Consider the following 55,012-nt stretch of genomic DNA (forward strand, 5'->3'; position numbering starts at 1 on the left):
TTCGAAGGGCGTGAATCACCCTGATAGACGAAACCGGTCGCCAATGAACGGCGAAGCCTGTCGTGCGGCTCGAAGGCGAAGTCGCCATAGATGCCGCCGTCTTCCCGCGTCGTGATGACGTGAACGACGTGATGAAAGTCATCGTTCCATTGAGCGTCGATCAGGGCGGGGGCGTTGCCCGCGGGTGTCATCGGCGCCACCGCGTTTCTTGCGTCTTCTATGACGAGATGCACATGTCTGCCTGTTATCGAATTTCGGACGGTTCGCGCCAGCTCTGTCAGGAAGTCGACTTCTGCGTCGCCACCGGCGAGGTGGTCGGCGGCATCGATCCGCAATCCGTCGAAACGATAGGTTTGAAGCCAGTACAATGCGTTTTGCAGGAAGAATGAACGCACTTCGGCTCTGTTGAAATCCGGTGCCGGTCCCCACGGGGTTCCATCTTCTTTGACGAAATCGGGCGCATAGGTCTGGAGAACGTTCCCTCCGGGGCCAAAATGGTTATAGACGACATCGAGTAAAACCATCATGCCGCAGCCATGTGCGGCGTCTATGAAGGCCTTGAGATCGTCTGGCGATCCATAGTTTCGCTGGGGCGCAAATTGCAGCACACCGTCGTAACCCCAGCCGCGATCTCCCTGAAACGAGGCGAGCGGCATCAGTTCGATGGCGGTGATGCCGATTTTGGCCAGCCGTTCCAGCTTTTCCGCGGCTGCCTGAAAGGTGCCTTCCACCGTGAACGTTCCGATGTGAATTTCGTATATAACCGCCTCGTGCCAAGGGCGACCGTTCCACCGGTCGTTTTTCCACGCAAAGCTGTGATCAACAACCATTGAGGGACCGGTGACCCCCTGTTGCTGCCGATGGGAGGAGGGGTCCGGCACCTCACGTCCTTGCGGAAGACGAAAGTAATAGGGATCACCGTCTTGCACATTCGGCGCTTTCGCCTCGTACCAGCCGCCACCCTCGTGCCGCATCTCGAGCTCGGCACCCTTCAGTATAAGTGTCGGCGTTTCGGGGGCGGGCACCCATATCCTGAAGCTTGCACCTCCCGAGCCATCGAATTTTACGCCCCACTCACGGTGCGTCGTTGCATTCATCAACCCGACCTCCAATCAGCCTCATGGACTTCCTAACCGGGTGGCCGACGCACGGTTCCGCTTTGTGCGACGGGAATGCATAGTTGCAGGAACAAATCAATTTTCCGGTGGTTTCTGACGAGCAAGCCGATTTGCCAAGATGCAAAGTCGCTCGAAAAAGTAGCGTAAATATCAGCAAAGAGATGACCATATGACACAGGAAGCGGACCCTACCGAGTTCTTCAACGTCGCGACGGACGACGAATTGTTTCACAAGATGTGTGAGCTTGAGGTGCAGAGCGAAAAAGACGGGTTGGGTGAAGTTGCTGCGCTGGTGGAATTGACAGCCACAGAAATCGAGAACCGTTTTCCCGGCCAGTTGCTCGCTCCTTACGTGCGCTGGAAACATGACCGGCTGTTATGACGCGGAACGTCTGGAGGTTATTGCCTGGCCAGCCGCCTCTCAATCCGAATTTTTGCAAATGCTTCGGGCCTGATTGCCGACAAGGTCGGGGTTTCCCGGACTTTCTTGCCGACAAGCTCTTTGAAAAGCGCCAGATATTGAGCAGCGCTTTTCTCCCAGGAGAAATTGGCGCGCATCGCTTGCGCCTGAAGCCGCTTGAACAGCTCTCTATTTTTATACGCGGCGATTGCACGGTGCAACGCCGACCGCAGATCGTCGGTGTTTGCCGGTTCGAACTGGAAGCCAGTGGCGACTCCGGCGTCTATCGCGGCGTCATTGGCGTCGATGATCGTCTCGGCCAATCCGCCGGTGCGGCTGACGATCGGCAGTGCGCCATATCTTAACGCGTAAAGCTGGGTAAGTCCGCACGGTTCGAACCGCGATGGCTGGATGATGAAGTCCGATCCCGCATGAATCATGTGCGCCAGGCGTTCGTCATAACCGATCTGGGCGCATACCATTTCAGGATAGCTCTTGGACAAGGCACGAAGGGCATCTTCCAGCCGCGCGTCTCCCTCACCGTGGACGATCAGCCTGCCTTTTCGGGCGAGGATGAACGGTACCATTTCGGGCAACAGATCGACCCCTTTTTGCCAGGTCAAGCGGCTTACGACACCGAATACCGGACCTTGTGTCGGAGCGAGGCCGAGAGCCTCTAGTAAGCCGTATTTGTTCAGGCGCCGCCTGGTGATTGCGGTCGATGTAAAATTTGCCAGAATGCTCGGATCGGTTGCAGGGTTCCAGACGTCCTGATCAACGCCGTTGACAATGCCTTTTACACGTTCGCTCCGCATGCCGAGGACGCCGTGCATTCCCATGCCCGCTTCCGGGGTCAGGATCTCCCTCGCGTAGGTCGGGCTAACCGTGGTGATGGCGGATGCCGTTGTCAGGCCCCCCTTCAGAAACGACATGTCACCATAATATTCGAGGCAATCAACCGTGCAGAGGTGTTCCGGGAGTTCGAGTATCCTTGCTCGCGCCAGCGGATATTGTCCCTGGAAAGCAAGGTTGTGAACAGTGATGACGGCCGGCACCTCGCCCGGAGCTTCTTCCGCGAGATAGACACAGGTCAAAGCCGTGTGCCAGTCGTGGACATGAACCATATCGGGCTTCCACCCGGAAACGGATCTCAGCGCAATTTCCGCAGCGACCTTCGACAGGACAGCGAACCTGAGGTCGTTGTCAGGAAAGGGACACTCCTTTTCCCCATAAGGGTTCCCGTCTCTGTCGAACAGTTCCGGCGCGTCGAGCAGCAGCAGATTCTTCCGGTCGGCGATAACGGAAAATACCGAAACGGCTTTGCCCAAAATGGTGGAGGAGAAACATGGCTGGTGGTCAACGACAAGCGGACGCAACTTGCGATACAGAGGCAGCAGCGTGCGAACTTCCGCCCCCTGTTTCGCAAGGGCATCCGGCAGAGCTCCTGTTGCGTCGGCCAACCCGCCGGTTTTGACGAAAGGGAACATTTCAGCCGTGACGGCAAGAATCTGCATAAAGGCCTCCGAGAAAGCATGCGTTCTCAGTGTCCAGGCGGCTGTACCTGCCTGAAATGACGGGGCGCGCCCGAGACACGCTACCTGTCCTGTTGGTGCCCCTGATGTGTCGTGTTTATTTCTATGTTAGCCTGGCGACCCGTGCGGGTAGACGTTTTTGTGTCTTTTGCGGAAGAAGTCTCTTCGGCGTTCAGGCGCTCCGTGCCACCAGGACCCTCGGGGCTCTGGTTCTCTTTCGGAATGGGCAGCGTTTTTCTGGTCATTTTTGAACCTCGTTCGGCGTGGTGCAGATCATTTCCTTCAAACGCGCCGAACCCGGCTGTCACGTGATTGTTCCGATGCCGGCCACTCTATTCCGTGCTTTTCCGAGGCCTTCTGCATCTTCAGACGCTAAGCAGGAGTTCTTCGCGCCGGTCCAGCCAGTCCAGGGTAAAGACCAGCCTCAGCTGTGAGGCAAAGCGACCTCGGAGGACTGTAAGCGACGCATCATGTGTCGTATCGCGCGCACTGCAGAGCGCATCCTCCAGCAGGAAGATGCGGTATCCCAAATCCACGGCACCAAGAACCGTCGCCAGCACACAGACATCCGTCTCTCCTCCCGAGATAACAAGGGTGCCGACCCCTTGCCCCGCAAGTGTCCGGTGCAGCCGGCCGTCCGTCCAGGGCGAATAGGTCGTTTTCAAGAACTCCTGCGCAGGTGGTACGTAGCCGGCAAACTCGGAAACGATCTCTGTCATTTCCGGACGAAGGTGCTCGCCCGTCATCATCCACCATTTTTCATAATAACGCCCCCACCGCCCCGCTGCGGCATCCACATCTGGAGGAGGGATAAAGCGGGTGAAAACCGTCCTTTCAGGCGAGTTCTCCACCACGCACCCGACGTTATCGATGATGCGCGGCATCCAGTCGACATGCCATGGCGTTTCCTCGGCAAACATGCGCTGCATGTCTATACAGAGATGACACCACTGTAGGAAGGTGCGTTCATGGGAGATCATTGCAATGTCCGGATGGTCTCGACTGCAGACTCTGGAAATATGTCAGCAAACAATCCGGTCCTGCGAAAGTTCCGCCTGCCTGCCGGAAGTCACCCGACTCGCAACTTCGTTCTGAAGTACAAGGTGGAAAGGCGCTCGAGCTTACCGGGATCGACAACACCGCGATCGTACATCTTCAATACGTAACGCGCGACCTCATCAACGCGCAGATAGGGGTCCTGCTCCGTTGACAAGACGCCATCATAAGCTGCCTTGACGATGTTGATATCGTCATCCAGAAAAATACCGGAACTCTGGAATGCGCGGTTTACGGACATTGCACCTCCTTGGCGGATGCTGCGCATGCGCCGGGAAAAGGGGACATGTCCATTTTATACCTAAACGACGGAAGGTAAATGTTCGCAAGCGTACCGTCAGGGTTTATTCTTAAACCGGCGCGGCGTTCATCCTTCCCTTTCGCCGAGGCTCGCTACACCGAAGGGCTGACATCGCTCGTCTGCGACTTGGTCTCGTCGAGAAAGCGCGCAAACACCCGCATGCTTTCCGCTTCGGGCAAGCCGTACAAGTCCCGGGCGTAGACTTCGAGCGCCTCGCGGTTCCTCACGGTGATCTTTGCTCTTTCGGAGCGAATAAACCGCTGACTTTCGAGGATGTGCAGGGCATCGGTCACACTCGGTCGCCGGACCGCCAGCATCATCGAAAGGAAATCATGGGTCAGTTGAAGCTGATCTCCCTTCACGCGGTCGTGACACATCAGCAGCCAACGCGCCAGACGCTGACTCACTGTGCACGTGGCATTTGCCGCAGCAGTGCACTCCACCTGCGTTCTTGATACGTGCAGGGCACACATCAGGATGTCGGAAAAGATACGATGTCTCGCGCTCAGGGCGTGGAAAGATTGCAAATCCAACGCCAGAGCCCTGCCGGGAGCCTGAACGACCACCTCGGTAAAGCTCGTCTCGGCGCCAGCAAGGACACCGGCCGGCACGAAACCCTCTTTGCCGACAATGCCCGCTTCGGTTCTGCGACCCGATTTGGAGACCACAACGATCGATGCGATGCCCGAGGAGGGGAAAAACACGCGCTCGATACGCATGCCCGCCGAGACAAGCTTTTCGCCCAGCGCCAGCTTCACAGGCGTGCAGGCTGTCAGGATCTCTCGCCCGATCTCTTCGTCAAGCAGAGAAAGCACAAAGTTTGCTTCTCCTTCGTTGCTCCGCTCCGGCATAACACTTACCTCGCTTCAGTGTCTTGGTCCTCCTCCTTGCGCCAACAAAGCGGAAACAATGTTTTCGATATCCTCCGAACGTCCGGACAGGACGAAAGGTCCCGGTTCGCTGTCCACCACGAGCCATGGCACGAAAAACAGGTAGGGAATGGCCTTTCCTTCCAGCTCATCCGTCACGCGCAGCATAATTTCAGCCTCGTAACGAACGTCGATAATCGCAGCAGCAAATCTGAAGGTGTCTTCGTTACCAATGGCGTCGGCCGGGTAGGGGCCCTCGAGGCCGATCCGGGCCCGGGACCAAGCCTGTCCGATTTCCGGTGTAATGGTGTCGGCCGCGCCGATGACGACGACAGTCAGACGTTTGGTAGTCTGCATGCCTTACTCCTCACATGCCCCATCGATGCGTGTGTCCATTCCCCATCATCCTACTATAATGTCAAATAAAGCGATTTCAGTACTGTCTGGACCCGATTTCATCACATAAGCGCGATCTTGGCGGATCAACACGTTTTCTCACCGTCGCCCGGAACAATTGCCGGCCCCCGCAGTTCGGGTCGCCATTCTAACAGGGAGATATTCATGGCTACTCAAAAAACACTAGACGATCTGTTCGTGGATGGTCTCAAGGACATCTACTATGCCGAAAAACAGATCCTCCGCGCCCTTCCCAAAATGGCGCGCGCTGCGCAGCTTGACGAGGCGAAGCAGGGTTTTCTGCATCACCGCGATGAGACGCAGGGCCATATCGAACGGCTTGAGCAGGTATTCGAAATCATCGGCAAGAATGCGCGCGGCAAGATCTGCGAAGCCATTCAGGGCATTATCGCCGAGGCCGAAGAAATCATCGAAGCCTTCAAGGATTCTCCGGCACTTGATGCGGGCCTGATCGCTTCCGCACAAGCCGTTGAACACTACGAGATCGCGCGGTACGGCACTCTGGTGGCATGGGCGGGCCAGCTGGGTATCAACGAAGGGGTCCCTCTGCTGCAGGCGAACCTGGATGAAGAAACGGCGACCGACAAAAAGCTGACGAAGCTGGCCAAAATGGTCGCGAACCCGAAGAGCCAGAAAGCCGCCTGACGGGGCAACGCAGCCGCCTCCGCCTCCGCTTTTGGGGGCGGATATCCAGCGTTGGAAGGGTATACCGACCTCTCGACACGGTGGCGGTTTCACGATCATGGAGGAGATCATGACAACAATTCCGCTGCTCGGCGCACCACCCCTCGAAATTTTCTTGGGCGGTCGAAGCTGCATTGTCGTTGATATGGATGAGGCAGTTCGTTTGCTGGAGGATGAGTGGCCGGAAAAGGCGGGCGTGCATTACACCAGAGCGTTGAGGAGTTGCCGTCTGGCAATGTTGAGAAACGGGTCTGCTGCGGTCGCGCGGGAACATCTGATTGCGGCATGTCTCGAGTCGGGCATTCCGCATGAGATCTCTTCCTCTTTCGAAGCAGATCAGCTTCCGCTGTTTGCCGGGCAGGCGACTGGAAAAAAGAGAACCGAACCTCGCGTGTAAGCTTCACAGCAAACGGAGAAAGCAAGAGGACAGGATGGCTGAACGACGCGAGAGCATCAGGCCCGAGCAGGACCTCAATCGCCCCGTCAACGAAGAGCTCGATTCCAAATTCTCGCCGGTTGGCGTGGATGACGGCGCTTTCCGCGATCGGAAGCGTACATGGAAAAGGATGATTGCCTACGTCGTGGTCATCTTCGTGGTGGCTGTCGTGATCGCTGCTTCTTTTCTTCTGGGCACGCATCCAGGCCGCGTATCCTGATGGATAAGGGAGAAATCGTATGAGCGAACGCACGGATGAAAAATCGATCTATTGGATGATTGTCGGCGCGGATACCACTACGAATCTAGGAGTTGCGCGATTGCTGGGTGCCATTCTCGCGCTAATCGTTGTGGCCAGCGTTCTCCTGTGGCTGCTGGCTGACTGATCCTTCCCTCTGGTGCCTGCCACCCGGCAAGCCGCGTCGGGCGGAGGTTTCCATTGTGATTCCGGAGTTCGCCGGCTCAAAGTTTCCAAGTGGCCAGCTCACGGCCTTCGGGCGAAACCGGGATGTTTATTTCACCACCTTTGCACTTCAAGGGGATGTCCACCTGGTACGGCACTGCTATGGTTAAGTTGAGCGCGTTGGCGTTGCGGCGCGATACCGCGCTATCTGTCGGCATAACGTCGGTGCTGGCGCGGGAAGATGCCGCTTCGTCCGTCAAGACGAACTCACCGTGCTGCGCATTCATCGCGGTGACAGCCAGATAGCGGCTAGGATAGACACCTTTTATGACGCTGCCGGCCAGCACAGCCCAGCCGTTTTCGTGCGGCACGATTTCAAATTCAGTGTTCTTGTTCATCGTGATCATCCTCCCTTTGGGAATCACCTAACCACGATTGAAAAAGCTTGTTCCCGGCGGAAGGAAGGATAGCAATCGGCGCACGCTATTCTCGCCTGCAAGGACGTCCGTTATTTTGCGCAGATCCTTGACGAAGACCTGCCGTTCCTCTTGCGCGTCTTCGCGGTCGGGAAGACGCAGCAAATCAGAGGGATGAATGGTGACCAGAAGACTTTTTCCGCCCGGCGTACCTGACAGATTTCCCCGCTCCCTCGTCACGAATGATGCGTGGTCTGTCAGGGCATAAAACGCCGTCGCACCCATGGCGACGGTCAATTGCGGGTCGCGCACCTGCAGTTCCGCCACCAGCCGCCAGGCGCAGCGCTTCACCGGTGTTGGGCCAGCATGCAATCTACGCTTGCCCCTTTGTTCGAATTTGAAGTGCTTAACGGCATTGGTTGCGTAATGTTGGGAGCGGTCGACACCCGCCGCCTGCAGGCAGACGTCGAGCAGCAGCAGAAGCAGCAGCCCGACCGGGCGTACGAAAGGATCGCCTATGGACCACGACCGAACGGGCGAGTACCGTTACCAGAACGAGATCGGCAAGCTATTTGATAGTTAACTCCCCGAGATTGACGGTGCCGCCGGGGTTCGACTGCACGTCCAGGAGGGGCAATCCTGACATTGTTGTCAGTTGGTACGGTAACGTACATAGCATTTTCTTGCAATCTCCAGCTGCTAACCTGCCGGTCGGGTTGGTGCTGTATAACCAGGGAGCGAGCAAGACGAACCGTCATGCCTGAATCGAATATCTTCGTGCGCAACCGATTATTGAAAGCCGTCGGTGGCAGAGGCTTCCTCCGGCTTGCCGCTCGTATGGAGGCGATCGAATTACCGGTGGGACATCGGCTCGTTTCTGCCAATACGCCGATTTCTCACGTCTGTTTCATAGAAACCGGTCTTGCCTCTTCCATGGCTCGCACTGACGGCGGTAAAACCATGGAAAACATGTCTGTGGGACACGAGGGCGCGACGGGATGCTCCGCACTATTGGGGGCCGAAACAACTCCGGACGAGACGACGATGTGCGTTGCCGGCAAAGGTTTCATTATTACGGCCGCCGACCTCAGGCAAGAGATGGAGCACGACACCCGCCTGCGCGACCTGTTGCTGGGATATATCAATGTCTGTCTGTTGCAGGTCGGACAACTCGTTCTTGCCAACGGGCATTATACCCTGCGGGAGAGGCTCTCCCGGTGGCTGTTGATGTGTCACGGCCGGCTCGAGACCGACGATTTGCCGATTACCCACGAGTTTTTGTCGTCCGTGCTCGGCGTGCGCAGACCGGGAATTACCAACGAACTGCATATTCTTGAGGGAATGCATGCTATCAGGGCCACCCGCGGAAATGTCCGTATCATCAACCGCCGAGTGCTCGAGGAAACAGCCGGCACGATTTACGGTGTCCCGGAGAGGGAATATGAAAAACTGACAGCGCGTTTGCGGCCGGACCTTTCCGTGCCGTCAGTACTTTCTGTCGAGAGCATCCGCGAACGGCACCACCTTTAGAAGTTCGTGGGCTGAATCGCGAATGACTATGCATCCTTGTGAAATATCGCGCCCCTGAAGGACCGCTTCACTCATCAGTTCACGCGCGTCCTTGCGCGCCTCCTCTATAGCCTGGTCGAGCGAGACGAGTTCGCTGCCTTCGTCGTCGTCAAGAACATGTTGGCCACTGACTATGCTAAAGAAAAACCTTGGCATCTAAGTGTCCCCTTTCCAGCCGCTCGACAAGTTCGGAAATGCTCATATTTGTCGCACGTAAATGGATGAGCGCATTCGAGAAATTGCAGGGACGAGCGCTTCAGGTAATCCCGCTGTTGTTTGTACGCGATGCGGGAGACGCAGTCTGGCTCTTCAGGTTTGTCCGTCATCGTTTTGTCTGCCAAAATTGTTGTTGGTCAAGATCGCCTAACTGCGGCGGGGCAAAATTGTTTCGAAAAGTTCCCGCCAGCGGTTTACCGCGGTTTAAGGAACATTACCCTGGCAAAACAGTTGGGGCCGACCGAGAGGGTAACCAGGAGGAAACAATGGCCAACAATTCACCAAGAGACGGCGCGCCCGGAACCACGGAGCAGTCTCCGCGCTGGGAAGGCCCCGCTGAAAACCGGCCGCGCGGCTACATGAAGGCCAAGGACGATCCCGACCACGACAGGGACGCCGTGGGAGAAAACCTGCGCGACCCCAGGAAAAAACGCGCGTCCGATGCGATGAAAACAAAGGATGACCAATAGATGGGACGTGATTGTCCCGCCAGCCAGACGGCAGGAGGAAGAGATGTCGACCTCGACGAAGACACCGGCCAGCATCCGCCAGGGCGGACCCGGCGCTTCACATGAAAACGCCAAGGCCCCGCTGGAGATCAAGAAGCCACCGGCGGATACCGATAATCGGTCGAAGAGCAAGGTTTCCGGAGGTGGAGGTGAACGCGACAGCCGCCACACGCATGATCCAGGGAGGAAGTGACACTCCGTTTTTGGAGAAATCCATCTTGTGCTTGATCGGTGGCTACGGATGAACAAGCTGGGAAAGCGCGATTTCATGCATTCAGTCGGGGATCGCCAGCAGGCTCTTCGCGACCAGGCGTATGACGGCTTTTATCAGATCGGTTTGGCCCGGGTGGCCACATCAGTCGACGCAAGGGGTGGTGGATGCCGACTGCAAGGTTCACGGCTTCTCCTATCTCTACGTCGCCGGCAGCTGCGTGTTCCCGACAGGTGGACATGCCAATCCCACCTTGCCTGCCGTCGCACTCGCCATGCGACTGGCCGACCACCTCGCGGGAAAGTACGGACGCAGATAAAAATGCCCGCCCTGGGAACTCCCCCGCCGTCGGCGAGTTCGGTCACTGCGGCCTTCGCGGTTCGCGCATGATGATGAGAATAGGAGTAAAACGCGACCGCAGATCAAGGTGGTGAAAAGCATTTCAGCTTCCACGGGCATCCAACCGCGCCGATAAAATAGCAGAAGTGGGCCATACCGGCAGGTAAATGCTCGCCAGCAGAACCACAGGAACTCCTGATCAGAGATGCAGCCGCGCGGCGCCGCGGGGATCTGTTTTCAACGACCGACAAGACAGGGAAAAGACCGATGTTTGATTACCCGCAGCCGCCGTTTCGCGAGCAACAACAGGAAATTCCGGGCCGCACCCACAAAATGGTGCCGGTACCTGATCATGGCGAAAAGACATATGTCGGCTCCGGACGGTTGGAAGGGAAAAAGGCGATCATCACGGGGGGCGATAGCGGCATCGGCCGAGCTGTCGCCATCGCCTACGCGCGCGAGGGCGCCGATATCTTGATTTCCTATTTGGAGGAACACGAAGATGCCGAAGAAACCAAAGGTTTGATTGAAGAGGCGGGTCGCAAGGCGGTACTGGTCGCAGGGGACATAAGGTCGTCTTCCCTCTGCCGCCAGATCATCGAGAAAGCCCGTGCCGAACTTGGGGGCATTGATATACTAGTAAACAATGCTGCCCATCAAAACACTTTCAATGAGATAGAAGACATTAGCGACGACGAATGGGAAATGACTTTCGCTGTTAATATTCATGCGATGTTCTATCTCACAAAGGCGGCAATCCCCCACATGAAACCCGGCTCTGCAATTATCAATACGGCATCCGTCAATTCGGATAGCCCGAATCCCACGCTGATTGCCTATGCGACAACAAAAGGTGCCATCCAGAATTTTACCGCGGGTCTTGCACAGTTGCTGGCAGAAAAAGGCATCCGTGCCAATGCCGTTGCGCCAGGTCCTATCTGGACGCCGCTTATACCATCGACTATGCCTGCAGAAAAAGTGGCGCATTTTGGTAAACAGGTGCCAATGAGACGACCGGGACAGCCTGCGGAACTGGCAAGTGCCTATGTGATGCTGGCAGATCCCATGTCTAGTTACGTCTCCGGCGCCACAATAGCGGTCACGGGCGGTAAGCCGATTATCTGAGTGGGGGCAGAAGGCGCAGATGACGTCGATGTTCAACTCATAATCCGCGCGACCGAACGATGTGAGGCAGCGGTCGGCACCATGGCTTTGCCATGGCTCGAGCATGCAAAGTTTTAGACCGTTTCATCAATGATCGAGGTCGGATACTGTTCGAGGCGCGTCCGGCTGCGCGATCTGGTGCGGCGACCAATCGTGCACGTTCCGCTCGATCACGGCTGCCTCATAGCCGAAATGCGTGCCAGTTTCCGAAGCTTGGCACCAGGTTCGCTCACCATTGAGCGATGCCGGCCGAGTTTCTCGCAGTGACCTCGATACTTAGCTCGACCATCCTCCGGCAGACGATTTTCCGTTCATCGATGGCGATATGGGAGCGGGTGCGTTCCCCTTGCGAGTGACACCGCATGGGTATGATTTGCAAGTCGCGGTTCAATCTTAAAACCACCTGGTTCGGCTTCAGATCAACTCGAACTCTGTCGCCAGTGGCCTTCGCTGTTTCCGGCGCTTGCGCCAACGACCTCTCCGACGCAGATTCTGAAATGATCAAAGCTGGCCTTCTGCTTGCAATCCCTGTGCACGAGGGAAAACCGGTTTGATTCCAGCCAGTGCTGGCCATGTGCAAGGGGCAGGGCAACGACATACCGGCCCAGTAATCGAAAACGGCTTCCCGGTTAGAAATTGTATAAAATCTGCTTGGTAAAATCAGAAATTTCCGGCCGCAGCGGCAGCGCCAAGTGCCGCAAAAACCTGCGGGGAAAACTCAAACTGTCGAGCTGTTCCTCGTCCCATTGAGTTTCTTCCAAGCGTTTCCGTAAGGATTCCGCGCCGGACCAAGAGTTCTATGGTTTCGACCACTCCACCACGCGTCATTCCAGTGATCTCTATTATATTTGAGAGTGTTAGCTTCTGATGCGCCTGGTGCATCAGATAGAGAATATTCATCATGCCGATCTGTTTGATGCGCGACTGCGCCGATTCACCGTCGATCGGCTTCTCCAGGATTTCGCGCACCGCAAATACGGACAAGGCCTGACTCTGCCATCTTTCACTTAAATTGCTTGCCATCGTTTTAACTATCTATTATTTGCATAGTCAAATAGTTGAGACGAGTCGCCGTTCAGTTGAGGCGGACATTTAGGAAGACGGAGAGTAGGGGGCATGAAGGGCCTTTTCTTTCGAATGATCATAGCAGCGTCAGGGTTCGTTTCACTCTATACCATTTCGGAGCGAAGCGCTCGTGCCGACGAATGGGGGTGCCAGGTTATCCTGTGCTTATCCAATCCCGGCGGTCCGACCCAGTATGGCGAATGCAGGCCGCCCGTCGAGAAGCTTTGGAGGTGGTTGGCAAAAGGGCGTTCGTTTCCAACTTGCGCGGGCGTGGGTTTTCAGACCTCTCGCCCTCTTTACGAACCATATTACTGCAACGCCGGCTACCGCTTATTTGCTGGCTACGGTCCCAGCGGACGTGACGCGACGTGCATTTCCACGTCGCTGCAGGCCGTGAGCGATGACTTTTGCCAGCGAGATCGAGACGGTGGCGATCCGAACAAAGGCTCAGTCACGTCACCGAGGTGGCAAAGGGTAGACGGGCGATACCAATGCCTGGCCAAAACCGTGGCGCGACCCCTGGTCCGCGAGAAACCTCGATATGTCGATGTGACGATTGAGGGCGTCGGCACGCAGAGGGTGTGGTTCTGACATGCCCGTTGTCTTCTCAGATCTTGCGCAGACCTGCGCACCCTTCGTTGCATCGGAGGCTCTTGCGGGTGTGGTCAGCCCCGAAAGCCGGTGCGCTCCGTTCACCATCAGGATCAACAGCCGTGCACCGCTCGGGCGGCAACCTGCGACCAAGGCCGATGTAATCGAAGTCGCCGCATCCTCGGAGGCAACATGCCATGACATACACATTGGTCCCGACGGGGTCGGGCCGGAAGAACTGTGGAGATTGAACCTCTCGATACCAGCCGCTTTCGCTCGCTGCCTTAACCTGAAGGCTCCAGCGACGCCATCCGACGGCTATTGCTGCCTCTCGGTGAAGGAGGGTGCTGACAGTCCCAGGGCCGAGCAGGTGCTGCAATCCTGCTATGGACGTGACGATCCGTCGGTCGGGGGCGTGGTCAACTATGGCGATCAGGTTCGCCGCGAAATCGAACGGCTCGGACCGACAGTGGCTCGATTTACAATCGGCGACACGGGAAAAGGGTTGCAGACAAACGTGTCGGCGAATTCTTCCCAAGCAGACGTCGTTGCCGAAGTGGTGGCGGAAAACACTCCGGGGGAAGCACACGCGATCTCGGCGGCGTCCGCGTGGGACGTCTTCAAGACCCGAAGCCGTTCATCCGTCCTGGTGTTTCAAGACAATCAATTGGAATTGGAGCAGAGTGAATGATAATTAGTTCCCGGATCAGACCCGTCGTCGCCTCGTCCGTCATGGCTGCCGCCATTATAGTGACGATGGTTGAGCCCGCCTTCGCGCAAGCCGCCGGCATCGAAACCGTCCTGCAGAACATCGTCGACATGTTGACGGGAAACATTGCTAAGCTTCTCGCCGTGATTGCGGTCATCGTCATCTGCATCGCCTGGATGTTTGGTTACATGGACCTGAGGCGAGCGGGCTTCTGGATCATCGGAATTGGCGGCATCTTTGGCGCCACCGAACTCGTCAACACCATCGTCGGAGCCTGAAGATGGTGGGCGGACAAACGGTTCTCGAAGAAGACACACTCTTCATCGCGTGTACGCGTCCCGCGATGATTGCCGGTGTCACGATGGAGGCGATGGGCTTCAACATCATGGTCACGACGATCCTCTACATCGTCGCCGGATCTATCGCCTACGCGTTCGTCGGCATCGTTTTCCATCTCATCTTCAAAGCGCTCGTCAAGCACGATCACAACATGTTCCGCATCCTGCTCGCCTGGGTCGAGACACGCGGCCGTTCACGCAACGGTGCCTATTGGGGCGGGGCAACACTTTCCCCTCTGAGGCTGACACGCCGCTTCGACGAAAGGGATATTGGAATTGCCTGACATCGCCACCCTTAGATCACGCGAACTCACGCCAGAGGCTTTTATCCCTTACGTGCGGCACATCGACGAGACGACAATCGCGCTCGAGTCCCGGACACTCATGGTCATGGTCGCGCTCGCAGGCGTATCGTTCGAAACTGCTGATCTGCTCGACATCAACGCGCTCCATCGCGACCTCAACACGCTCTATCGAAATATTGCCGATGAGCGGCTCGCGATCTGGACCCATCTCATTCGGCGCAGGGACAGCGACTATCCGGGCGGAACGTTCGCAACGCCATTCTCCGCCTCGCTCAACGAGAAATACCGGGAACGCATGGCGCGCGAGCACCTTTTCCGCAACGATCTCTATCTGACCGTCCTTTGGTCGCCAGCGCGTGGCCCTGCAGACAAGGCGGGGAAGCTGCTGTCGTACCTTCGACGGTCAAAACGACTCGATATGGAGCTGGATGAAGAGGCTCTGAAACAGCTTAAGGACAAGGTCGTCAACGTAGTGGCGGGCTTGAGGCGCTTTGAGCCAAGGGTCCTTTCTCTTTACGAACAGGAAGGCATGCTCTTCTCTGAACCGAGCGAGGTGCTACACCAGCTCGTCGGCGGGAGGCGCGAGCGTGTGCCGCTTACCGAAGGTCGCGTCGCCTCGGCAATTTACTCTGATCGCGTAATCATAGGTCGGGAAACGATCGAGATCCGGCATGAGGCAGAAAGCCGCTTTGCCGGCATGCTGAGCTTCAAGGAATATCCAGCCCGCACCAGGACAGGCATGCTGGACGGAGTTCTAAACAGTCCGTTTGAGCTCATTCTCTCACAGTCGTTCTGCTTTGTGTCGAAGGCGGACGCTCGCGTCATCATGGGGCGTAAGCAAAACCAGTTGGTGAGCAGCGGCGACAAGGCGGCTTCGCAAATCGATGAACTTGACGATGCGATGGACGACCTGGAGTCCAACCGCTTCGTGATCGGCGAGCATCACCTGACACTCTCCGTCTTTGCGACCACGTTAAAGGAATTGACCGACAATCTGGCAAAGGTTCGCGCCAGCCTGACCAATGGCGGGGCTGTCGTTGCGCGCGAGGATCTTGGTCTCGAAGCGGCATGGTGGGCGCAACTTCCGGGCAATTTTCGTTACCGCGCGCGCTCAGGCGCGATCAGCTCGAAGAATTTCGCAGCATTGTCACCGTTCCATTCCTATCCGATCGGACAGAAGGACGGCAATGAGTGGGGACCCGCCGTCGCCCTGCTCAAGACCGCTTCAGGCTCGCCCTACTACTTCAATCTCCATTATGGCGATCTGGGCAACACCTTCATGTGCGGTCCGTCGGGAGCGGGCAAAACCGTGATTGTCAATTTCATGCTGTCACAGCTCGAGAAACACGACCCGCACGTGGTGTTCTTCGACAAGGATCGCGGCGCGGACCTTTATGTTCGCGCCGCCGGAGGCACCTACCTGCCGCTGAAGAACGGGGTCCCCACCGGCTGCGCTCCCTTAAAGGCCCTCAACCTGACGCCGGAGAACAAGGTGTTCCTGGCGCGCTGGATCGGCAAGCTTGTGGGTTCAGGGGCGCGGGAACTGACTGTCACCGAACTTCGCGACATCTCCGGCGCGATCGACGGCCTTGCCGACCTGCCCGCTGAGCGACGGACAATAGGGGCGCTGCGGGCTTTCCTCAACAATACGGATCCGGAAGGTATCGCGGCGAGGCTCCGCCGGTGGGAGGAGGGAGGGCCGCTCGGCTGGGTCTTCGACAATGTCATCGAAGATATCGGATTTGGGGATTTCGGCGGATCAGGGAAGTTCATCGGCTACGACATGACCGACTTCCTCGACAACGAGGAAATTCGCACACCGCTGATGGCCTATCTCTTCCATCGCGTCGAGCAGATGATCGATGGCCGCCGGATCATCATCGTCATCGACGAATTCTGGAAGGCGCTACAGGACGAGGGGTTCCGCGATCTTGCGCAAAACAAGCTGAAGACCATCCGCAAACAAAATGGGTTGATGCTGTTTGCCACGCAAAGCCCGCGCGACGCGCTGAACTCGCCAATCGCGCACACGATCATCGAGCAATGCCCGACACAGATCTTCCTGCCCAACTCGCGCGGCAACCATGCCGACTATGTCGATGGATTCAAGCTCACCGAGCGCGAATACGAATTGATAGCGCGCGAGCTTTCCGTTGAAAGCCGGAGGTTCGTGTTGAAGCAAGGACACAACAGCGTCGTTGCCGAGCTCGATCTCAACGGCTTCGATGACGAGCTCGCCATCCTCTCCGGCCGGACCGCCAATGTCGAACTTCTCGACGCGATCCGCGCGGAGGTTGGAGACGACGTCGAGAACTGGCTTCCCATTTTCCAACAGCGAAGGAGTGCTAGCTGATGACTTCCTATCGACTTCATGGCGTACTGCTCAGCGCGGTGCTCATGCTTGCCGCTGAAGGCGCGTCAGGGCAGGGGATTCCTGTCAACGATCAGGCTGCGATTGCCAAGCAGATCGAGAGCATCGCGCAGCTCAAGTCGCAACTCGACGCGCTCAATGAGCAGATCGGCCAGGCTCGGCAGCTTTATGGCTCGCTCAACAAGCTGACCGATATGGCGGATGTCGCCGAGGTTCTCAACGATCCGGCGATCCGCAAGGCGCTTCCCTCCGACTTCGCTGCCATCAAGGGATTGCTCAAAGGCAACGGTACCGGCGTGTTCGGTGATTCCGCCTCAAGGTTTCTGGAAGGTAACTCGACCTACCGCACTGACGCCGATGATTTCTACGCTCAGGAATTGTCCCGGCTTCAGAAGAAGAATGCCGGGCAAATGAGCCTTGGTGAGCAAATCTACGATGCCGCGACCAAGCGCATCAACGGGATTGATCAGCTGCGGGGAAAGATTTCCACGGCTGGCGACGCCAAAGAGATTGCCGACCTGCAGGCTCGGCTGCAGGCCGAACAGGCATTTCTTCAGACCGACGTCCTGCGGATGGAGGGGCTGAGGATGGTGCAGCAGGCGCAGAACCAGGTCGACGAACAGCGCAAGGCGGAGGACTGGCGCCAACGGATGGACAATATGAAGGCGGCGCTGCAGTGAAGTGCACCCTCATCGTCCTTTCCCTGGTGCTCTTGTCGGCTTGTTCGCAAGAGGCGGAGCGAACTCATACGGTGGACGAGTTCGTCGCCGACACCGAATTGCTGTCCCGTACGATTACCGAGTGCCGCAACAACCCGGGTGCATTGCGCCAGATGCCCAATTGCCAGAACGCGGAAGCGGCCGAGGTTAAGCTCCGGCTCCAGAACATGCGCAAGGCATTGGGAGGCTGACCAAATGTACCAGGTGTTTGAGTTTATCGACGGTCAGTTCAAGCGGCCGTTGGAGACTTTCGTCTCGGATGGGACGTCGAACATAGCAGAATGGGTCGCTGGTCCGTTGACGGTGGCAGTGACCCTCTACGTCGTCCTCTACGGCTATCTCATCCTTCGGGGCTCGGTCCAGGAACCTATCCTTGACTTCGCCTTCCGCGCGATGAAGCTCGCGATCATAGTGATGCTGGTGAAGAACGCCGGCGAATATCAGACCTATGTCACAAACATCTTCTTCGATGTTTTGCCACGCGAGATCGCTCAGGCGCTGAATGCAGGTACGGCGCCGAGTGCCAGCACCTTTGACAGTCTGCTCGACAAGGGCCAGGCCTCTGCGACCGATATCTGGACCAGGGCTTCCTGGCCGATTGACATCGTCACAGGTGTGGGCGGCATCATGGTGATCGGCGTCAGCTTTCTGGTGGCGGGGATCGGTTATGTTGTTTCCCTTTATGCACGGTTGGCGCTGGCGATCGTCCTGGCGATCGGGCCGATTTTCATTGCGCTTGCCATGTTTCAATCGACGCGCCGTTTTACCGAGTCCTGGATCGGGCAGCTCGCAAACTTCGTGATCCTTCAGGTCCTTGTCGTTGCCGTCGGTTCGCTTTTGATCTCCTGCCTGGACTCGAGCTTCACCGCAATCGACAGCTACAGCGACGTCCTTATGCGCCCTATTGCTTTTTGTGCCATCGGGATAGCTGCCCTGTACATATTCTACCAGCTACCTGGCATTGCATCGGCGCTGGCGTCTGGCGGCGCCTCGCTGGTCTATGGTTACACGACCGCACGCGATGCGCATGAAGGCATGCTGGCCAGAGCAGCCTCCCACACCGGCCGGATGATCGGTCGCGGTGCTCGGTTTGCTCGCCGCGCCTTCGGATCAAGAAATGCCGGCGTATGACACCCAGTCCAGAACATTAGATAAAGGCCTGCTGAATGATTAAGCCTGCCCTGTTGATCGTCTTTTCAGCCACGCTTGTCGGCTGCGCTTCGATGACCTACCCATTGCCGAACTGCGACGGCTATTCGCGCCGCCCATTGAACCGCTCGATGTGGGACTGGGAGGGCGGCAGCAAGCTGAAACAGCAGCAATCCAACACGAGTTCGTCCACGTCCCTCACACCTTTCGTAAAAGAGGCCAGCGAGACTTCCGCTTTTGCGCATCTGGACATCGACGGTTCCTATCGCCGTTGTGAGGGATGAAACATGGTGACGACAGATAATCTCAAGAGCTACTTCGACAAAGCACGTCGTTTCGACCAGGACCGGATGATCCAGGTCGAGCGATCGAACAGGATTGCCTGGTCGATCGCCATAGTTTCAGGCATTGTCGCCGCTGTAGCCGTCTTCGCGGTCGCGTGTCTCACACCCCTCAAGACGGTTGAACCCTTTGTGGTGCGCGTCGACAATTCGACCGGCATTGTCGACGTCGTGTCAGCGCTGACATCGACGGCTGGCACCTACGATGAGGCGGTGACGAAATATTTCGCTGCAAAATATGTCCGGGCCCGCGAGGGTTACGTCTGGAGTGAAGCACAGGAAAATTTCCGCACCATCGCCCTCTTGTCGACGCAAGCGGAGCAAACGCGTTTCGCGGCCCTCTACCGTGGCAGCAACCCGCAATCGCCCCAGAATAATTATGGTCGCGGGGCTACAGCAAGGATCGATATCGCTTCAATCTCCCTCATCAATCAGAATGTCGTTTCCGTACGCTACATGCGAACCATCACGCGTGGCGAGGAAGTACGAACGACCCATTGGGTTGCGTCGATCACCTATTCCTACGCGAACGCTCCGATGTCCTCGACGGACCGGCTCGTAAACCCGCTCGGCTTCGTCGTCAGCGAGTATCGCGCTGATCCGGAGGAGGTGAGATGATGCGCATCCCTCGAATTCCTGCACTCATCGTGACCCTTTCGATGTCGCCGGCGTTTGCGCTTGAGATACCCCGAGGTGCCTCGCAAGACAGTCGTGTCCGGTTCGTGAACTACCAACCCTACAACATCACGCGGGTGGTCGGCACTCTGCGGTCATCCGTACAGGTCGAGTTCGCGGCGGACGAGGAAATCGCCCATGTCGCGCTCGGCAATAGCGTCGCCTGGGAAGTTGCGCCGGCCGGCAACATCCTGTTCCTGAAGCCACGCGAGAGCCAGCCGGTGACGAATATTTCCGTGGTTACGACGCGCAGGGATGGCTCGACCCGCAGCTACCAGATGGAACTGACGGCGCGCGATGGCTCCGTAGAGGCTGGCCAAAACACCTACTTCTACGTGAAGTACAGGTATCCAGGCGATGACGCCGAGCTTCGCCGCCAGCAGGCAGCGTCGAGGGCTCTCGCGGCCCAGGCGAAGGACGCCGACAATGTGCTGGCGCTTCACGAAGCCTATGGCCCTCGAAACTGGCGCTATTCTTCTCAGGGATCGCAGGCACTGGAGCCGCAAAGCGTCTACGACAACGGCAAGATTACAACGTTTGCCTTTGTGGGTAACCAGGAAATGCCCGCAATCTATATGGAGAACTCCGACGGCTCCGAAAGCCTTGTTCCGAAGTCGGTCGATGGAGATCTGGTGATGGTGCACGCGATCAGCCGCAAGTTCATCCTGCGTCGGGGCAAGGATGTGCTCTGCGTCTTCAACGAAGCCTACGACCGCGTCGGTATCAATCCTGACACCAACACAACGTCTCCTTCGGTGGAGCGCGTCGTGAAGCGCGATGTTACCGGGCGATAGGGAAGGGAACAGTCATGGCTCAGGAAGACGAGGATCGCATCCCCGGAGAGCGTGCCGAAACCGTCACCAGTCGTCAGATCGACAACAGCCCTCTCTTGAAACGCGGCGCTGTTGCCATTGCGATCATCGCGTTTGTCAGCTTCGCGCTTTGGTCGACGACGGGAAAGAAGGGAAGGGATGAAAATCTTCAGCCCGAACGGATCATTATTCGCCAGACGACCCCCTTCGAGGCCGCAAAAGAGAAAGTTGAACCGGACCAGGCGCTCCCTGAAGTAAAATTGCCAACGCCTCTCGTCGAACCGGTCATTGAAGAGCAGGATAAGCTGCTCGATTCCGCCCGCCGCGCGCCCGTGATGGCCTTCAGTGGAGGGCAGAGGAATCGGAAAGAGTTGAGGGAAAGCGACAGCTCTTATCCTTCCGACAACAGCAATTTCGTGCCGCTCGACAACAATATGTCTGTTCAGAACCAGCAAAACAATGAGCAGCATCGTTTCGATGGCCTGCTGCGGCCAACGCGGCTTGAAGGCTCAAGGGCCGGTACACTCGGAAACCGCAATTTCATCGTCGCGATGGGAACGACCATTCCCTGCGTTCTTGAAACCGCGTTAGCATCCGACCAGCCGGGATTTACCACTTGTGTGATCAACCGCGATGTTCTCTCTGACAATGGCAGGGTGGTCTTGATGGAAAAGGGCACGCAGGTTGTCGGCGAATATCGTGGAGGGCTTCAACGCGGGCAAAAGCGCCTGTTCATTCTCTGGAATCGCGCGAAAACGCCGAAGGGCGTTATCGTCACTCTCGCATCACCAGCAACCGACGCACTGGGTCGTGCCGGTGTCGACGGCCATGTCGACACCCATTGGTGGGAGCGGTTCGGCAGCGCTCTTCTGCTTTCCATTGTCGGGGACGCGACGAACTATGCAAGCAGTCGGCTGCAGGACAGCGATGTCGACGCGCAAAAAACAACGAGTGCCAGTCAACAGGCGGCCGCCATCGCGGTCGAGCAGTCCATCAATATCCCGCCGACACTCAATAAGCACCAAGGTGAACCGGTTTCGATCTTTGTCGCTCGCGATCTCGACTTTTCCGGCATCTACGGTCTTCGGGTGACCGAACCCAGAAACCGCGTTTTCGATCGTGCAGTCCTGGGGGATTTCGCGCCACGATCGACGCTCCTAACGAAATAGAGCGCGAAATGTCAGAGAGGCAAGAATCGGCTGTCGTCAGCGAGCTGTTGAAGCCGTTTTCGACATTCCTTCAGGACAAGTCTCTCCTAGAGGTGATTGTCAATCGGCCCGGGCAGGTGTTGACGGAAGGTCCCGGTGGGTGGCGGACCTATGAAATGCCGGAGCTGACCTTCGAAAAGCTCATGCGTCTTGCCCGGGCAGTCGCAAGTTTTTCCCATCAGTCGATTGATGAGACGCGTCCAATATTGTCGGCGACGCTACCCGGGAACGAACGAATCCAGATCGTCATCCCCCCGGCGACCATCAATGACACTGTCAGCATGACAATCCGCAAGCCTTCTTCGGTCGACTTCAGTCTTGATGATCTGGAGGAAAAGGGATTTTTCCAGACAGCGTGCGCAGCGACCAGTACCACCTCCTCCGCGCAGGATGAGGAACTGTGCGAAACATATCGTGCCGGCCGCTTTAAGGATTTCCTGCGGCAGGCCGTCATCGCTCGAAAAAACATCATTATTTCTGGCGCCACAGGTTCGGCGAAAACGACACTTTCCAAAGCATTGATCAAGCATATTCCCGAAAACGAGAGGGTCATTTCAATCGAGGACACTCCCGAGCTCGTTATCTCACAACCGAACCACGTGCGCTTGTTCTACTCGAAAGGAGGGCAGGGGCTCTCGCGCGCCGGACCGAAAGAGCTTCTCGAATCCTGCCTTCGTATGCGGCCGGATAGGATTCTGCTTCAGGAGCTTCGCGATGGGACGGCCTTTTATTATATTCGGAACGTGAATTCGGGCCATCCTGGCTCGATAACCACGGTCCATGCGAACTCGGCCGAATTGGCTTTTGAGCAGCTGGTCCTGCTTGTTAAGGAGTCGGAGGGCGGCGCAGGCCTGGACCGGGCCGACATCGTGGCTTTTTTGAACGCGAGTATCGATATCGTTGCTCAGTGCAGGCGACACAAAGGGAACTTTCGGCTGTCTGAGGTGTATTTCAGGGGCGAGCGTAGAGCCAATGAATAGCAAACTGAGCAGGTCACACAGTTCCAGGGTGCGGATTGGCGCAGCATTTCGATGAGGAATTCCATCTCGATTGTCGCTCTGATGTTTCTTGTTGGGTGTGTCTCTGTACCTAGCACCGAAAGCCGCGCGGTAACCGGCCATTTCTGAGTGAAACCGACAGAAACAGACAGAAAACGTGGCTCACCTGCATTGCGCGGGCTCTTGATGTCGTCGTCTTTCTCACTCTGGATTCAACCGGGAAGACATGCGGAATGTCACCGTCGATTTGTGAACAGTTTCCCGTCATCTGGAACGGGTGTCTTAAGATGCCTTGACCGGTAGGTCTACCGCCACCTCGATGACGGTCAACTTGTGTAAATGCCCGTCACGGCCCTTCCACTCGATCTGCTGCCCGGGAGAAAGACCAAGAAGAGCAGCTCCAATCGGGGTCAGCACGCTGACCATTGAGCGTTCGATGTCGGCGAGGCCGGGGTAACAAAGAGTTACCGTCCTTCTGGCTCCGCCTTCCGTTAGGTAGGATACCGTCGATCCGACCGCCACTGCGTCTGCGGGGAACTGGTCATCCTCTACGACATCAGCACGCTCAAGTTCGATAAGCAACTCCTCGGCATCGTCGAGGTCGCGCCCCGGTGCCGCCAGTGCAAGGGCGGTCAGACGAGCGTGGTCAGTCTGCCGGACGATGATGGACGGCTTTGTGTAATAGGTGGTGTTCATTTCATATGCCTCGTACCGCGGCCGAATAGCTGCGTTTTTTAAAAAGACTGCTTGTGGAGGGTGAGGTCGCGCAATCCCGCAGGATCAAAGCCCGGGTTCAGACGCGCGACAGCAGGTCTACGTCCCGGGCTAGTATCCTTCGACGGGATACTCTCGGCAGAGGCGAAATCTATGGAAATTGCCAATTTTCAACATGGTGCCCTAATCATGGCATGGCTGAGGGGGAAGTCAAGAAGCGCCGTGAGACGCTGCCTGGTGCTTTTGATCTTGGCAAGTGCCCTTGACTTCATGGCACCTTCCATAAATGCTAGGTTGATGTTGAACGAGAGCAAAAGACGCGCAGTGAGCGCTTTCAGGGTCTGCCCCATCGCAGGATCGTAACCGGGTCCGGCCACTGTCGCCTGCCGGATCCAGAGTGGCTACGTCAACACGTTCGCCTTACCATCTGCGGCAAGTCTCTCTTCAAACAAGTCAACGCCCTTCCTCTAGCGACAGGGTTGTTGCGCAGGTCACAATAAACATGTCTTCACTCAGCCAGACCATGCCCATAATCGGGGCAACAGACTTTCACACACTTAGCCGCCTGACGCTCGTGGCCCTGACCAATGATTTCGACGTCGGCCCCGACTTGAGTGAGAAGCTGGAAAACTCCTGGGTCTTGGCAGACGAACAGGTCTCGCTCGACACGGTCTGCCTAGGATCAACTGTCTCGTATGATGTAGAGGGGCAGCAACGCCAGGTTACCCTTGTTCTCCCGAATGAAGTGCTGGCAGACGCGGGCCGCTTGTCTGTATTGACGCCTGTTGGCGTGGCGCTCTTGGGCCTTAAGCCCGGGCAGCGCGGGGAGTGGAATTCTCGCGATGGACACAGACATCAATTGACTGTCGTCCGGGTCGGCCGTGCCGGTTTACGACGAGCAGCCGCGGAAGCCTTCAGCCACCTCTGAACGCGATGATATCGACGCAAGAATGGTCTGCGGGACCGGATGTCTGCGCTTGCTTGCGCACGTTCCTCCGCCCTTTGAATGCACCAACAACATCTGTTTCGTATGGTGCTTCAGATGTTTGGCCAACAAAAGTGGACCAAGGCTTCCCTTATCGCGGCAGCACAAGCTGTCCGGAGCAATCATGGAAAAAGACACACATTTTACTGGAATGCGGCGGCGGGCAGGTTTTGCGCAGGGACTTGGCTGGATGGCGCTGAGCATGGCGTCCTTCATAAGCATGGCTGTCGGGTCTCGCGAGCTCGCATCGACCTTGTCGATCAGACAGGTGCTGTTTTTCCGGGCTCTCGTCGGTCTCGGCGTAATTTTGCTGGTGGGACGGTCACTCCTGCCGCAGATCCGTCAGAAGAAACTGTTTCCAAGGCATCTCGCCCGAAACGTCGTTCACTTCACCGCCCAGTATTTCTGGACCATTGGCGTGGTCTCTCTCCCACTGGCCTCGGTCTTTGCACTCGAATTTACGATGCCAATCTGGGTCGCATTTTTCGCCTGGCTTTTTCTCAAGGAGCAGCTAACCGGGCCGCGGCTTCTCGCAACCCTTGGCGGTTTCATCGGTGTTCTGGTGATAGTGCGTCCAGGATTCGGCGTCATTGATCCGGCTGCTGGCTTAGTGCTGCTGGCGGCCGCCGGCTATGGGCTTTCCTTAATTCTTGTAAAGCAGCTCACGAAAGAATGCTCACCAGCAATCATCGTGGTCTGGATGATCCTCATTCAACTGCCGCTGGGACTGCTGGCCGCGTTGACGGACTGGAGGGACGTCAGCCTGTCCGATATTCCGTGGATGATGGTTGCCGGCGTTGGTGCCTTGAGTGCGCATTACTGCCAGGCACAGGCGCTTAAGCGCCTCGATGCATCTGTCATCATGCCCATCGACTTTTTGCGTGTACCCATGGCTGCGGTCGTCGGGTTCTACGCTTACGGAGAAGGCGTAGACGCCTGGGTCGTCATCGGCGGATGCATAATCCTGCTGTCGAACTTCCAGGCGATGATGTCCGAGCGAGTGAGGTCAAAGAACCCCGATGTCTGACGAGCCAAGACAGTCACCCTCGCCGCAGTGATCAGGCTGCCTTGCCCATGCCGATCTTCCTTAAGCTATTAAAAAAACGGAGTATTTGATGGTTCACGTCGACGAAAAACTCGAACCCATTCTCAACGAAGTCTTGCGCCGAAACGCAGGAGAGTTCGAGTTCCACCAGGCCGTGCGCGAAGTCCTGGAGAGCCTTGGAAGAGTCATTGCTAAACATCCGCGTTATGCGGAAAACGCCCTCATCGAGCGGATTTGTGAACCGGAGAGGCAGATCATCTTTCGTGTGCCTTGGGTGGATGACAACGGTCAGGTCCAAATCAATCGCGGATTCCGCGTGCAGTTCAATTCTGCTCTGGGTCCCTATAAGGGCGGCATTCGGTTTCATCCCTCGGTCAACGTCGGTATCATCAAGTTCCTCGGATTCGAACAGACGTTCAAGAATGCCTTGACCGGTATGCCCATCGGGGGAGGGAAGGGCGGATCCGACTTCAATCCGCGCGGACGATCTGATGGCGAAATTATGCGCTTTTGTCAGTCGTTCATGACTGAGCTTCATAGACATATTGGCGAATACACCGATGTTCCCGCTGGCGACATCGGTGTCGGCGGTCGTGAGATTGGCTATATGTTCGGCCAGTACAAGAGGCTGACCAATCGATTTGAGGCGGGTGTCCTGACCGGGAAAGCCCTGTTCTATGGCGGTTCGCGCGCTCGCAAAGAAGCGACAGGTTATGGGGCGAGCTACTTTGTGCGCAGGATGCTGGCCTCCAAAGGAATGGACTTTTCAGAAAAGCGTGTGTCGGTTTCTGGTTCGGGCAACGTTGCAATTTATACAATGGAAAAAGTAAGCGAGTTCGGCGGGAAGATTGTCGCTTGCTCCGATTCAAACGGTTATGTCGTTGATGAAAGCGGGATTGATTTCGCCCTGGTCAAGGAGATTAAGGAGGTCCGCCGAGGACGCATCTCGGAATACGTGAAGCTCAAGGGGTCGGACGCTTGCTTTGTCGAGGGAGGATCAATCTGGGATGTCCCCTGTGACGTGGCTATGCCCTGTGCAACGCAGAACGAACTGACTGGTAAAGACGCAAAGACGCTCGTCAGAAACAACGTCATCGCGGTGGGAGAAGGTGCAAATATGCCGTCGACTCCCGAGGCTGTAAGGTTGTTTCAGGCGGCAGGCGTCATGTTCGCGCCTGGCAAGGCCGCTAATGCAGGAGGGGTCGCCACGTCTGCTTTGGAAATGCAACAGAACGCTTCCCGTGACAGCTGGACGTTTGAGCAAACGGAGGCGCGCCTCGCAGACATCATGAGTGCGATCCATGATGTCTGCGCGGAAACAGCCGAGGAATATGGCGCGCCGGGCGATTACGTCCTTGGTGCAAACATCGCCGGATTTGTTCGGGTCGCGGAAGCTATGGACGCGTTAGGGGTCATCTAGGCGATCACGAGCGGCGGCCCAGCTCGACTCATGCTGTCCCGGAGCAACGCATCGGTGATGATTATTGGACCTCAAGCCAGACCGGAGCCGCTGCGCCTCAAAGCAGGAGCGTCACCCGATCGCACGCGTGCGATCGGGTCGTTCGCCAATTTAGTCGCTCCACTGGTCTTCGTTCTCTTTGTTGAGAACAAGGCGTTTTTCAGAGGTTACCACCTTGTTTCCTGCCCTGCTTGCCAAGCCCAATTTTGGACTTGATCATGCTACTCTGGCTGACGTAGCCGCTATCCTATGTGAGGACGAGGCCTGCCTTGCACCGATTGCTAACGCGGCTAACGAGACGACAGGCGAGCCACGGTGGATTGCTCTGGCTTTAATACATGCACTCTGGCGGAAGGCTGGAGTCGCCCCTCAGGTGATGTCCTCCGTCCTTAAAGCCTGGCCGGAGATAGTGGCATCGCTCGAAGCGGTTATGTGTTTCCGGGCAAATGCGGCCGCCGAAGAGAGCGATCCATTCATGTTCTATCAACCTGTCGCCGTCCACTCGATCCCCGTTGCTGGTCTCGATGAGTACATTGATCTGGTTGAGAACCGCTTCATTATTTGGCGGCGTCCCAGCATCGATCGGAAATCTCTGGGAAAAGCGTTGATCGCTGGACGCAGGTCGGACAATGATGCCGCTTATCTTGCCGCCTTAAGATCGCTGCAAGCTCGACCGACATACCAGAGCACCGGGCTTGGCTTTACCGATGGAAGCACGTTCTTCCACAACGAGTGGGGGCGCAACCTAGCTGAGCAGGCGCTCGAATCGTCAGTGCTGTGCAACGACCGGTCAGGTCTGTTGTTCGATAACAGCTACGTCTGCAAAACCTCCATCAATGTCTCGATCGTCGTCCGCGCGTTCAAGCGAAAAGCTCTGGGTCTGACAGTAAGGCCATAAAGTGACGCAGAGCTTCTTGCCGCTGAGTGGATGTCACGAGGTTCGCTCACGTACGATTTGGCGCGAATGGTCCGACATCATTCCTATCGTGCGGCAAAAGGTCACCTTGCCGTCAACGCGATCCTTGCCCAGATAAGCATCATGAAAACGACCATGAAATCCCTATTTTTCAGGCTTATTGATCAGGCACGTTCCCTAACCCGGAGCTGGCAGCACTGAACCTTTAACGCCGCCATAGACCCAGCCGCTCCGGGAACCACGCAATTGAAAGTGCGGTTCGTAATGCGTCGCTCGCGCGACGTAGCCATGGAGCGTTTCAATGTCCCACCCTCGCCCCCTTCCAGTCTGCCCTGCCTGCAACCGTCAACTGCCGGGTGCCGCGGCCCGGTGCCCTTGGTGTGAAACCTCTGTTCCACTGAGAGCCGCACGCAAGCCTCATAGTTGCAAGCGCAACGAGTTCCGGCTGCCCTTTCGCTGGCTTGCGGAGACCGCAGGACAATGACAGGCGCTACGACAGCAAGCCGGATCGTCTCGTCACCTGATGACAGAGGTCAGTTGCAGCAGGTCGGAGTACTTCCCTGGCGGATCGGGCGCGACGGCGAGCGCAAGGTGCTGCTTGTCACGGACCGTGAGCGCGAGCGCTGGATCGTGCCCAATGGCCCGCTCGTTAAAGCATGTCCGCCCCTCGTCATGGCCTCGCGACATGCGTTCAAGGTGGCAGGAATTATTGGCGACATGTCCCCGGCTCCGGTAATGACATACAGATACATCAAGACCCTCAACGATGGGCCTCAGCTTGTCTGCTGTGTCACGATATTCGGTATGAACGTGCGTGGCACTTTGACCCACTGGCGCGAAAAAGCGCACCGAAAAAGACGATGGTTTTCTCCACAAGCGGCGGCGGACAGGCTGGGTGATATCGCGCTTGCCGATTTTGTACGGAAGCTCGATGCAGAGCCGGGGTGCTGGCATGCCCGCCGTCACTCTGGCCGCCTGATCCTGGGGTTGAGCGAGCGGCAAGGTTCTGGTGTCTGATATGCCGACGATGGAGCTAACGGGTTTCGCGCTCACCATGCGTTACGTCTTTCCTATCCGAAGGGTTAGTGCCGGACGCTGATTGCCTGGCGCCAATAGTTGCGACCGCGACATTGGCGTCAGGTTTCTCGCAACCCGACACGAAAACTGCGGAGCAAATCTGGCCGCCTGTGCCATGGCATTGCCCGCATTCGGAAAGAAGCAGTCATGACTTTCAGATATATTCACACCCTTCCTATCAGCGGCCCCAACAAGTTGCCTCGTTTCAGGCGGTGGGCTGCCGAAAATATTCCCGGCATTGCCGTCTCTCTGCCGCCCCAGGTACCGGTTAAGAGCGAAGCTCTAACGGTGCGATTGAAATCGGTTGAGGATCGCAACACGCTGATCGCGAAACTGGAGGGCGTCAGCCTCTAGTGATCTCGTGCCCCGCGGCGTACGGCTGATCCGGATCGAGCTGGTGGTGTTCTATGCCGCGCGGTTCTTGTCGGTCGAGCTGTGACTTACGCCGCGCGGGCGTCGACTTCGGATAAAAACCGGAAGGCCCATTAACCGGCGAAGGGTGCCGTGGCCTCGCTTGCCCAGGGGGCATCAAGGTATCTCCACAGATCCAATTCCACAATCGTGATGACCCGGCGGTCAACAGCGCAGGTGGGACTGGATACTCAACCTTGCGCAAGTGGCAGGCTGCCATCGCCAAACAGCGCGATGGCAAACGTGGATATACCCGTGCGCGAGCCATGCCAGCCAAATTGCGGTCACAAGGTCCGATCGGCCTTACCCAACACCTGTCGCAGCCCATCGATACTGAAAGGCTTGGATAATTGCTGCGCATCGGAAATGCCCGAGGCTGTCTTGGCGTTGTCGTCACCGCTTGCGAAAACGATCCGCACGTTTGGCCAGCGTTCCCTTACATGCCTTGCAAGTTCGATCCCGGACATGCCGGGCAGACCGACATCTGTCAGCAACATGTCGATCCTGTTGGTCTCAAGGACGCTGAGGGCATCTTCCGCTGAGTTGGCCTCATGCACCGTGTGACCAAGCTCCTCTACCATGTCGACCGTCGACATCAGGATAAGCGGCTCATCCTCAACGATAAGGACATGCGGTTTTGCGGACACCGTTGGGCGGCTATCACGCGGCTCCTGCTCGGGTGCAGGCGCGGGCTCCTGGCGCTCCATCCGTTGCAAGGCAATCCTGTGTTGCTGCGCGTTGTTCAGGACGTGGCGGACTTTGCGGGCCAGTGCCTCGCGCGTGTAGGGTTTGGATAGCAACTCGACACCAGCGTCCAACCGGCCGCCGTGGACGATCGAATTTTCGGTGTAGCCTGAGGTAAATAACACGGCCATGCCTGGGAACTGAGCCTTGGCCTTCCTCGCAAGATCTGTGCTGCGCATCGGGCCCGGCATCACGACGTCCGTGAACAGCAGGTCGATCTGAACGCCACTGCTGACGACGGCGAATGCGGACTGTGCGTCTCTCGCTTGGAGGACGCGGTAACCAAGGTCCGTCAGCAGCGCCACCGATGTTTCCCTAACGCCGTCATCGTCTTCCACCACGAGAACAGTTTCAGTGCCACCCGTCACCGCAATGGCCTCTGGATCACTCAGGCTGTCTTCGACCTGCACCGTGCGCGGCATATAGAGTTTCATGGTCGTCCCATGCCCGACCTCGCTGTAGATTTTGAGGTGGCCGCCGGACTGCTTAAGAAAGCCGTAAACCATCGACAAACCGAGGCCGCTTCCCTTCCCGTCCGTTTTCGTGCTGAAGAACGGTTCCAGGACATGCTCGATGATATCTGGCGATATTCCTGACCCCGTATCGGTCACTGCAACGAGTACATATTGTCCGGGACGGACATCGTCGTGCGAACGGGCGTAATTGTCGTCGAGAACCGCATTTCCGGTCTCGATTGTCAATCGTCCGCGGCCTTCCATCGCGTCCCTCGAATTGATTGCCAGGTTAAGGATGGCGTTCTCCAGCTGACTCGGATCGATCAGCGTATTCCATAACCCGCCGGAGACAACGGTTTCGAGTTCTATCTCTTCGCCCAGTGCCCGGCGCAGCATATCGTCCATATTCTGGATGAGTTTTCGAACATTGACGACTTTGGGCTCGAGCGGCTGACGGCGGCCGAAGGCCAAAAGTTGCGATGCCAGCTTTGCGCCGCGGGCAACGCCGGCCAAGGCGTTATGCAGGCGTTGTTCTGCCCGCCTATTGCCGTCGATATCTTTGGAGAGAAGCTGCAGGTTGCCGCTCACGACCTGGAGAAGATTGTTGAAGTCGTGCGCCACGCCGCCTGTGAGGTTACCCAGCGCTTCCATCTTTTGCGCCTGCCTCAGCGCGATCTGTGCGGTTTCGCGCTCGACAGTTTCTTTCTCTAGCTTCAGAAGCGCAGTTCTCAGTTCAATAGTGCGCTGCTCGACTTTTTCCTCAAGGGTGTGGTTAAGGCTCTGAAGCTGATCCTCAGCACGCTTTTGGTCCGTGACATCGAAGCCATCAACGAAAATCCCGGTCACTGATCCGTTAAGATCAAAAATTGGCTGGTAGATCAAATGTACGAAGCGCTGATCCGGCTGCTCCTTGCCATCCCGTTCCAAGAAAACAGGCACATAACGACCTATGTACGGCGTGCCCGATCGAAAAACACCGTCGAGCAATTCGAAGAAGCCTTGCCCAGCAATCTCAGGCAGCGCCTCTCTGACGCTGAGGCCAAGGAGCTCGCGATGCCCGACAAGTTGATTATAGGCATCGTTGACCAGCTCGAACGTGTGTTCAGGCCCGCTGAGGATGCACATGAAACTTGGGGCTTGCTGGAACAGGGCGCGCATCCGATCTCGCTCCGCGGTCCGAAGTTCCACTTCTGAGGAGAGTTGACGATTGAGCTGCTCGAGTGCCAACGCTGCTTTTTCCCGGATCTCAGCAGCCTCCGCAAGCGCCGCTGCCCGTCGACGTTCTGTTTCGAACGCTTCGGCGCTCGCCAAGCGCGAGGTGATCTGGCCGGCAATCAATTTAAGGAAATCCAGATAATCGTCGCTGACCGCCCGATGCGGATTGAGCCCGGTGATCATTACCCCCTTGGGTTGGTCGCTGGCTTGTCCGACCAAGGGAATGACCGCAGCCTGAGATGGCGCTCTTTGCCAGGGCCCCGACGGAATGACGTTTGTGGCCGACAACTTTATCAGATCCATGGCCTGTTCTTGCCAGGCGCGTTCAAGGTTCCAGATGCCCACACCACGGTTCATTGTTACCGGCAATAAAGTGTCGTCTTCAGCTGTGCCGCAAACCCACCGGCGCATCGCATTGCCGTTCTCGTCAAAAACGTAAAGTGCGCAGAAGGGAAGATCCTGAGGGTTGTCGTTAAGCGCTTTGCGTGAAGCGTTGAAGACTTCGACCTCGGTGTCGGCCACGGCAAGGCCAGACGCCAGGGTGCGCATAGTTGCCAGGCGGCGTTCACTGATGACCCGCTCGGTTTCTTCCGTGACCGCGCAGAAGACGCCCTCGACCTTGCCACTGTCTCCGATCAGCGGACTGTAAGAGAAGGTATGGTACGTTTCTTCCGGATACCCGTCGCGTTCGAGAAGCAAGAGCAGCGCGCGGTCCCAGGTTGCCTCTCCGCTTGAATAAACGGTTTCCAAGCGCCCTTTGATATCATTCCAGATTTCAGACCATAATATCTTTGTCGGCACAGCAAGCGCGTTGGGGTGCTTATTTCCCAAGGTCGGCCTATAGGCGTCGTTATAGAAAAAGGCGATGTCTGGACCCCAGCCAAGCCACATTTCAAATTTTGAGGTGAGCAACAGCCGAATTGCGACCTTCAGCGCTTCGGGCCACTCGTCCGGACAACCAAGTGTACTATCCGCCCAATCATGGCGCCGCATCATCTGCGCCATCTCTCCATCGCCAACAAATATGTCCCGATACCGGTCCGAAATTAATGCCATTCCACTTCCATCCCAATAAAGCACATCCTACGTAGAACATTGATAACGCTTCGCTGGCCAGCTAGTTCTAGATCGATACCAGCTTTTGTATGGGGTGGGAGAAATTTGAAATTGAGCAAAGGCACATCACAACCTGAATGGAGTACAGCCGAGCTCAGGCGTGCTATCCAGTCGGCCGGGGTCGCGCTCTGGGCCTGGATCGTTGATGACGACACGTTTGTGATGGATGCCAAGGCTTATGAACTCTGGGACATTTGCGGCGAGGTAGACCTCACTTTCGAGCATCTTTCCGCCAAGGTGCATCCCGCTGACCGAGACCGCGTCAGGGCGGCGTTCGTCGCAACCCGCGCCATCGACGGCCCGTTTGAAATTGATTTCCGCATTCTCACGAACGCCTCCGACGTTCGTTGGATTTCCGCTCGAGGCCAGGGCAACGAGGGAGACGCTGCAACCGAAAAAATGACAGGCATCTTTCTTGACGTCACGGGCCGCAAGCAGGCGGAGGAAGGGCATGAACTCCTTGCCGGCGAGATGAGCCATCGCGTCAAGAATATTCTGGCTCTTGCCTCTGGATTAACAAATATCACCTCGCGGACGACCGAGACAAAAGAGGAAATGGCAAAGCAGTTGACTGAGCGACTGACGGCCCTTGGCAGGGCCCACGAACTGGTGCGCCCGCTCCCCGATGGCCAGGGGAGATCGGCATTGCTCGGTGACCTCTTTGCTGTGCTGCTTGCCCCTTACGACGACGTCGGAGCTTTTGCAGGTCGCATCCGCGTTGCTGTGCCGCGGATGGGATTAGGAGAGAAGGCCGCAACCAGCCTGGCACTCGTGATACACGAGTTGGCAACGAATTCGCTCAAATATGGTGCCTTGTCGAATAATGCGGGATTGCTCGACATATCCGGTTCTGTAATCGAAGACGAGGTTGAGATCGTCTGGAGCGAACACGGAGGCGACCCTGCCCAGTCGCCCAGATCGTCAGACGGTTATGGCAGTAAGATGTTGCACAGGACAGTCTCTGGACAATTGGGTGGATCAATCGACTATAACTGGGTAGAGGGCGGCGTCGTTGTGACGCTAAGGATGAAAGAAAGCCATCTTTCTGGATAAATGATCAGCGACCTTGCTCGCTGCCGCCACCAGCCCGCGCGCTGCAGCCTAGGCGCGAGCGCGAGCGGATGAGGTCGAGCAGAAGTTAGCGCTAAGGTGTTGAGGATCCAAGTCTCCTCAAGAGCTATAATAGACTTAACTGATACCATGGACGTGATGGTTTGGTTTAATGCTCGTGATCGGGGACCGAGAGTTGGCCCTCAAGCACCCGGCGTGCCGAGACAAAAGCCGAAGTCCCAACCACCGACAGGCTCGGCGGCCTTGCGGGGAAGCATCGACGCGCGCTCCACCAAAACTGATGGAGCCTCACCGTTCTGAGGGACTGAATATTGGTAATCAGAGTGTCGCACGGTTGCGTGGTGAAAATATTGACATCGGTATCCCCGTGTCTTTCGGCCATTCAAGTGGCGATGACCGCCATTCTCCTCAAGGCAGAGTTTGTCCAATAGGCTACCTCGGTGTCTTCGCTTTTGCGGTCGAATAGCGACAAACACAAACCATGCCGAGGACCCATTACCCAGAGCGATGTCGCGCAACGGAGCACGTGTCTGCGCGTAGCTGCTGGGCGAATGACAGAGATGCTCCTTGAATGCATTTGAGAAATGTTGGCTTAAATTGAGGTCCGAGTGATCATCTCATCTATGCGTTGGAACGGGTCAGTGGTTCTGATCCCTTCAAGGCAGGGATCGTAACCCCCCTTTAAACAGGCTTTAGCAAAAACCGTTCAATTTAAGGATTCGATACGCTTCGATCGAGCTTCGAAGTGCATCCTCAGAATTGCGGTCTCCGTCATTGGCGTCGGGATGGTGCATTTTGAGCCTCTCCTTATAGCGGCTCTTGATTTCTTGGGATGTCGCCTGGGAAGAAAGGCCGAGTGTTTCGAAAGCTTTGGCTTCCAGTACCTTGAGCTTTCTCTGTTGGGCGCCGATCCGCGATTGCCCCTGCCGATCGGCTTTGCGAGCATTTAGCGTTTTTGCCGAGCCTGAACGAACTGAAGACGGTAACGGAGTTTCAGTCGCCGCGCTCACCCTCTTACCCCAGGTCGGGCGCGCACCCGTCGTCGCTTCTTTCTGGTAACGGGCGACGTCGGCATTGGAGGGTGGCGTCGTAAAACTATAACCCTTGTTGTAGTCAGTCACATGCTCAAGGCAGAATAAGAGGTAAAGACCTTCTGCACCCGATCCCACCGGCGCACGGTGAGTACCGCTCTTTTCACACCCGTCCCATTGGCATTTTGGGCCTGTGGCTTCGCTGGCCGAAGGCGAGCGTTTGCGAGCGGATCGAAGACCTACGAATATTTTCGAATCATGCGTCATTGGAACTATATGGACGCGGAGGACCCCTAGGGCAACATCAGACATGTCCAATCTCGATCACACGGACAGCATGCGCGATAGCCAGCCTCACCGGGGAAGCACTGTTTCTTGGGAATTGGTCATTTGGAAATGGCCAGTATGAAAAATTCGGGTCAGGCTCATGTCTCGCTGAAAACCCCGCCCGCTCGACAATCATTCTCGCAAGGTGTGCATAGATCTTCCCGAGAAGACGATAGCTCGTGGTTGCGGTATCCTCGACGGATTGTCGGCCGCGAAATGGAAAAACGGGTCAAATCCTGCTGAAACTCAATACTCTTGAATTTTTGAATCATTCTTGGTATTTTGATATCAAAGAGATCATTTTTCCAAGGATGATATCAATGCGGGCAGTCACCATTCGTAACCTTTCTGAAGAAACACATCGCGCTCTGAGGGTGCGAGCGGCTCATCATGGCCGGAGCACGGAGGCCGAGATTCGTGCCATTATTGAAGCGGCTGTTCGTCCTCCGGAACGTATTCAGCTCGGTTCCTTGCTAGCGGCCATTGGTCGCGACGCCGAGCTTTCCAACAGCGACGTTGAAGCTCTTCAGAAAAGTCGCGACAAGACACCTTCTAAGCCGATGACCTTCGAATGATCTTGCTTGACACCAACGTCATATCCGAACCTTGGAAACCGATTCCGGACGAGGCGGTGATTGCCTGGTTGGACGCCCAAGCTGTCGAAACGCTGTTCATCTCCGCAATAACGATTGCGGAACTTCGCTTCGGAATTGCTGCTATGCCTTCAGGCAGACGGCAAAATATCCTCCGCGACCGTCTCGAGGGCGAGGTGCTGCCACACTTTTCCGGCCGCATCCTGTCCTTCGATCTGACTACTTCCCAGTTCTACTCTGAACTGATGGCACGCGCTCGAGCGTCTGGGAAAGCGATCGGCACGGCCGATGGCTACATTGCAGCCACAGCGGCAGCAAATGGCCTCACGATCTCAACTCGCGATACAAGCCCTTTCGAGGCTGCCGGGGTGAAAGTGATCAACCCCTGGTCCAGATAACCACAATGGTTATCTGGGCGTGACGCAAGGCATTGTTTGTTCATCGAAACCGAGCCGGTTAGGCGCATAATTCAACAGATGGGTTGGGTGCCATCATCGGCATCGTAGCGTATTTCCACAGTCGGGAATGAGGCTTCTGTCATTGCCAACTGGCAAGCAGAACTTCAAGTGTTGCACGATCCTCGTCGTCCAGACGGGCGAGTCCTGGTGCTCGAACTGGGCCAACCGCAAGCCCCTGTATCTGCATCGCTTCCTTCACCACAGTCACATTGGCGCCGTTCCGGTATCGTGTCCGCAGCCGTTCGAACAACTCGATCTTTTCAACGATCTTACGTGCGGCCGAGAAATCGCCGGCCGTCAGTGCATCATGAACTTGTAGGGAAAATTGCGGTGCGACATTGACGAGACCGGATGTGAAACCGCGGGCTCCGACGGCGCAGAAGGCGGGAGCCCAGCTTTCTGCCAGTCCACACACGTAAAGTGAGCCGTCAGGATCGGAAGCGGCGATCGCGCGCGACAGAAGCATAATATCGGTCGTCGCGAACTTTATGCCTGCGACATTCGGATGGCTCGATAGTCTGACCATGTCATTGACCGAGAACCCGTCGGCGCGGACATAGGCTACGAGAGGCAATTCGCTGCCTTCAGCCAGGCCGATAAAATAGTCGATCTGTGATTGCGGCGCTGCGAACGGGTCAACCGGCTGGTGGGACATGACCGCAGACGCGCCCATCTCCTTGGCCCGACGCGCCATGGACAGGGCCTCCCGCTGTGAGCGTCCAATCGCTGCAGTAACCGGGGCTTGCCCGTTCACCCCTTCAATCGCAGCTTCGTAGACCTTGAAAATTTCAGCGGGCGTCAACGCGTAAAACTCGCCGGTATTGCCCGCAGCAACGATATTGTGGATGCCCGCCTTTGCTACACGGGCATAGGCTTCGATGGTGACAGCTATATCGACTTCCCCGTCTGTCTCGTAAGCCGTTACGGGGACGCCGGAAATACCGTGCAGAGCCTGGCGGAAATCGAATGTCGTCATCAACTGGTTTCCTTAAAAATCAAAGGGCATCTTCAGATAGAAAATTTGTGAACGGCTACGCCCGCGACAGGCACATCAAACGCAACAAGCGTACCTGGGGTGGTTGTTCCGTTCGTTTCGGTCACAAGACTCGTGAGATAGATCGTTTTGAGGTCCGGGCCGCCGAAACATGGCATGGTCGGCCCTTTGAACGGCAACTTGTATATCTCGAACAGTTCGCCCTCCGGCGAAAAGCGGTTGAGACGCCCGGCCTGAACGCCGGCGCTCCAGTAACAGCCTTCGCAATCGGTCGCCGCGCCATCAGGCCTGCCTTCGTCGGGTGCGAAATCGTGCAGGCGTTCGGCTGGACCGAGCGTGCCCGTCGCGACATCGAAATCGAACGCCTGATACATCAGACCGCTGCTATCGGAATGATACATGCGCGTTCCGTCCAGACTCCAGGCAAGCCCGTTCGATGTGAACATATCGCCATTGATGACAAGCTCGACGCCGCCATCCGGCGCGATACGATAGAGGCGGGCATTTCCTGTCGGCACGGCAGCCTCGTCGCGGGTTCCCACCCAGAAATGGCCATCGGGGCCGACCTTGCCGTCGTTGAGACGGCTGTCTGCTCGTCCTTCGTCCGGATCGCACAGCAGTTCGAGCGCGCCGTTTGCGGGGTCTAGAAGGTGCACGCCCGTCTTGAGGCCCGCCACAACAAGGCCATTGTCGCAAAGACCGAGGCATCCCACCTGGGCGGGCATTTCGTATCTGTCGAGTTTGCCGCCCGGATGCAGGCAGAAAATGGCGGGGGCGAGAATGTCGACGAACCACAGATTCCCGGTACGCTCATCCCATGCCGGTGATTCGCCGACCTTCAACGGCGTGTCGATGAGAGAGCGGAGTTTCGGCTCTATGATGCGTGGCTGGATCACTGATTATTTTCCCTTGCCCTGTATGGCTCGCCTTTTGAAATGTGGAAAAACGGTTCTAGCTGCCGACGCCCTGAAACATGCGGGCACGGGCCTTTAGGATGTGATCTTTCATTGCGTCATGCGCGGCCTGTTCCTGGCGCGCAAAAATCGCTTCCACGATTGCCGTATGTTCGTTCTGTACCTCGCGCACATGTTGCGGCGTACGCTTGAGGCTGAGGCTGCGTGTCACCGACTGGCCGATCGCGAAATGCGGCTTGAACCATATCCGCACGGTGATGTGGAACTGGTTATGGCTCGCTTTAGCAATGGCTTCGTGCAGGGCAAAGTCCTCCTCCGCACCAAGATCGTTGCGCGCAAGACACTGTTCCAGCGCGGTAATGGCCTGTTCGATGCGGGCTTTGTCGGCAGCCTGCCAACTGCGTGCTGCAAGTTCGGCGGCTGCAGACTCAAGGCCGGACCGGAACTCGAAGAAACGCTGCACATCGGCAAGCGAGCCGACGGGAACCTGCTGCAACACGGATGAATCCGGCTGCTGGCGCACATAGGAGCCGGAACCTTTCTGCGAAACGATAAGCCCGTCGTTGCGCAGCCGCTCCAGCGCTTCGCGCACCACAGGCCGGGAGGCCCCGAACAGCGAAGCCAGATTTTGCTCCGACGGCAACCGCTCGTTCACGGGAAACCGCCCATCAGAAATCATTCCGATGATCTTTTCGTAGATGATGTCGCTCAAGCGAGTCTCGCCTCGAGCGGCGGCGGATGCGGTTTGATTGTCCATCAGCAGCCCTTCCGTTGCAAATCGCTGAAGTTAATGGGTTTCCTGCATTTCAATCGCAACAGAAATACCGGGGTTTTCATGAACGTGGTTACTGTCGTGCCGGTTCTTTCCTCAAACCTGATCCTGAAGACAGGTCTACGAATAAAAAATATGTAAAAATCTGTCAATACTTGTAATCATCTGAAAACGCCCATATGGTCTGCCCTGCCGATGGAGGATCGGTGTGCTGGCTGGCCGGGAGGCTGTTGCGGTTCGGTGAAAGCTGTCTCGCTGCCGGTGATTTTTTGGGAGGATAGTCGATGCGCGATGGCGATAAATTTTCACTGGGCGTGACGCGCCGAACCTTTATGGCTGGGCTTGGCGGCGTCGCCGCCGTGTCCGTCATCGGGAGCTCGGCCCTGGCTGCTGCCGGCAAGGAAGCGCCGGAACTGGCTGCCCTGGTAAAAGACGGCAAACTGCCGCCATTGGCGGAACGTCTGCCAAAAAATCCGATGGTGGTGACGCCGCATGAAAAGATCGGCACCTATGGCGGCACATTGCGCCGCGGCCTGCGCGGTTCGTCGGACCATAACGGCATCCTGCGCATGGTCGGCAACCAGGGGCTAGTGCGCTGGAACATGGATTTCACCGAAGTTCTGCCCAACCTTGCCGAGAAATGGGAGGTCAATGACGACGCCTCGCAGTTCACCTTCCATCTGTTGCAGGGCGCTAAATGGTCTGATGGACATCCCTTTACCGCAGATGACGTGGTGTTCGCCATCGAGGACTGCATCAAGAACAAGGAGCTTTACAGCGCTACCCCGGCGCAGCTCTCCGTCGCCGGTAAGGCGGTCGATGTCGAGAAAGTCGATGATTTCACGGTCAGGTTCAAATTCGCAGCGCCAAACGCGCTCTATCTGGAAAACCTCGCCACGCCGCTCGGCCAGCATCCGACGCTGTTTGCCAAGCATTATTGCAGCAAGTTCCTGCCGAAATACAACACGGCGCTCGATGCCGACGTCAAGGCGGCTGGCGTGTCCAGCTGGACGGAACTGTTCCGCGCCAAGTGCGGCGACATCGAAATTCCGTCGCGCTGGTCGAATGTCGACAAGCCGACGCTCGACCCGTGGGTGGTCAAGGAACCCTATTCCGGCGGCGCGACCCGTGTGGTCATGACACGCAATCCTTACTTCTGGCAGGTCGATACGGAAGGCAACCAGCTTCCCTATATCAACGAAGTCAATTTCGGCATTTCGCAGGATGTCGAATCGCTGATGCTGAACGTCATCTCCGGCAAGATCGACATTCAGGAACGCCATATCAGCGTTCTCGCCAACAAGCCGACGCTGTCGCAGAACATGAAAAAGGGCGATTACCGTCTGTTGACGCTGGTGCCATCGGCTGCGCAGCAGTGCCAGATCTACCTCAACATCACCCACAAAGACCCTGAGATGCGCAAGATGTTCGGCGACAAGTCGTTCCGTCAGGCGCTGTCCATCGCGCTCAACCGCCAGGAAATCATCGACATCGTCTATTTCGGCCAGAGCGAGGGCTATCAGGCCGGGCCGCGCCCGACACATCCCTGGTATCACGAAAAGCTGGCGCGTCAGAACACCGAATACGATGTCGCCAAGGCGAACGATCTTCTCGACAAGGCGGGTTACGACAACAAGAACGGCAACGGCATGCGGCTCCGGCCTGATGGCCAGCCGATTTTCTTCTCGATCGATGTGATCCCGACACTCTATCCCGATCTGGTCGATGCGCTCGAACTGGTGAAGGCGCAGTGGGCGCAAATCGGCGTCGATATCAAGGTCAACACCATCGAACGCGCGCTGTACTACACACGCGGCGATGATAACGCCCATGATGCGGCGGTCTGGCCGGGTCCGGGCGGTCTCGATCCGATGCTCGACCCGCGTGACTTCTTCGCGTTCCACCCGCAGGGGTCGCGCTACGCCATTCCGTGGGCGCTTTGGTACACATCCAACGGGCAGAAGGGGGAAGAGCCGCCGGAAAGCCAGAAGAAGCGCTTCAAACTGTTCGATGAAGCGCGTTCGACGGCCGACCTTGTCAAGCGCGGCGAGAAGATGAAGGAAATCTTCGATATCGCGGCGGAAGAGTTCGAGACGATCGGTCTTTGCCTTGCCGTTGGTGGTTTTGGTATTATCCGCAACAACCTTCGCAACGTGCCGGAGAAAGAACCCGACAGCTGGTCATGGCCCAACCCCGGCCCGGCGTTGCCGCAACAGTTCACCTTCACAAGCTGACACCGCCACATGGGCGTCGCTTCATCAACGCGGCGGCGCCTCTCAGGTTGCTTCGACCACCCGCAAGCCGTCTCGTAGTGGAAGGCGGCGCGTGTGGTAAAACGTGATTGCGAGAACGTCATGCTGCTATTTATCGTAAAACGCCTGCTGTGGATGATACCGTCCCTGTTCGCCGTCAGTTTTCTTGCCTTTGTACTGATCCAGCTGCCACCCGGTGACTACGTGACGACTTACATCGCCACGCTTGCTGCGTCCAACGAAGTCATAGACCACAATACGGCGGCGCAACTGCGAGAGCGCTTCGGGCTCGATGACCCGATGATCGTGCAATATCTCAAATGGATATGGGGCATCATCAGTCGCGGCGATTTTGGCATCTCGTTCGAATGGCAGCAGCCTGTTTCCGGCCTCATCTGGGAGCGCATGGCGCTGACGCTGGTTCTGGCCATAGCAAGCCTTCTCGCAACCTGGGCCATCGCACTTCCGATCGGCGTCTTCTCCGCCGTGCGCAAATATTCAATCGGCGATTATCTTTTTACCGCCTTCTCCTTTTTCGGCCTTTCCATACCGTCATTCCTTCTGGCGCTGGTGCTGATGTATGTCGCGGCGGTGGAATTTGGGGCCGATGTCGGAGGGCTGTTTTCGGCGGAGTACGAGACTGCTTCGTGGAGCATCGCCAAGATGATGGATCTGATGGCCCACATCTGGCTACCAGTTGCGATCCTCGCGGTGTCCTCCACGGCAAGCCTCATCCGCGTCATGCGCGCAAACATGCTGGACGAATTACCCAAACCCTACGTGACCACCGCGCGCGCAAAGGGATTGTCCGAGTTCCGGCTGCTGACGAAATATCCTTTGAGAATTGCGCTCAACCCATTCATTTCCACGATTGCATGGCTGTTGCCCAATCTCATTTCAGGCTCGGTTGTGGTTGCTATCGTGCTCAATCTGCCGACGGCAGCGCCGCTGCTTTTGCAGTCGCTGATGGCGCAGGACATGTATCTCGCCGGCGCCTTTGTGCTTTTGATCTGCGGATTGACGTTGATCGGATCACTCATCAGCGACATCCTTCTTGCGCTGGTCGATCCGCGCATCCGTCTCGAATAGGAGGGCGCCATGAGCGATATCGCCATCACCACCAATACCCGGCCGGACCGCGCTGCCGTCGCCTCGCAATGGCAACTGATCTGGTGGGCGTTCAAGCGCCACAGGCTGGCCATGGCCGCCCTGTTCGTCACCATCGCCATGTATATCGTCGCGCTTTTGCCAGGTTTCTTCGCCATCAACGATCCGGTTCTGCAGAATGCGCGCGCCACCTTCCATCCGCCGCAACGTGTGCATTTCATCGATACGACGGACGGCCTCTCCCTTGGTCTGCATTATTATCCGCTGAAGCTGACGCGTGATCCTGAAACGCTGGCGGCGGTGTTCGTCGAAGATACGGCCAAGAAAATCCCGATCCAGCTATTCGGTCGCGGCTACGAATATTCGGTGCTCGGCCTGTTCACCACGGATATCCATCTGCTGGCCTCGACCGACAAGACCCGACCGCTCTTCCTTTTCGGCGCGGATCGCCTTGGCCGTGATGTTTTCAGTCGGGTAATACAGGGCTCGCAAATTTCGCTGTCCATCGGTCTCGTCGGCGTGTTTTTCTCGCTGCTTCTCGGTGTCGTTCTGGGCGGTATCTCCGGTTATTACGGCGGCCGCATCGATTTTGTCATGCAGCGCGTCATCGACTTCGTTTTGTCGCTGCCGACCATTCCCATCTGGCTGGCGCTTGCCGCCGCCCTGCCGCAGGGTTGGCCGGCAACGCTGCAATATATGATGATCACCATCATCCTGTCCTTGACCGGCTGGGCGCAGCTTGCCCGCGTCGTGCGCGGCAGGTTCCTGTCACTGAGGACGGAAGAATTCGTGGCAGCAGCCCGGCTGGATGGCGTTCCGGAAGGGCGCATCATTTTCCGCCATATGCTGCCGAGTTTTTCGAGCCACATCATCGCCTCGGTCACTCTTGCGGTTCCGGCGATGATCCTTGCGGAAACCTCGCTGTCCTTCCTCGGTCTTGGCCTCCAGCCGCCGACCATTTCCTGGGGCGTGCTGCTTCGCGAGGCGCAGAATATTCGCTCGATCGCAACCGCGCCGTGGCTGTTCCTGCCCGGCGTGGCTGTTGTCGTTGCCGTCATGGCGCTCAATCTGCTCGGTGACGGTCTGCGTGACGCAGCCGACCCCTATAACAAGTGAGGCCCCGGATGAGCGATATTCTCTCGATGAAGCCAGACCGACCGCTGCTTGACGTCCGCAATCTGGTCACCGAATTTCCCGTGCGAAACGGCATTTTCCGCGCGGTAAACGATCTGTCTTTTTCCATCGATCCCGGCAAGACGCTCTGCGTTGTGGGCGAAAGCGGTTCCGGCAAATCCGTCACCGCCCGCTCGATCCTGCAGATCATCGACAGCCCCGGTTACATCGCTTCCGGGTCGATCATCCTCAACCGTGCCGACGGCACGTCGCTGGATCTCGCAAAGCTCGATCCGCGCAGCCGGGCCATCCGCTCGGTGCGCGGCGCAGACATCGCGATGATTTTTCAAGAGCCGATGTCGTCGCTGTCGCCAGTGCACACCGTCGGTGATCAGATCACCGAAGTTCTGCGGTTGCATTTGAAGATGAGCAAGGCGCAGGCACGGGCGGAAGCCATCGAGCTGCTGCGACAGGTGGAAATTCCCAACCCCGAAAAGGCGCTGGATCGTTATGCCTTCCAATATTCCGGCGGCATGCGCCAGCGCGCCATGATCGCCATGGCGCTGGCCTGCAAACCGCAACTGTTGATCGCCGACGAACCGACAACCGCGCTGGACGTCACGACGCAGGCCGAAATCCTCGACCTGATATCGCGGCTGCAAAAGGCGCATGGCATGGCGGTGCTGTTCATCACCCACGACATGGGCGTGGTGGCGCAGATTGCCGATGACGTGCTGGTAATGCATCACGGCGTTGCCAAGGAATATGGCACTGTCGATGAAATATTCCACAATCCGCAAGACCCCTATACGCGCATGCTGATCGGCTCGGTTCTGAAGCTGGAGCAGAAGGCGGAAATCCGGCTTGCCCGCCCGCCGCTCGATCTTGCCGCGGCGCCTATCCTGGAAGTGAACGACCTCTCGATGCACTTCGGTGAGATGAAGGCGCTGGATGGCGTGTCGATCAAGCTGCTTCCGGGCGAAACGCTCGGCATCGTCGGCGAAAGCGGCTCCGGCAAGACCACAATGGGCCGCTCGATCATGCGCCTCTACGATCCGACCGGGGGCGAGATGCGCTATCGCCGGGCGGATGGCACGGTGGTCGATCTTGCCAAAATCGAAGGTGCGGAGCTGAAAGCGGCGCGGCGTGAGTTGCGCATGGTTTTTCAGGATCCGTTCGGTTCGCTCAATCCGCGCATGACGGTGGCACAGGTCATCGGCGAGCCGCTGCTGGTCAACGGCATTGCGAAAGGCAAGGAACTGGATGAGCGCGTCTGCGCCCTGATGGAGCAGGTGGGTCTGGACCCTGCCGGACGTGAGCGTTATCCACACGCCTTTTCCGGCGGCCAGCGCCAGCGCATCGGTATCGCCCGCGCCATCACGCTCCGGCCGCGCATCATCGTTGCGGATGAGGCGACGTCGGCGCTCGATGTTTCGGTGCGTTTCCAGGTGCTGGACCTGCTCATGCGGCTGCAGGACGAACTTGGCCTGGCTTACATCTTCATCAGCCATGACATCGGCGTCATCAGATACATGTGCGACCGCGTCGGAGTGATGTATCGCGGCAAGCTTGTTGAGGTGGGAGACGCCGAAAAAGTCTGCAACGCGCCGGATCACCCTTATACGCAGGCACTTCTGTCGGCCATTCCGCGCCCGGATCCGCGCGACCGCGACCGCACGAGAAGGTTCCGCTACGTCGAGCCGCCCGAGATCAAGAACGGAGCTGCTGCCAGATAACAGCGCGGCTGTTGCTTCTCGCAATTCAAGAGGAAGACCAAAGCATGAAAATCGATCGCATGCGGGTATTCGTTACCCGCGACAAGGACCGCCCCCGCGTTATCGTCGCTCTCGATACCGATGACGGTTTGACCGGCTGGGGCGAATGCTACAATCACGGCCCCGATCTCGCATTGCCCCCGGTTCTGGATTACCTCTACGGCTTTCTTGCCGGGCAGGATCCGACTCGGGTCGAGTATCTCTACAATCTCCTCCTCCAACAAAACCGCTTTCCGCCCGGAGCACTCGGTCTTTCGGCAATCTCAGCGCTTGACCATTGCCTCTGGGACCTTGCCGCCAAGGCGGCGGGGGTGCCTGTCTACAAGCTTTTGGGCGGCGAAGTGCGTGATCGTATCAAGGTTTACGCCGGCGTCTACACGGCACCGGATGCGCAGGCGGCAAGGGAAGAATTCGATCGTCTCAACGAAGACTGGGGGTTCACAGCCTTCAAGCTAAGCCCATGGCGCGTCGATATTCACGCCCATCGCTGGGGTGAGGTGGTGCGCAGTTCGGCCGAATACTTCCGCTCGCTTCGCGAAACGGTGCGGCCCGACTACGATATTGCCTTCGATGCGCATGCCAAGATTTTCGAGCCTGCTGCCGCTCGTCAACTGGGCAATGCGCTTGCCCCTTACGATCCCTTATTTTTTGAAGAGCCGTTGCGTCCGGAAAATATCGAGATGTGGGGAGACCTGAAGCAGGGGCTGAACTGCACGCTGGCAACCGGTGAAAGTCTTTACAACCGCAATGACTTCCTGCGTCTTCTGCAAGTCCGGGGCGCCGATATCATTCAACCCGACATCTGCGTTGTCGGTGGTATTTCGGAAATGCGCCGCATCGCCACGCTTGCAGAGGCGCATTTCGTCAGCATCGCGCCGCACAACCCGATGGGGCCGCTCGCCACCGCCGTCAACGTGCATTTCTCCGCCGCCCAGCAGAATTTCCGTATTCTTGAATACAGGTTGCCGAAAGGGCAGTGCTATGTTTATGGCGGCACCGACCTCGAAAAACGCGAGGATGAAACGCGCTATGTTGTCGACCCTTATCTGCCAAAGGATGGCTACCTGGAACTGAGGCCGGACCGACCGGGTTGGGGAGTCGAGATGGATGAAAAGGCCATGCAGGAAGATGGCTATGTTCACTGGCAGCGACGCGTGCCAAAACGGCCTGACGGCTCCTATGCTTTTGCCTGAAACGGTTACGATTGCCTTCAGGCAGCTTTCGGCCCGCCTCCACCCTTCCTGGGGTGGAAGGATGACGCATCTGCACCACGAGGATCACGGCGATATCCTGGTGCCGACAGCGGGGGAGTCTTTTGACCCGTTGAACTGGCCGAGGGCAGGTGCCTATCCGCTCATTCCTTACCACAACAGGTTATATGGCAGCTCATTCGTTCACGCGGATATCCGCCACGACCTTCTTCCACATCCCGCCCTTTCGCCTGATGCCATGCATGGACCTGCTCACCGACGATCGTGGGATATTTCCAGCCTGGCGGCCGATCAGTGCACGCTGGTGCTTGACTATAAGGCGGATGCTGAGTGGCCATTTTCCTTCCGCGCTGAACAATCTTTTATGCTTGAAAGCAACCGTTTGACGGTGGAATTGTCGATAACCAATCTGGAGAACCGGCCTGTGCCGGTTTCGCTTGGCTGGCATCCCTATTTTTCGGCAGAATTGGGCTGCGACGCCAGCACCGATGCCAAACTGCAATATCCCCTCGATGTGCAGAACGTGCCAACCGGCCAGCAAGCGGTGCCCCGCTCGAAACCTACCATTCCTGCTACGACGGGATACACCTTGCACTTCACCGACTGGTCATATGCGCGCATCGGTTTTGACAGTTTTTCACTGTTGCTCGAGGCCGATCCTGTTTTTAGCAATCTCGCTGCCCACCGTATGGACCGCTATCTTTGTCTTGAACCCGTTTCCATGGTCGCCGGAGCGCTTGGCTTACCGGAACCAGAGCGAAATGGCCGCGGCGTCGAAACGATCTCGCCCGGTCAACGACTGTCTGGGTGTATTAGGCTTTCTATTGAAAGTTGACAGGGGCGTAGGTCCCTCACGCACATAACGGCTATTCCGGGCGCTCCGCCTGTCTTGAATCCTGCGCAATCAGTAAGGTTATGCGTTCCTATCTCAAGGATATCCCCTGGCGATCAACGTCTTCCGAGCTGCGGCGTATGCCTCTTGCAGCGCCTAGTGGCCTTAGCCCGTCAAGAGGTGTTGTCACGCTAACCGGCTCGCCGTTGCCCACGTTTTGGATTGGGCGCGCAGTCGATCAGGATGGCGTCGTTCTCGAAGAATTATTACAGAAGCGACGTGACAAAAGGGAGGCCAAGCGCCTACTCGTGTCTTTGATGAAGCGCTGTGGTTTTGCTCCCTAGCGGATCATCACTGACAAGCTGCGCTCCTACGAGTGCGGCAAATGCGGACGTGGCTGCCGGCCTTAACAATTGGTCGCACAAGAGCTTCAATAATCGGGCCGAGAACAGCCATATGCCGTTTCGAAACGAGAACGAACCCTGCAGGGTCGCCGATCGCCCGGAGCATTGCAACGGTTCGTTTCTATGCACTGCGCTACCCACATCGCTTTTCTGTTTCCGCCCGCCGCCGCGCCGCAAAAACAATTCGCTACCGCCTCGAAGCGTTCGATAGATCGAAAATTGCTGCCTGCATCGCTTGAAAATTCGAGCCGCTGCCTTTCTCGGCCTAGGTAACTTAACGTGACAACATCCCATGAGGTTATGCTTCAAGCCGGCGTCTGTCGTGCGCTCGTCCGCAGGCGAATGTAACGACATTATCTTTACGATTCTTGTAAAGATAATGTCGTTACGCTATATAAATGGGCTTGGATAGGAGTTTCCCATGCCGACCTCACACACGGGTAAGAGCCCGGACGCAAGTGTGCCGCTGAATATGCGCATTAAACCTGCTACTCGCAACTTGATCGATCGCGCCGCAGAGTTGCTCGGCAAAACGCGCACAGATTTCATGTTGGAAGCTTCCGAGCGCCGTGCGGAGGAGGTGCTGCTCGACCGTACAATCGTCACGGTAAGCCCCGAAATTTATGCCGAATATCTTGCCCGTCTCGATGCGCCTGCTCAGCTCAATGAGCGTCTAAAGCGCACCATGTCGACCAAAGCGCCCTGGGATGAGGCGTGACTCTCAGCGCACCAGTCCCCTTGGTCGATCATCACGAACTGGCCGAATTCAATTCTGGAGTACCTGAACTGGACGACTGGCTTCGGCGCCGCGCCCGGGCCAATCAAGCAGGCGGCGCGTCGCGGACCTTTGTCGTGTGGGACGAGAGCCGCGTCATCGCGTACTACGCCCTGGCCTCTGGCTCCGTGAAACCGCCGGAAGTGCCTAGCCGCTTTCGGCGCAATATGCCTGATCCAATCCCAGTTGCAGTGCTTGGCCGCCTCGCCATTGATCAATCCTGTCAAGGGCGTGGTATCGGTAGGGCATTAGTGCGCGACGCGGGTCTGCGCCTGCTGAATGCCGCGGAAGTGCTCGGGATCCGCGGCGTGCTGGTCCATGCGATTTCTGATGACGCACGAGCCTTCTACGAAGCCGTCGGCTTCCTGTCTTCTCCGTCCGATCCCATGATGCTGATGGTCGGATTGGACGACCTCAACAATGCGCTGAATACCTAAACGGAATTCACCAATAATTTTCGATTGAGTCCATTCCACTGTGTTTCTAAGCCAATGGGAATGCTCCAGAAAGTCCGACAACAAATGACGTGCGGTTGGTTCGTACCCCCATCAACAGCGTGCGACATCGAACCAATCACAGCGTCGACCGCATGCTGTTATCGAGAATGCTCTAAGTTCCATAATAGACTGGCTTGGACCGATTCAATATCGATATGTAGTGTTGCCCAGACTACCCTCGTTTCTATCATGGCCAGCCCCCACTCCGAGCGAACTTCTTACCGTTCAAAGTGATAGACAGCGAGTGAGAGATGTTGCGCAACCTTCGCTGGTGGCGATTGGCGATGCCGCTCAGTAACAGTCATTACCCTCAAATGAGTGAATCTCGACGCAGTTTGACGAACTAGTCAATTGCAATCCTGCCACATCCGTACACGACAAGGGTCAGTGCCATGGCGGCCCAGGGAAGATAAAAATTGGCCCAGCCGTCTGGAACGGTCAGCTGGATCACTGCCGTCATGACCAGCAGGCCAAGCGCGGAATAACGTGTGAAAAGGCCAAACACCAGCAAGACAGGAAGAACGAGTTCGGCAATCCCTGAAGCCGTCGCCATCACCTGCGGCATGGGTATGAGATCTGACTGCCTTTTCGAGACGAACACATTGGGCGTCATGGCCATGGTGCAGGCTGTCATTCCCCAAATGCGCGAGCGTCGTTCGGGCACCATCGTCAACGTCACATCCAGGGTGACGCTGGCAGCGATGCCGTTGGCGGCCGCCTACACGGCAAGCAAGCAAGTCATCGAAGGCTTCACCGGCTTGCTGGCTTTGACCAGCCACTGCGAATTTCCTCCAGAATGGATTAGAGTCCGGCCCATTAAAGGACGGACGCATGAAGAAGCAGCGATTTACGGAAGAGCAGATTATTGCGGTGTTGAAGGAGCAGGAGGCTGGCGCGAAGGTGGCCGACCTTTGCCGCAGGCATGGAATTTCAGAAGCAACGTTTTACAACTGGAAAGCCAAATACGGCGGCATGGAGGTCTCTGAGGCGAAGCGGCTGAAGGCGCTTGAGGACGAGAACGCCAGGCTGAAGAAGCTGCTCGCCGAACAGATGCTTGATGCGGCCGCACTCCGCGAGCTTCTCCAAAAAAAATGGTAGGGCCCGCCGCCAAGCGTGAAGCCGTCACGCACCTGAAGACCGTCATGGGGCTTTCGGAACGGCGGGCCTGCCAGATCATATCTGCCGATCGCAAGACGATCCGTTACCGGTCGAACCGACCGGTGGAGACCGAGTTGCGAGCAAGGCTGCGCGAGTTGGCTAATGAGCGACGGCGTTTCGGCTGCCGTCGACTGTTCGTCCTGCTTCGGCGGGAGGGAGAGCCGTCCGGCGTCAATCGCATCTATCGGCTGTATCGCGAGGAAGGGCTTTCAGTACGCAAGCGGAAGGCCCGACGCCGTGCTGTCGGCACGCGTGCTCCGATCCTGGTCGAAGCGAAGGCAAACGCCCGCTGGTCGCTGGATTTCGTCCACGACCAGTTCGCCTGCGGACGGAGGTTTCGGGTGCTCAACATCGTCGATGATGTGACGCGTGAATGCCTGGCAGCAATTCCAGACACCTCAATCTCCGGCCGCCGTGTCGCACGGGAGCTGACGATGCTGATCGAACGACGCGGCAAGCCCGGAATGATTGTCTCCGATAACGGCACCGAACTCACCTCGAATGCCATCCTTGCCTGGTCGAAGGATCACAAGGTCGAGTGGCATTACATCGCGCCGGGAAAGCCCATGCAAAACGGCTATGTCGAGAGCTTCATGTATAGACGGCCCCGCGGGCGCAAGAGGCTTTCTGCAAGTTTAGGTCATCATTCGGGTGCGTTCATGTATACGGCCTTTAGATGCGACCGATACTATGGTCGCTGGCCCTGATGGAGTACGCGGATCGAGGCCTCATCAACGGGTCGCGCTTGAATGGGCGCTTAAAGCTCTCCGGGCTTGCTCGATCCTCAGCTCCGCTGAATGACCATCTTTTGCTTCTGCACCTTACGCCATCTGGATTTTGGGTTGCTGCCTTACGTTGTCTTAGCGTGTGCCTCTCTGAACATCTCTCCACTTGTCATCATCGCCCAGATGATCCGAGCAAGCTTGTTGGCCACGGCGACGGCCACGATTATAGGACGCCGTCGTTGCAGTAAAGCGTCGATCCAAGCTCCATCGACCTTCGCTCGAGCCTTTGGATATCGGACGATGTTCCTGGCACCGATCACAAGCAGATGACGTAGGTACGCATCCCCCTGCTTAGTGATTCCGCCCAATCGAGTTGTGCCCCCGCTGGAGTTTTGACGTGGTGTCAGGCCCAGCCAGGCGGCAAACTCTCGGCCAGAGCGGAACATCCTCGCGTCCGGAACGGTCGCCGCGATGGCTGTAGATGTAATTGGACCAACACCTGGGATCGACGACAGAAGGTTTGAGACTGGATGTGAACGACCGATCTCTGCCAGCTTTGTCTCAATTCCCTCTATCTGCGTGTTCAACTCCCCAACCATGCGGATCAGGCTTTTCAATGCGAACCGAGCTTGTTCTGGCAACGAGGATGCGACGTCCTCTATCGAAGGCATTATGGTCTCGATGCGTTGTCGACCTTGACCAAAGGTGATTCCAAATTCAGCAAGGTGAGCGCGGATTGCGCATACTGTCATGGTCCGTTGTCTTACCAGCAGGCCTCGAGCTCGGTGTAGCATCAGGAAGGCCTGGTTGGATTCGGATTTGATCGGAACGAAGCGCATGTGAGGCCGACGGACAGCCTCACAGATGGCTGCGGCGTCGGCGGCGTCATTCTTCGCGCCACGCCGCACATACGGCTTAACGTACGAAGGAGGGATTAATCTAACTTCGTGGCCGAGCTTCATCAACTCGCGAGCCCAATGATGCGCTGTGGCGCAAGCTTCCATACCAACAAGGCATGGCTTGGCATCCTGAAAGAACTTGATCATCTCGCTTCGGCGGAGCGCGGCGGTTTTAACCACTGAGCCCCCGGCATCCACCGCATGGACGTGAAAGTTATGCTTGGCCAGATCGAGGCCTATTGTGCTGGCAATCATATCAAAGGCTCCTGTTTGAGTTGGCTCGTCACTATACGACCAACCGGTTCGGAGCGGGGCCGTCTTCCCCATCAACGGGCGAATGCGTGACGAATTGCTCAACGAAAGCCTGTTCTTCGGCCTTGATCATGCCCGAAGCGCCATCGCTGAATGGGCCGAAGATTACAACAATTTCCGGCCGCACTCATCGCTCGGATATCAGACCCCGGCCGACTATGCCGGGTCCATCGCCGCAACCGGCTCCAACGCTGCGCAAAATGAAAGCTTCGCGTTTCCGCCGGTTGCTCACACCGCGCCACTTGGCGTATTCAAAACCGCCGGGGCTCTAATCGCCACTGGATGAAAGTTCAGTGGCAGGTCAGCTTATCAATTGGCGTACTTTGAACTACGCGCAAAGGTCGTTGAGCTTGGCTACGCACCGACGAAAAGCTTCGGGCAAAACAGTTCGGTTCGAGGGCATGATCCCTGCGGCCTATGCCGATTTCGCAAGACCGGTTTTCGAGGCATTTGCTAACCCTGCGCTGACAACAAGGGAAACGGACGTTGCCGATGCAATCTGGGCAGCCGTGCATGATGCCAGCGGCCAGCTCCGCTTTCCCGCCGGCGCTGACGCGGTCGCGCTTGCCGTTCCTCCCGGCCAGAACACAGCAGCCTGACCGGCCAAGTCCAAGGGGCTGCCTTGCTCTCTCCAAGGCACTCGACCATTCCTGGGTCCCTCGAAAACGGCAAAAGGTGTTTACAAACTTTGGACCATCCCAAGCGCATTCACGCACATATCTTGCCCGCGCCGCCTCGCGGATTTTACCGAAAGGCGTGGGCACTCGGATTCGCTGATTGCCGAAGCTGCCATCGCATTGTTTGTCCGCTTCTGGCTGGCCTCGACCACTTCTCTTCCGGACACAGCTCAGGCCGCCGCGCGCGCCAACGGTGGCGAGCGTTATGACAAATTCCTCAAAGCTCCGGGCGAGCGGGTTGCTACCGGACCAAGGCTCAGTCAGGACGTGCCAGGGGACGAAGAACTTTCAAACAGAGTTCCACCTCGCCATATAACTGGATTTTTTATGGAAAGTTTTGCTAAAGGAGAAAGTGAGGCCTTTACCAGGCTTCACTGTCGTACTGCATGATGGAGACAGCTCGACCGTAGAGGGCAATGCTCAAATATCCATGTCGAGAATTGTCGAACGGTTCTAAAAATGGTCGGAGACAAGAAGAAAAATATACTTGAGAGCTTCGCAGCCAGTTATGGAGAACTGTTGCGGCATCTCTCTCGTCGCCTTGGTCGCGATGTGGATGCTGACGATGTGTTGCAGGATACGTTCCTGCGACTTCAGAGCATTCCCGTCGAAACTGACATCAAGAACCCGCGATCCTATCTTTTTCGCATGGCCGATAATCTGGCAACGGATCACATTCGCGGCCGGCGGTCCCTTGAGCGATATTTATCTTCTGGAGAGCTTCCTGATTCCGTCGATGATAGACCGTCGCCGGAAAGGGTCGTGGATTACCGCCAGCGTCTCGGCCGCCTTGAACAGGCCATTTCAGAATTGCCCCCGCGACAACGACAGGTTTTCCTGATGCACAAGTTTGATGGATTGAGCCATGCCGAAATCGCCCGCGACTTGAAGATAACAAAAAGCGCCGTCGAAAAGTTGGTTATGAAGGCGCTTGCGCACTTGCGGGACCGGCTTGGCGATCTCATTGACTAGAAGTTTCGAAGAAATATGCGCGGCATGGGTGAGGTGCTGTCCGGTCAGATTCGTCTATATGTCGGATATCTGGTTCGGGAAACGTTGCCCCAGCTTGCGCAAGGAAACAGCCGGTGGCCACTATGGCAACAACGAACAACGATAAAAGACAAAAATCGCGCGATGAGGCGCTGGCTTGGTTTGTGCGCCTAAATTCAGGCGATGCAACCGAAGCGGAGCGGGCCGATCACGTCGCATGGATGGCCTCCGATCCTCTGAACCGTGCTGAATATGCCAAGCTTGGTGGCATCTGGTCCTATCTTGACCGGATTCCCGATCCACGCAAGAGCGCGGTTGGACAAACACCCCGTCGCCCGCTGGCATCTCGCCGTGCCTTTCTAGCCGGAGGTGCTTCCGCTGTCGCCGTAGGCGCCGTTGTCTTGGTCGCAGGTCCGCCGGATTTCCTGACGAGCGATCATTTTACCGGAACGGGTGAACTGCGCAGTGTAACCCTTGTCGACGGAACGACGGTCGAACTGGATGCGGACAGCGCGATCTCCCTGGCCTATACCGATGCGGTCCGTACTGTACGCCTTCTTCGCGGCCGTGCCTTTTTTGATGTTGCCAAGGATGCCAGACGCCCCTTCACCGTTCTGATTGCCAATGGCAGTACTACTGCCTTGGGAACGCGCTTCGTCATTCACGAATGGTCCGGCACCGTGACCGTATCCGTCGAAGAGAGTGCTGTTTCCGTCAGAGGACCGGATCACTCCGATACCGTCGTCAATGCCGGGGAATATGTCACCTATGACGATGAACGGCTTGGCAAGGTTCAACCCGTCGATGTGGAATCTGAAACTGCATGGCGGCGCGGTAAGCTGATTTTTGAGGATCGCCCGCTGCGACAGGTTCTTGCCGACGTGAACCGTTATCGTTCGGGCACCATCCAGGTCACTGAAAGTCGTCTGCTGAATATGCGCGTGAGCGGCATTTTTGACATCAGCAATCCTGATGGCGTGCTTGAAGCGATCCGGACGACTTTGCCGGTTCGAACCTTCCAGCTGTCTCCCTGGCTGGTTGTTCTGCATCCTGCTTGAATAAGAGGG

General features: G+C 57.1%; 60 protein-coding genes and 5 pseudogenes (1 of these 65 running past the window's edge). 47 read left to right on the forward strand and 18 right to left on the reverse strand.

From position 1 onward, the window contains the following. Positions 1-1,097, reverse strand: the 5' portion of a protein-coding gene (treZ, locus tag ACQZ63_RS21675; protein WP_173998568.1) for a malto-oligosyltrehalose trehalohydrolase. The gene continues 691 nt to the left of window position 1, outside the view; 1,097 of the gene's 1,788 nt are visible here — the first part of the coding sequence; its start codon is at positions 1,095-1,097; the stop codon falls past the left edge of the window. A 190-nt stretch (positions 1,098-1,287) separates the two neighbouring features. On the opposite strand from treZ, the gene ACQZ63_RS21680 reads away from it, so the two are divergent. Continuing rightward, a complete protein-coding gene (locus ACQZ63_RS21680; protein WP_127966697.1) occupies positions 1,288-1,500 on the forward strand; it encodes a hypothetical protein in 213 nt (70 codons plus the stop codon). A gap of 17 nt (positions 1,501-1,517) precedes the next feature. On the opposite strand, the gene glgA is transcribed toward ACQZ63_RS21680, so the two are convergent. The 5 genes from glgA to ACQZ63_RS21705 form a co-directional block, all read right to left on the reverse strand. Next, positions 1,518-3,032 (reverse strand): glycogen synthase GlgA, encoded by a 1,515-nt coding sequence (glgA, locus tag ACQZ63_RS21685; RefSeq protein WP_173998570.1) that lies wholly within the window; start codon positions 3,030-3,032, stop codon positions 1,518-1,520. A 383-nt stretch (positions 3,033-3,415) separates the two neighbouring features. Then, entirely contained in the window at positions 3,416-4,030 is a 615-nt protein-coding gene (locus ACQZ63_RS21690) for a cysteine hydrolase family protein (protein ID WP_127966699.1), read from the reverse strand. A gap of 89 nt (positions 4,031-4,119) precedes the next feature. Beyond that, entirely contained in the window at positions 4,120-4,347 is a 228-nt protein-coding gene (locus ACQZ63_RS21695; protein WP_127966700.1) for a hypothetical protein, read from the reverse strand. Between the two features lie 152 nt (positions 4,348-4,499). Next, the gene (locus ACQZ63_RS21700; protein ID WP_336510317.1) at positions 4,500-5,222 is read right to left on the reverse strand and encodes a Crp/Fnr family transcriptional regulator; all 723 of its coding nucleotides are present in this window, start codon (positions 5,220-5,222) and stop codon (positions 4,500-4,502) included. A gap of 51 nt (positions 5,223-5,273) precedes the next feature. Beyond that, positions 5,274-5,633, reverse strand: a complete 360-nt coding sequence (locus ACQZ63_RS21705; protein WP_127966702.1) for a hypothetical protein — start codon at positions 5,631-5,633, stop codon at positions 5,274-5,276. A 204-nt stretch (positions 5,634-5,837) separates the two neighbouring features. On the opposite strand from ACQZ63_RS21705, the gene ACQZ63_RS21710 reads away from it, so the two are divergent. The 4 genes from ACQZ63_RS21710 to ACQZ63_RS21725 all read left to right on the forward strand — a co-directional run bounded on the left by ACQZ63_RS21710 (position 5,838) and on the right by ACQZ63_RS21725 (position 7,199). Next, positions 5,838-6,338: a YciE/YciF ferroxidase family protein gene (locus ACQZ63_RS21710; protein ID WP_127966703.1), complete on the forward strand. Its 501-nt coding sequence runs from the start codon at positions 5,838-5,840 to the stop codon at positions 6,336-6,338. Between the two features lie 97 nt (positions 6,339-6,435). Next, positions 6,436-6,774, forward strand: a complete 339-nt coding sequence (locus tag ACQZ63_RS21715; protein WP_127966704.1) for a DUF982 domain-containing protein — start codon at positions 6,436-6,438, stop codon at positions 6,772-6,774. A 34-nt stretch (positions 6,775-6,808) separates the two neighbouring features. Continuing rightward, on the forward strand, positions 6,809-7,033 hold the full coding sequence (locus ACQZ63_RS21720) for a hypothetical protein (protein WP_127966705.1): 225 nt from the start codon (positions 6,809-6,811) through the stop codon (positions 7,031-7,033). A gap of 19 nt (positions 7,034-7,052) precedes the next feature. After that, positions 7,053-7,199, forward strand: coding sequence for a hypothetical protein (locus tag ACQZ63_RS21725; protein WP_164876684.1), 147 nt, complete (start codon positions 7,053-7,055; stop codon positions 7,197-7,199). A gap of 76 nt (positions 7,200-7,275) precedes the next feature. Here the strand turns inward: ACQZ63_RS21725 and ACQZ63_RS21730 are convergent, their stop codons facing one another. Beyond that, a complete protein-coding gene (locus ACQZ63_RS21730) occupies positions 7,276-7,614 on the reverse strand; it encodes a hypothetical protein (RefSeq protein WP_127966706.1) in 339 nt (112 codons plus the stop codon). A gap of 27 nt (positions 7,615-7,641) precedes the next feature. Further along, positions 7,642-8,151, reverse strand: a complete 510-nt coding sequence (locus ACQZ63_RS21735; protein WP_127966707.1) for a uracil-DNA glycosylase family protein — start codon at positions 8,149-8,151, stop codon at positions 7,642-7,644. Between the two features lie 237 nt (positions 8,152-8,388). Between ACQZ63_RS21735 and ACQZ63_RS21740 the strand changes: the two genes are divergently transcribed. After that, complete coding sequence (locus tag ACQZ63_RS21740) at positions 8,389-9,162, forward strand: Crp/Fnr family transcriptional regulator (RefSeq protein ID WP_173998572.1); 774 nt, start codon at positions 8,389-8,391, stop codon at positions 9,160-9,162. On the opposite strand, the gene ACQZ63_RS21745 is transcribed toward ACQZ63_RS21740, so the two are convergent. Beyond that, positions 9,118-9,357 carry a DUF6894 family protein gene (locus ACQZ63_RS21745; RefSeq protein WP_127966709.1) on the reverse strand — a complete coding sequence of 80 codons (240 nt, stop codon included), beginning with the start codon at positions 9,355-9,357 and terminating at the stop codon, positions 9,118-9,120. The genes ACQZ63_RS21740 and ACQZ63_RS21745 overlap by 45 nt on opposite strands. Before the next feature lie 326 nt (positions 9,358-9,683). On the opposite strand from ACQZ63_RS21745, the gene ACQZ63_RS21750 reads away from it, so the two are divergent. The 4 genes from ACQZ63_RS21750 to ACQZ63_RS21765 all read left to right on the forward strand — a co-directional run bounded on the left by ACQZ63_RS21750 (position 9,684) and on the right by ACQZ63_RS21765 (position 11,601). Continuing rightward, positions 9,684-9,887, forward strand: coding sequence for a hypothetical protein (locus ACQZ63_RS21750; RefSeq protein WP_127966737.1), 204 nt, complete (start codon positions 9,684-9,686; stop codon positions 9,885-9,887). 43 nt (positions 9,888-9,930) lie between these two features. Then, positions 9,931-10,119 (forward strand): hypothetical protein, encoded by a 189-nt coding sequence (locus ACQZ63_RS21755; RefSeq protein ID WP_127966735.1) that lies wholly within the window; start codon positions 9,931-9,933, stop codon positions 10,117-10,119. Positions 10,120-10,300: 181 nt separating this feature from the next. Continuing rightward, positions 10,301-10,456, forward strand: a complete 156-nt coding sequence (locus ACQZ63_RS21760) for a GMC oxidoreductase (RefSeq protein WP_336510318.1) — start codon at positions 10,301-10,303, stop codon at positions 10,454-10,456. Positions 10,457-10,743: 287 nt separating this feature from the next. Next, a complete protein-coding gene (locus ACQZ63_RS21765; RefSeq protein WP_127966731.1) occupies positions 10,744-11,601 on the forward strand; it encodes an SDR family oxidoreductase in 858 nt (285 codons plus the stop codon). Positions 11,602-12,300: 699 nt separating this feature from the next. On the opposite strand, the gene ACQZ63_RS21770 is transcribed toward ACQZ63_RS21765, so the two are convergent. Next, on the reverse strand, positions 12,301-12,663 hold the full coding sequence (locus ACQZ63_RS21770; RefSeq protein ID WP_127966729.1) for a transcriptional regulator: 363 nt from the start codon (positions 12,661-12,663) through the stop codon (positions 12,301-12,303). A 93-nt stretch (positions 12,664-12,756) separates the two neighbouring features. Between ACQZ63_RS21770 and ACQZ63_RS21775 the strand changes: the two genes are divergently transcribed. From ACQZ63_RS21775 to virB11, 13 genes are read left to right on the forward strand one after another with little or no spacing between them, the layout of a single operon-like run. Beyond that, positions 12,757-13,296, forward strand: a complete 540-nt coding sequence (locus ACQZ63_RS21775) for a hypothetical protein (RefSeq protein WP_065703132.1) — start codon at positions 12,757-12,759, stop codon at positions 13,294-13,296. A gap of 1 nt (position 13,297) precedes the next feature. Beyond that, complete coding sequence (locus ACQZ63_RS21780) at positions 13,298-13,987, forward strand: lysozyme family protein (RefSeq protein WP_035200926.1); 690 nt, start codon at positions 13,298-13,300, stop codon at positions 13,985-13,987. Beyond that, positions 13,984-14,283 (forward strand): TrbC/VirB2 family protein, encoded by a 300-nt coding sequence (locus tag ACQZ63_RS21785; protein ID WP_035200925.1) that lies wholly within the window; start codon positions 13,984-13,986, stop codon positions 14,281-14,283. Before ACQZ63_RS21780 ends, ACQZ63_RS21785 begins: the two co-directional genes overlap by 4 nt. 2 nt (positions 14,284-14,285) lie before the next feature. Beyond that, entirely contained in the window at positions 14,286-14,627 is a 342-nt protein-coding gene (locus tag ACQZ63_RS21790; protein ID WP_013637408.1) for a VirB3 family type IV secretion system protein, read from the forward strand. Continuing rightward, positions 14,620-17,001 (forward strand): VirB4 family type IV secretion/conjugal transfer ATPase, encoded by a 2,382-nt coding sequence (locus ACQZ63_RS21795; RefSeq protein WP_013637409.1) that lies wholly within the window; start codon positions 14,620-14,622, stop codon positions 16,999-17,001. Before ACQZ63_RS21790 ends, ACQZ63_RS21795 begins: the two co-directional genes overlap by 8 nt. Beyond that, positions 17,001-17,699: a P-type DNA transfer protein VirB5 gene (gene virB5 / locus ACQZ63_RS21800; RefSeq protein ID WP_173998574.1), complete on the forward strand. Its 699-nt coding sequence runs from the start codon at positions 17,001-17,003 to the stop codon at positions 17,697-17,699. Before ACQZ63_RS21795 ends, virB5 begins: the two co-directional genes overlap by 1 nt. Next, positions 17,696-17,929 carry an EexN family lipoprotein gene (locus tag ACQZ63_RS21805; protein WP_173998575.1) on the forward strand — a complete coding sequence of 78 codons (234 nt, stop codon included), beginning with the start codon at positions 17,696-17,698 and terminating at the stop codon, positions 17,927-17,929. Before virB5 ends, ACQZ63_RS21805 begins: the two co-directional genes overlap by 4 nt. Before the next feature lie 4 nt (positions 17,930-17,933). Next, entirely contained in the window at positions 17,934-18,869 is a 936-nt protein-coding gene (locus ACQZ63_RS21810; RefSeq protein ID WP_013637412.1) for a TrbL/VirB6 family protein, read from the forward strand. 35 nt (positions 18,870-18,904) lie between these two features. Continuing rightward, complete coding sequence (locus tag ACQZ63_RS21815) at positions 18,905-19,171, forward strand: hypothetical protein (protein ID WP_025591470.1); 267 nt, start codon at positions 18,905-18,907, stop codon at positions 19,169-19,171. A 3-nt stretch (positions 19,172-19,174) separates the two neighbouring features. Further along, on the forward strand, positions 19,175-19,846 hold the full coding sequence (locus ACQZ63_RS21820) for a VirB8 family type IV secretion system protein (protein WP_173998577.1): 672 nt from the start codon (positions 19,175-19,177) through the stop codon (positions 19,844-19,846). Then, the gene (virB9, locus tag ACQZ63_RS21825; RefSeq protein WP_019565728.1) at positions 19,843-20,697 is read left to right on the forward strand and encodes a P-type conjugative transfer protein VirB9; all 855 of its coding nucleotides are present in this window, start codon (positions 19,843-19,845) and stop codon (positions 20,695-20,697) included. Before ACQZ63_RS21820 ends, virB9 begins: the two co-directional genes overlap by 4 nt. 14 nt (positions 20,698-20,711) lie before the next feature. Further along, entirely contained in the window at positions 20,712-21,884 is a 1,173-nt protein-coding gene (gene virB10, locus ACQZ63_RS21830) for a type IV secretion system protein VirB10 (protein ID WP_112153473.1), read from the forward strand. A gap of 8 nt (positions 21,885-21,892) precedes the next feature. Then, complete coding sequence (virB11, locus tag ACQZ63_RS21835; protein ID WP_173998580.1) at positions 21,893-22,903, forward strand: P-type DNA transfer ATPase VirB11; 1,011 nt, start codon at positions 21,893-21,895, stop codon at positions 22,901-22,903. A gap of 300 nt (positions 22,904-23,203) precedes the next feature. On the opposite strand, the gene rnk is transcribed toward virB11, so the two are convergent. Beyond that, entirely contained in the window at positions 23,204-23,617 is a 414-nt protein-coding gene (rnk, locus tag ACQZ63_RS21840; protein ID WP_113292287.1) for a nucleoside diphosphate kinase regulator, read from the reverse strand. Between the two features lie 520 nt (positions 23,618-24,137). On the opposite strand from rnk, the gene ACQZ63_RS21845 reads away from it, so the two are divergent. The 6 genes from ACQZ63_RS21845 to ACQZ63_RS21870 all read left to right on the forward strand — a co-directional run bounded on the left by ACQZ63_RS21845 (position 24,138) and on the right by ACQZ63_RS21870 (position 29,471). Further along, positions 24,138-24,563 (forward strand): GreA/GreB family elongation factor, encoded by a 426-nt coding sequence (locus ACQZ63_RS21845; RefSeq protein WP_111790837.1) that lies wholly within the window; start codon positions 24,138-24,140, stop codon positions 24,561-24,563. A 181-nt stretch (positions 24,564-24,744) separates the two neighbouring features. Next, entirely contained in the window at positions 24,745-25,647 is a 903-nt protein-coding gene (locus ACQZ63_RS21850; protein ID WP_236772275.1) for a DMT family transporter, read from the forward strand. An 88-nt stretch (positions 25,648-25,735) separates the two neighbouring features. Continuing rightward, positions 25,736-27,085: an NADP-specific glutamate dehydrogenase gene (gene gdhA, locus ACQZ63_RS21855; protein WP_060643039.1), complete on the forward strand. Its 1,350-nt coding sequence runs from the start codon at positions 25,736-25,738 to the stop codon at positions 27,083-27,085. Positions 27,086-27,497: 412 nt separating this feature from the next. After that, positions 27,498-28,022, forward strand: coding sequence for a hypothetical protein (locus tag ACQZ63_RS21860; RefSeq protein WP_236776507.1), 525 nt, complete (start codon positions 27,498-27,500; stop codon positions 28,020-28,022). Positions 28,023-28,520: 498 nt separating this feature from the next. Further along, positions 28,521-29,057, forward strand: coding sequence for an NUDIX hydrolase (locus ACQZ63_RS21865; protein WP_019565738.1), 537 nt, complete (start codon positions 28,521-28,523; stop codon positions 29,055-29,057). A gap of 207 nt (positions 29,058-29,264) precedes the next feature. Further along, positions 29,265-29,471 (forward strand): hypothetical protein, encoded by a 207-nt coding sequence (locus tag ACQZ63_RS21870; protein ID WP_019565739.1) that lies wholly within the window; start codon positions 29,265-29,267, stop codon positions 29,469-29,471. Positions 29,472-29,812: 341 nt separating this feature from the next. Here the strand turns inward: ACQZ63_RS21870 and ACQZ63_RS21875 are convergent, their stop codons facing one another. Next, a complete protein-coding gene (locus ACQZ63_RS21875; protein ID WP_065660625.1) occupies positions 29,813-32,947 on the reverse strand; it encodes a hybrid sensor histidine kinase/response regulator in 3,135 nt (1,044 codons plus the stop codon). A 156-nt stretch (positions 32,948-33,103) separates the two neighbouring features. On the opposite strand from ACQZ63_RS21875, the gene ACQZ63_RS21880 reads away from it, so the two are divergent. After that, complete coding sequence (locus ACQZ63_RS21880) at positions 33,104-34,111, forward strand: sensor histidine kinase (protein WP_019565741.1); 1,008 nt, start codon at positions 33,104-33,106, stop codon at positions 34,109-34,111. A gap of 710 nt (positions 34,112-34,821) precedes the next feature. On the opposite strand, the gene ACQZ63_RS21885 is transcribed toward ACQZ63_RS21880, so the two are convergent. After that, on the reverse strand, positions 34,822-35,427 hold the full coding sequence (locus ACQZ63_RS21885; RefSeq protein ID WP_065703247.1) for a J domain-containing protein: 606 nt from the start codon (positions 35,425-35,427) through the stop codon (positions 34,822-34,824). A 380-nt stretch (positions 35,428-35,807) separates the two neighbouring features. Here ACQZ63_RS21885 and ACQZ63_RS21890 point away from each other — a divergent pair, with 380 nt between their 5' ends. After that, complete coding sequence (locus ACQZ63_RS21890; protein ID WP_065703160.1) at positions 35,808-36,062, forward strand: FitA-like ribbon-helix-helix domain-containing protein; 255 nt, start codon at positions 35,808-35,810, stop codon at positions 36,060-36,062. Next, complete coding sequence (locus tag ACQZ63_RS21895) at positions 36,059-36,478, forward strand: type II toxin-antitoxin system VapC family toxin (RefSeq protein WP_173998583.1); 420 nt, start codon at positions 36,059-36,061, stop codon at positions 36,476-36,478. The genes ACQZ63_RS21890 and ACQZ63_RS21895 overlap by 4 nt, the downstream gene beginning before the upstream one ends. Before the next feature lie 139 nt (positions 36,479-36,617). Here ACQZ63_RS21895 and ACQZ63_RS21900 read toward each other — a convergent pair whose 3' ends face one another. Genes ACQZ63_RS21900 through ACQZ63_RS21910 form a run of 3 tightly spaced genes read right to left on the reverse strand, consistent with a single transcriptional unit; the run spans position 36,618 to position 39,203 of the window. Beyond that, positions 36,618-37,514 carry a dihydrodipicolinate synthase family protein gene (locus tag ACQZ63_RS21900; protein ID WP_065687592.1) on the reverse strand — a complete coding sequence of 299 codons (897 nt, stop codon included), beginning with the start codon at positions 37,512-37,514 and terminating at the stop codon, positions 36,618-36,620. A 32-nt stretch (positions 37,515-37,546) separates the two neighbouring features. After that, positions 37,547-38,428, reverse strand: coding sequence for an SMP-30/gluconolactonase/LRE family protein (locus ACQZ63_RS21905; RefSeq protein WP_113292292.1), 882 nt, complete (start codon positions 38,426-38,428; stop codon positions 37,547-37,549). 55 nt (positions 38,429-38,483) lie between these two features. Then, positions 38,484-39,203, reverse strand: a complete 720-nt coding sequence (locus ACQZ63_RS21910; RefSeq protein WP_003517195.1) for a FadR/GntR family transcriptional regulator — start codon at positions 39,201-39,203, stop codon at positions 38,484-38,486. 299 nt (positions 39,204-39,502) lie between these two features. Between ACQZ63_RS21910 and ACQZ63_RS21915 the strand changes: the two genes are divergently transcribed. The 9 genes and pseudogenes from ACQZ63_RS21915 (at position 39,503) to ACQZ63_RS21955 (ending at position 49,124) form a co-directional block, all read left to right on the forward strand. After that, on the forward strand, positions 39,503-41,452 hold the full coding sequence (locus tag ACQZ63_RS21915; protein WP_113292293.1) for an ABC transporter substrate-binding protein: 1,950 nt from the start codon (positions 39,503-39,505) through the stop codon (positions 41,450-41,452). Between the two features lie 120 nt (positions 41,453-41,572). After that, entirely contained in the window at positions 41,573-42,559 is a 987-nt protein-coding gene (locus tag ACQZ63_RS21920; RefSeq protein WP_003517191.1) for an ABC transporter permease, read from the forward strand. Between the two features lie 9 nt (positions 42,560-42,568). Next, positions 42,569-43,693, forward strand: coding sequence for an ABC transporter permease (locus tag ACQZ63_RS21925; protein WP_025591532.1), 1,125 nt, complete (start codon positions 42,569-42,571; stop codon positions 43,691-43,693). 8 nt (positions 43,694-43,701) lie between these two features. Further along, positions 43,702-45,426: an ABC transporter ATP-binding protein gene (locus ACQZ63_RS21930; RefSeq protein WP_019565751.1), complete on the forward strand. Its 1,725-nt coding sequence runs from the start codon at positions 43,702-43,704 to the stop codon at positions 45,424-45,426. A 44-nt stretch (positions 45,427-45,470) separates the two neighbouring features. Further along, entirely contained in the window at positions 45,471-46,658 is a 1,188-nt protein-coding gene (locus ACQZ63_RS21935; RefSeq protein WP_113292294.1) for a galactarate dehydratase, read from the forward strand. Next, on the forward strand, positions 46,645-47,511 hold the full coding sequence (locus ACQZ63_RS21940; protein ID WP_113292295.1) for an aldose 1-epimerase: 867 nt from the start codon (positions 46,645-46,647) through the stop codon (positions 47,509-47,511). The genes ACQZ63_RS21935 and ACQZ63_RS21940 overlap by 14 nt, the downstream gene beginning before the upstream one ends. Positions 47,512-47,723: 212 nt before the next feature. Continuing rightward, positions 47,724-48,151: pseudogene (locus ACQZ63_RS21945) on the forward strand (DDE-type integrase/transposase/recombinase); the annotation flags it as partial. A 182-nt stretch (positions 48,152-48,333) separates the two neighbouring features. Beyond that, positions 48,334-48,630, forward strand: a complete 297-nt coding sequence (locus ACQZ63_RS21950) for a type II toxin-antitoxin system TacA family antitoxin (protein WP_113292296.1) — start codon at positions 48,334-48,336, stop codon at positions 48,628-48,630. Beyond that, positions 48,627-49,124, forward strand: a complete 498-nt coding sequence (locus ACQZ63_RS21955) for a GNAT family N-acetyltransferase (protein ID WP_113292297.1) — start codon at positions 48,627-48,629, stop codon at positions 49,122-49,124. Before ACQZ63_RS21950 ends, ACQZ63_RS21955 begins: the two co-directional genes overlap by 4 nt. Before the next feature lie 403 nt (positions 49,125-49,527). On the opposite strand, the pseudogene ACQZ63_RS21960 reads toward ACQZ63_RS21955, so the two are convergent. Beyond that, positions 49,528-49,752, reverse strand: a pseudogene (locus ACQZ63_RS21960) (DoxX family protein); the annotation flags it as partial. Between the two features lie 16 nt (positions 49,753-49,768). Here ACQZ63_RS21960 and ACQZ63_RS21965 point away from each other — a divergent pair. After that, positions 49,769-49,951 (forward strand): annotated as a pseudogene (locus ACQZ63_RS21965) (SDR family NAD(P)-dependent oxidoreductase); the annotation flags it as partial. A gap of 64 nt (positions 49,952-50,015) precedes the next feature. Further along, a pseudogene (locus tag ACQZ63_RS21970) lies at positions 50,016-50,935 on the forward strand (IS3 family transposase); the annotation flags it as partial. A gap of 257 nt (positions 50,936-51,192) precedes the next feature. On the opposite strand, the gene ACQZ63_RS21975 reads toward ACQZ63_RS21970, so the two are convergent. Next, complete coding sequence (locus ACQZ63_RS21975) at positions 51,193-52,221, reverse strand: IS110 family RNA-guided transposase (protein WP_173998776.1); 1,029 nt, start codon at positions 52,219-52,221, stop codon at positions 51,193-51,195. A 61-nt stretch (positions 52,222-52,282) separates the two neighbouring features. Here ACQZ63_RS21975 and ACQZ63_RS21980 point away from each other — a divergent pair. From ACQZ63_RS21980 to ACQZ63_RS21995, 4 genes and pseudogenes are all read left to right on the forward strand, one after another. Then, positions 52,283-52,564 (forward strand): annotated as a pseudogene (locus tag ACQZ63_RS21980) (integrase core domain-containing protein); the annotation flags it as partial. A gap of 115 nt (positions 52,565-52,679) precedes the next feature. Beyond that, complete coding sequence (locus tag ACQZ63_RS21985; RefSeq protein ID WP_173998747.1) at positions 52,680-52,877, forward strand: hypothetical protein; 198 nt, start codon at positions 52,680-52,682, stop codon at positions 52,875-52,877. A gap of 537 nt (positions 52,878-53,414) precedes the next feature. Next, positions 53,415-53,927, forward strand: a complete 513-nt coding sequence (locus tag ACQZ63_RS21990) for an RNA polymerase sigma factor (RefSeq protein WP_076844338.1) — start codon at positions 53,415-53,417, stop codon at positions 53,925-53,927. Positions 53,928-54,049: 122 nt separating this feature from the next. Then, a complete protein-coding gene (locus ACQZ63_RS21995) occupies positions 54,050-55,003 on the forward strand; it encodes a FecR family protein (RefSeq protein ID WP_173998745.1) in 954 nt (317 codons plus the stop codon). Positions 55,004-55,012: the final 9 nt, after the last annotated feature.

This window comes from Agrobacterium sp. CG160-95, from assembly GCF_053521725.1.

Bases quoted from the DNA above. Each gene is read 5' to 3' on its own strand.
- ACQZ63_RS21680 (WP_127966697.1), top strand. From the start codon at position 1,288: ATGACACAGGAAGCGGACCCTACCGAGTTCTTCAACGTCGCGACGGAC.
- glgA (WP_173998570.1), bottom strand. From the start codon at position 3,032: ATGCAGATTCTTGCCGTCACGGCTGAAATGTTCCCTTTCGTCAAAACC.
- ACQZ63_RS21690 (WP_127966699.1), bottom strand. From the start codon at position 4,030: ATGATCTCCCATGAACGCACCTTCCTACAGTGGTGTCATCTCTGTATA.
- ACQZ63_RS21695 (WP_127966700.1), bottom strand. From the start codon at position 4,347: ATGTCCGTAAACCGCGCATTCCAGAGTTCCGGTATTTTTCTGGATGAC.
- ACQZ63_RS21705 (WP_127966702.1), bottom strand. From the start codon at position 5,633: ATGCAGACTACCAAACGTCTGACTGTCGTCGTCATCGGCGCGGCCGAC.
- ACQZ63_RS21710 (WP_127966703.1), top strand. From the start codon at position 5,838: ATGGCTACTCAAAAAACACTAGACGATCTGTTCGTGGATGGTCTCAAG.
- ACQZ63_RS21715 (WP_127966704.1), top strand. From the start codon at position 6,436: ATGGAGGAGATCATGACAACAATTCCGCTGCTCGGCGCACCACCCCTC.
- ACQZ63_RS21720 (WP_127966705.1), top strand. From the start codon at position 6,809: ATGGCTGAACGACGCGAGAGCATCAGGCCCGAGCAGGACCTCAATCGC.
- ACQZ63_RS21725 (WP_164876684.1), top strand. From the start codon at position 7,053: ATGAGCGAACGCACGGATGAAAAATCGATCTATTGGATGATTGTCGGC.
- ACQZ63_RS21730 (WP_127966706.1), bottom strand. From the start codon at position 7,614: ATGAACAAGAACACTGAATTTGAAATCGTGCCGCACGAAAACGGCTGG.
- ACQZ63_RS21740 (WP_173998572.1), top strand. From the start codon at position 8,389: ATGCCTGAATCGAATATCTTCGTGCGCAACCGATTATTGAAAGCCGTC.
- ACQZ63_RS21745 (WP_127966709.1), bottom strand. From the start codon at position 9,357: ATGCCAAGGTTTTTCTTTAGCATAGTCAGTGGCCAACATGTTCTTGAC.
- ACQZ63_RS21750 (WP_127966737.1), top strand. From the start codon at position 9,684: ATGGCCAACAATTCACCAAGAGACGGCGCGCCCGGAACCACGGAGCAG.
- ACQZ63_RS21755 (WP_127966735.1), top strand. From the start codon at position 9,931: ATGTCGACCTCGACGAAGACACCGGCCAGCATCCGCCAGGGCGGACCC.
- ACQZ63_RS21765 (WP_127966731.1), top strand. From the start codon at position 10,744: ATGTTTGATTACCCGCAGCCGCCGTTTCGCGAGCAACAACAGGAAATT.
- ACQZ63_RS21770 (WP_127966729.1), bottom strand. From the start codon at position 12,663: ATGGCAAGCAATTTAAGTGAAAGATGGCAGAGTCAGGCCTTGTCCGTA.
- ACQZ63_RS21775 (WP_065703132.1), top strand. From the start codon at position 12,757: ATGAAGGGCCTTTTCTTTCGAATGATCATAGCAGCGTCAGGGTTCGTT.
- ACQZ63_RS21780 (WP_035200926.1), top strand. From the start codon at position 13,298: ATGCCCGTTGTCTTCTCAGATCTTGCGCAGACCTGCGCACCCTTCGTT.
- ACQZ63_RS21785 (WP_035200925.1), top strand. From the start codon at position 13,984: ATGATAATTAGTTCCCGGATCAGACCCGTCGTCGCCTCGTCCGTCATG.
- ACQZ63_RS21790 (WP_013637408.1), top strand. From the start codon at position 14,286: ATGGTGGGCGGACAAACGGTTCTCGAAGAAGACACACTCTTCATCGCG.
- virB5 (WP_173998574.1), top strand. From the start codon at position 17,001: ATGACTTCCTATCGACTTCATGGCGTACTGCTCAGCGCGGTGCTCATG.
- ACQZ63_RS21810 (WP_013637412.1), top strand. From the start codon at position 17,934: ATGTACCAGGTGTTTGAGTTTATCGACGGTCAGTTCAAGCGGCCGTTG.
- ACQZ63_RS21815 (WP_025591470.1), top strand. From the start codon at position 18,905: ATGATTAAGCCTGCCCTGTTGATCGTCTTTTCAGCCACGCTTGTCGGC.
- ACQZ63_RS21820 (WP_173998577.1), top strand. From the start codon at position 19,175: ATGGTGACGACAGATAATCTCAAGAGCTACTTCGACAAAGCACGTCGT.
- virB9 (WP_019565728.1), top strand. From the start codon at position 19,843: ATGATGCGCATCCCTCGAATTCCTGCACTCATCGTGACCCTTTCGATG.
- virB10 (WP_112153473.1), top strand. From the start codon at position 20,712: ATGGCTCAGGAAGACGAGGATCGCATCCCCGGAGAGCGTGCCGAAACC.
- virB11 (WP_173998580.1), top strand. From the start codon at position 21,893: ATGTCAGAGAGGCAAGAATCGGCTGTCGTCAGCGAGCTGTTGAAGCCG.
- rnk (WP_113292287.1), bottom strand. From the start codon at position 23,617: ATGAACACCACCTATTACACAAAGCCGTCCATCATCGTCCGGCAGACT.
- ACQZ63_RS21845 (WP_111790837.1), top strand. From the start codon at position 24,138: ATGTCTTCACTCAGCCAGACCATGCCCATAATCGGGGCAACAGACTTT.
- ACQZ63_RS21850 (WP_236772275.1), top strand. From the start codon at position 24,745: ATGGAAAAAGACACACATTTTACTGGAATGCGGCGGCGGGCAGGTTTT.
- gdhA (WP_060643039.1), top strand. From the start codon at position 25,736: ATGGTTCACGTCGACGAAAAACTCGAACCCATTCTCAACGAAGTCTTG.
- ACQZ63_RS21865 (WP_019565738.1), top strand. From the start codon at position 28,521: ATGACAGGCGCTACGACAGCAAGCCGGATCGTCTCGTCACCTGATGAC.
- ACQZ63_RS21870 (WP_019565739.1), top strand. From the start codon at position 29,265: ATGACTTTCAGATATATTCACACCCTTCCTATCAGCGGCCCCAACAAG.
- ACQZ63_RS21875 (WP_065660625.1), bottom strand. From the start codon at position 32,947: ATGGCGCAGATGATGCGGCGCCATGATTGGGCGGATAGTACACTTGGT.
- ACQZ63_RS21885 (WP_065703247.1), bottom strand. From the start codon at position 35,427: ATGACGCATGATTCGAAAATATTCGTAGGTCTTCGATCCGCTCGCAAA.
- ACQZ63_RS21890 (WP_065703160.1), top strand. From the start codon at position 35,808: ATGCGGGCAGTCACCATTCGTAACCTTTCTGAAGAAACACATCGCGCT.
- ACQZ63_RS21895 (WP_173998583.1), top strand. From the start codon at position 36,059: ATGATCTTGCTTGACACCAACGTCATATCCGAACCTTGGAAACCGATT.
- ACQZ63_RS21900 (WP_065687592.1), bottom strand. From the start codon at position 37,514: ATGACGACATTCGATTTCCGCCAGGCTCTGCACGGTATTTCCGGCGTC.
- ACQZ63_RS21910 (WP_003517195.1), bottom strand. From the start codon at position 39,203: ATGGACAATCAAACCGCATCCGCCGCCGCTCGAGGCGAGACTCGCTTG.
- ACQZ63_RS21915 (WP_113292293.1), top strand. From the start codon at position 39,503: ATGCGCGATGGCGATAAATTTTCACTGGGCGTGACGCGCCGAACCTTT.
- ACQZ63_RS21920 (WP_003517191.1), top strand. From the start codon at position 41,573: ATGCTGCTATTTATCGTAAAACGCCTGCTGTGGATGATACCGTCCCTG.
- ACQZ63_RS21925 (WP_025591532.1), top strand. From the start codon at position 42,569: ATGAGCGATATCGCCATCACCACCAATACCCGGCCGGACCGCGCTGCC.
- ACQZ63_RS21930 (WP_019565751.1), top strand. From the start codon at position 43,702: ATGAGCGATATTCTCTCGATGAAGCCAGACCGACCGCTGCTTGACGTC.
- ACQZ63_RS21935 (WP_113292294.1), top strand. From the start codon at position 45,471: ATGAAAATCGATCGCATGCGGGTATTCGTTACCCGCGACAAGGACCGC.
- ACQZ63_RS21940 (WP_113292295.1), top strand. From the start codon at position 46,645: ATGCTTTTGCCTGAAACGGTTACGATTGCCTTCAGGCAGCTTTCGGCC.
- ACQZ63_RS21950 (WP_113292296.1), top strand. From the start codon at position 48,334: ATGCCGACCTCACACACGGGTAAGAGCCCGGACGCAAGTGTGCCGCTG.
- ACQZ63_RS21975 (WP_173998776.1), bottom strand. From the start codon at position 52,221: ATGATTGCCAGCACAATAGGCCTCGATCTGGCCAAGCATAACTTTCAC.
- ACQZ63_RS21985 (WP_173998747.1), top strand. From the start codon at position 52,680: ATGATCCCTGCGGCCTATGCCGATTTCGCAAGACCGGTTTTCGAGGCA.
- ACQZ63_RS21990 (WP_076844338.1), top strand. From the start codon at position 53,415: ATGGTCGGAGACAAGAAGAAAAATATACTTGAGAGCTTCGCAGCCAGT.
- ACQZ63_RS21995 (WP_173998745.1), top strand. From the start codon at position 54,050: ATGGCAACAACGAACAACGATAAAAGACAAAAATCGCGCGATGAGGCG.